Genomic DNA, 56,847 nt, shown 5'->3' with positions numbered 1-56,847 from the left:
GCCTTTCTCAATCAGGGCAATGTTGACGGTGAACTCACCGTTGCGCTTGATGAACTCTTTCGTCCCGTCCAGCGGGTCTACCAGCCAGTAACGCTGCCAGTGCTGGCGCTCTTCCCAGCTTTGCGGCGCTTCTTCAGAGAGCACAGGGATGTCCGGCGTTAAGGCCTGTAAACCCTGCAGGATCACCTTATGCGCCGCGATATCCGCTGCCGTGACCGGAGAGTCATCCGCTTTGCTGACAACCTCCATGGGTTTACTACCGTCATACACCTGCATGATGGCTTCCCCCGCATCCCGTGCGAGCTGACAAATCTTATCTAGCATTTTCCACCTCTTTGTTAACGCAGTGAGGTTAACTCTTTGTTTTAGTTATATCGTAATGTGAACAATTCCGCTATCTGTGAAGCAATTCCGGTTTCAGGTGACATTTTTCTGTCAGGATTCACATTTCTGTAAGCAACACGTTATAGATACATACTCTTTTGTGGCCTGGATCGAAAAAAGGACTCCTCTGATGATTAAGTTTAGCGCAACGCTCCTGGCGACGCTGATTGCAGCGAGCGTGCAGGCGGCGACGGTTGATCTACGTATTCTGGAAACGACCGACCTGCACAGCAACATGATGGACTTCGATTACTACAAAGATACCCCGACGGAAAAATTCGGTCTGGTACGTACGGCAAGTTTGATCAACGACGCGCGCGGTGAAGTGAAAAACAGCGTGCTGGTCGACAACGGCGATCTCATTCAGGGCAGCCCGCTCGGCGATTACATGGCGGCGAAGGGACTGAAAAAAGGCGAGATCCACCCTGTGTATAAAGCGATGAACACGCTGGACTACACCGTCGGCAACCTCGGCAACCACGAATTCAACTACGGCCTGAAATACCTGCGTGATGCGCTGGCAGGGGCCAAATTCCCGTACGTTAACGCCAATATCATCGACGTTAAGACCCAAAAGCCGCTCTTTACCCCTTACCTGATTAAAGAGACAGAGGTGGTCGACCAGGACGGTAACAAGCAGACGCTAAAAATCGGCTACATCGGTTTTGTGCCGCCGCAAATCATGACGTGGGATAAGGCAAACCTCAGCGGCAAAGTCACCGTTAACGACATTACCGAGACCGCGCGTAAATACGTGCCGGAGATGCGCGAGAAAGGGGCGGATTTGGTTGTCGTGGTCGCCCATTCCGGCCTCTCGGCCGATCCGTACCAGGCCATGGCAGAAAACTCCGTGTACTACCTGAGTGAAGTTCCGGGCGTCGACGCGATCCTCTTCGGCCACGCTCACGCGGTCTTCCCGGGCAACGATTTTGCCAGCATCAAAGGAGCGGACATCGAGAAAGGGACGCTCAACGGCGTGCCATCGGTGATGCCAGGCATGTGGGGCGACCATCTCGGCGTGGTGGATCTGGTGCTGAATAACGACGGCGGCAGCTGGAAGGTCACGCAGTCAAAAGCTGAAGCGCGCCCGATTTACGACGCGGCAGCGAAAAAATCACTGGCGGCGGAAGATAAAAAGCTGGTCGACGTGCTGAAGCACGATCACGACGCCACCCGTGAATTTGTCAGCAAACCGATCGGCAAATCCGCCGACAATATGTACAGCTTCCTGGCGCTGGTGCAGGATGACCCGACCGTCCAGGTGGTCAACATGGCGCAGAAAGCCTATGCCGAGCACTTTATTCAGGGCGATCCGGATCTGGCGAAACTGCCGGTTCTGTCCGCCGCGGCACCGTTCAAAGTGGGCGGGCGTAAGAACGACCCAGCAAGCTATGTGGAGGTCGAAAAGGGCCAGTTGACCTTCCGTAACGCCGCCGATCTCTATCTCTACCCGAACACCCTGGTGGTGGTAAAAGCGACCGGTCAGGAGGTAAAAGAGTGGCTGGAGTGCTCCGCCGGGCAGTTTAACCAGATTGACCCGCAAAGCAGCAAGCCGCAGTCGCTGATTAACTGGGACGGTTTCCGCACCTACAACTTCGACGTGATCGACGGCGTGAACTACCAGATTGACGTGACCCAACCGGCGAAATATGACGGCGAGTGTCAGGCAATTAACCCGCAGGCAGAGCGCATCAAAAACCTGACCTTCAACGGCAAAGCCATTGATCCCAAAGCCACCTTCCTGGTGGTGACCAATAACTATCGCGCCTACGGCGGCAAGTTTGCCGGTACGGGGGATAGCCACATCGCCTTTGCCTCGCCGGACGAAAACCGCGCGGTGCTTGCCGCCTGGATCGGCGCGGAGTCGAAAAAGCGTGGAGAAATTCACCCGGCGGTGGATAACAACTGGCGTCTGGCGCCGATCCACAGCGCGACGCCGCTGGACATCCGCGTTGAAACCTCACCGTCGGATAAGGCAGCCGCGTTTATTAAGGATAAGGCGCAGTATCCGATGAAAAAAGTGGCGACGGATGATATTGGGTTCGCCATTTATCAGCTTGACCTGAGCAAGTAAAAGAAAAACTTCCCTCTCCCTGTGGGAGAGGGTTAGGGTGAGGGCATCAGGCCGCACATTCCCGCCTTTTACGCCGCACGCTCGTCCCGATTCGCCATCACCTTCGGCGTATTCACCTCGATCCAGTCCGCCAGCGCGGCGACTTTCTCGCTCACCTCTACGCCAAGCGGCGTCAGGCTATACTCTACGTGCGGCGGCACAACCGGATACGACACGCGATCGACAAACCCGTCCATCTCCAGCGCCTGGAGTGACTGGGACAGCATCTTTTCGCTTACGCCGCCCATTTTACGGCGCAGATCGCTAAAGCGGTGCGTTCCCTCGCGCAGGGCCAGCAGAATCAGTACCCCCCAGCGGCTGGTCACGTGTTTGAGCACCTCCCGGGAAGGACACTGTTCCGCGAAGAGATTGCCATCGCGCATTTGTTCGCTGAGCGTCGGGATCGTTGTTTTCATACTTACCTTTTTGTACGTACTTACTAAAAGTTAGCTATGGTGCTAGTGTGCCACAACACCAGACAAACACGAAGGAGATTCATCATGATCGCGATTACCGGCGCTACCGGCCAGCTTGGCCATCTTGTTATCGAACAGCTGCTAAAAACCGTCCCGGCCGGCCAGATTGTGGCCATCGTACGTAACCCGGCGAAAGCGCAAGCCTTGAGCCAGCAGGGGATTGTGGTGCGTCAGGCTGACTACACCGACGAAGCCGCCTTCACCGCTGCGCTGAATGGCGTGGATAAGCTGCTGCTGATCTCGTCCAGCGAAGTCGGCCAGCGCGCGACACAGCACCAGAACGTGATTAACGCCGCCAAAGCCGCTGGCGTGAAATTTATCGCCTACACCAGCCTGTTGCATGCGGATACCTCTCCGCTGGGCCTGCACGTTGAGCACGTTGCCACGGAAAACGCGCTGGCGGCGTCCGGCATTCCTTATGCCCTGCTGCGCAACGGCTGGTATACCGAAAACTATCTGGCAAGCGCGCCGCCTGCGCTGGAGCATGGCGTCTTTATTGGTGCAGCCGGTGACGGCAAGATTGCCTCTGCCACCCGTGCAGACTATGCCGCGGCGGCGGCCAAAGTGATTGCTGAAGAGGGTCATGTGGGCAAGGTCTACGAACTGGCGGGCGACCACGGCTGGACGCTGAGCGAACTGGCGGCTGAGCTCAGCAAACAGAGCGGGAAGCCGGTCACCTATCAGAACCTCAGTGAGGCGGATTTTGCCGCCGCGCTGAAGGGGGTTGGTCTGCCGGCAGGGCTGGCGGATATGCTGGCGGACTCCGATGTGGGCGCGTCGAAAGGCGGCCTGTTCGACGACAGCCGTACCCTGAGTAAACTGATCGGCCGCCCGACCACGCCGCTGGCAGAGAGCGTCAAAGCCATCCTGTAATTGTTAAGAACTGGTTATTTTTTGTGGCATCCCCTCGGGTCATCTTTGATAATGGAGAGATGACCCATGAGGAGGCTCCCCGTGCAAGGCGTACCGGAACAGTTCATTGATGAGAGAGACCACGCGCGCTTTCGCCATCTGGCACAGGTGCCGGGCATCGAACTCTATCACGCGCATATTTCCCGCTATGCCTTTGAGCCTCACACTCACGAAGCCTTCGGAATCGGCACCATTGAAACCGGTGCCGAGCGTTTTCGCTATCGCGGCACCCAGCATCTCGCCCCTGAAAAATCCGTTGTGACCATGAACCCGGACGAGATCCATACAGGTGAATCCGCCACCGAAGACGGCTGGCGCTACCGGATGGTGTACATCGACCCCGACCTGCTGGAAGAGGTTACCGGCCTCCGGCACTGGTGGTTTAGCGATGTAACCCGTTATGACCCGCTGCGCTCGCAGCAAATCGGCAGACTCATTTATGGTTTGTGGCACACGGACGACCCGCTGGCGCAAAAAGGGCTGCTGCTGGATCTGATTGAGACCTTCCAGCCGTTAGCCCACCACGCGCCGGTTATTCACGAAGGGGCACACCGGTTCGAACGGGTGCGTGAGTATCTGCACGATAACTATATGCACGCCCTGACGCTGGACGAGCTGGCCAGCGTGGTCTCGCTGAGCCCGTACCATTTCCAGCGCCAGTTCAAAGCCCATTTTCATGTGACGCCGCATCAGATGCTGATGGCCATCCGCCTGTGGCGCGCCAAGGCGTTCCTCACGCACGGCATGCCCGCAGCAGAAGTCGCCGCCGCAACCGGGCTGACCGACCAGTCGCATTTAACCCGCGCGTTTACCCGCCGCTACGGTATTACCCCCGTGCGCTATCAGAAGCAGGTCGCCCGGCGCTAATGCGCAATCTCATACAATACGCCCCCCCTTTGCCCCGCCTACACTGATCGCAACGTGAATCAATGTGGATGGAAAAATGATTAGTGGTGTGTTGTATGCCCTGCTGGCCGGGATGATGTGGGGGCTGATTTTTGTCGGTCCGCTGATCGTGCCCGAATACCCGGCACTGCTGCAGTCGACAGGACGTTATCTGGCGCTGGGGCTGATTGCCCTCCCCCTGGCGTGGCTGGGACGCGCGCGCTTGCGTCAGCTTAGCCGTCAGGACTGGGGCACCGCGCTGGCGCTGACCATGATGGGTAATCTTATCTATTACGTGTGCCTCGCCAGCGCCATTCAGCGTACCGGCGCACCGGTGTCGACCATGATTATTGGCACGCTGCCGGTCGTCATCCCCGTCTTTGCGAACCTGCTCTACAGCCAGCGTGATGGCAAACTGGCGTGGTCAAAAATGGCGCCAGCGCTGATCTGCACCGCCGTGGGTCTGGTATGCGTCAATATTGCCGAACTGCGTCATGGGCGGGTGGACTTCAGCCTCTGGCGTTACGGCTCGGGGATCGGCCTGGCGTTTATTTCTGTCGCATGCTGGGCCTGGTATGCCCTGCGCAATGCGCGCTGGCTGCGGGAGAACCCGGATAAACATCCAATGATGTGGGCAACAGCACAGGCGCTGGTGACGCTGCCGGTCTCACTGGTAGGATATGTTGGGGCGTGTATCTGGTTAAGCCATCAACAGCCGGACTTCACCCAGCCCTTCGGTCCGCGACCGTGGGTCTTTGTCGGGCTGATGATTGCCATTGCCGTGCTCTGCTCCTGGGTGGGCGCGCTGTGCTGGAACATTGCCAGCCAGAAGCTGCCGACGGTGATCTTAGGGCCGCTGATTGTCTTCGAAACCCTGGCCGGGCTGCTGTATACCTTCCTGATGCGCCAGAGCGTGCCGCCGCTGTTAACGGCCTGCGGGATCGCGTTGCTGGTAGTGGGGGTGGTGATGGCCGTTAAAGCGAAGCCGGAAAAACCGAGGGTTGTTCCGGCGTCGGAGATGTGATTTTTGCCGGGTGGCGGCTACGCCTTACCCGGCATGATATTAAAACGTTTCCCAGTTCGCTTCAGACGCAGCCGCGACGGGCTGCGCTTTAGGCACGTAGGTTTTTACCGGTGCCGTTTTGACCGCCTGGTTGCGGATGATTTTAAACACCGCCACCGCATCGTTCAGACGAGCAGCCTGGTCTTCCAGCGCGGCAGCCGCGGCCGCAGACTCTTCCACCAGCGAGGCGTTCTGCTGGGTCACGCGGTCCATCTCGGCTACCGCCTGGCCCACCTGGTCGATACCGCGGCTCTGCTCGTCAGAAGCCGAGGCAATTTCTCCCATGATGTCGGTCACGCGGGTGACCGCATTAACGATCTCAGCCATCGTGGCTCCGGCTTCATTAACCAGCTGCGAGCCGGCGTTTACGCGCTCGCCGGAATCATCGATCAGCGCTTTGATCTCTTTCGCCGCCTGGGCGCTGCGCTGAGCCAGGGTACGCACTTCACCGGCCACCACCGCAAAGCCACGCCCCTGCTCACCTGCTCGCGCCGCTTCCACCGCCGCGTTAAGCGCCAGGATATTAGTCTGGAAGGCAATACCGTCGATCACGTTAGTAATTTGCGCGATTTTACTGGAGCTGGTGGCGATCTCTTCCATTGTACGCACAACGCCTTCGACCACGTTTCCGCCCTTCTTCGCCGTTGAAGAGGCATCCAGCGCCAGACGGGAAGCCTGACGCGCGTTATCGGCGTTCTGCTTCACGGTTGCCGTCAGCTGTTCCATGCTGGCTGCCGTCTCTTCCAGGGAAGCAGCCTGCTGTTCGGTACGGGAAGAGAGATCGTTACTGCCGGCAGAAATTTCACCGGCACCAGTGTAAATGGTATCGGCCCCTTCTCGCACCACGCCCACGGTGTTCGCCAGCGAGGTTTGCATCTCCTGCACGTTGCGCGCCAGGATCGCCATTTCATTGTTACCGTCTGCCTGAATCGGCTGGGTCAAATCCCCTGCCGCAATGGCACGGATATGGTTGATGACCTCTTCCAGCGGCAGCAGCAGTACGCGGCGCATGGCTACCCAGCTGGAAATAATCACCACAATCACCAGCAACATCACCGCAGAGAGGATCCACAGGATGCGCTTGTAATCACTTTCATTATCCTGAATGCCTTTATCTGTCAGCGCGGCCTGCGCTTCACGCCATTCACGATAAACCGTCTGCATCGCGTTTTGTTTTTGCTCCGCATTCTGCTTAAACATATCTTCCAGATTGCCCTGGCTCAGCAGAACGTTCATTTGCGTCAGCGTCGCGGAGTATATGCGGTACTGCTCTTCAAGCCTGTTCGCCAGGTTTTCATCCAGCCCCGGGGTATTCGGCAAGGCATAATATTTATCGTAATGGACCTGCGCTTCCGCCAGCAGGTTTTTCGCCGTGTTCACCAGCTCATTTAACTGCCCGCCGTTAATCTGCGAGGCCATGCTGCTTTGCAGGCGCAGCATCCCGCGGTTCAGGGTGACGCGCGCCTGGTTCAGGCTGATCCACGCGTCGGTAAACTCCGCCACATTTTTGCTGGAAAGCTGCGACACGGTGAAGTTGTCTTTATCGTTATTCAGCGCGTTGATAAAGATACCGGCAGAAATCACTTGCATGATGCCGAGCACAAGCAGCACCGAAATGAGAAGGGTAATGACTTTTATACGTTTAAACATGCGTTGCCTTTGTTATATGCAGGTTTGTCTGACGTGGATCTATCGGCAGGGGCGGCGGGTTGTTTACTGTTTCTCCACTTTTAAAAAGTTTCTAAAGGATTTTCCCGAGCCCATTCAGGGAGTTAAAAGAGCTATTTTTTTGTGATCTGCATCGCATTTATACCCTTCCCTCCTAAGGGTTATAGCATCACCATAAAGATGCATTTAACATGCAATTTATATTATTGATGACGAGGTAACTGCTATGGCCTTTCGCGACCAACCCCTTGGCGAGCTGGCGCTCTCCATTCCTCGCGCTTCTGCGCTGTTCCGTAAATACGATATGGATTACTGCTGCGGCGGTAAGCAAACCCTGGCACGTGCGGCTTCGCGCAAGGCGCTGGACGTTGAGGTGATTGAAGCAGAGCTGGCACGTCTGGCCGAGCAGCCTGTCGACAAGGACTGGCGAGCCGCCCCGCTTGCGGAAATCATTGACCATATCATCAAACGTTACCATGACCGCCACCGTGAACAACTGCCGGAACTGATCCTGCAGGCGACCAAAGTGGAACGCGTTCATGCCGACAAACCTTCCGTACCGCGCGGTCTGGCGAAATACCTGACCCAGCTTCACGAAGAGCTCTCCAGCCACATGATGAAAGAAGAGCAGATCCTCTTCCCGATGATTAAGCAAGGAATGGGAAGCCAGGCGATGGGGCCTATCAGCGTGATGGAAAGCGAGCACGATGACGCGGGTGAACTGCTGGAAGTGATCAAACACACCACCCACAACGTCACCCCGCCACCGGAAGCGTGCACAACGTGGAAAGCGATGTATAACGGCATTAACGAGATGATCGATGACCTGATGGAGCATATCAGTCTGGAGAATAACGTTCTGTTCCCGCGGGCATTAGCGGGGGAATAAAAAAGCCCGGTGCGGCCTGATGCCCTCACCCCGGCCCTCTCCCACTGTACGGTCCGGGGACATAGTGAACGCTTGTTCGGGGACATGGTAGACACTTACAACTAAGGCATAAGAACCCGTTTATGGAGTCGCTTATGCCCTGGGATGCGAGAGATACCATGTCATTACGTACCGAGTTTGTTTTGTTCGCCTCGCAGGACGGGGCGAATATCCGTTCCCTCTGCCGTCGCTTCGGCATTTCACCTGCCACCGGCTACAAGTGGCTTCGTCGCTGGACGGAGGAAGGGGCCTCCGGCCTTCAGGACCGCCCGCGCATACCGCACCATTCCCCGAACCGCTCATCTGACGACATCACTGCCCTGCTGCGCATGGCCCATGACCGTCATCAACGCTGGGGAGCCCGCAAGATTAAACGCTGGCTGGAAGACCAGGGGCACACCATGCCCGCCTTCAGCACCGTTCATACCCTGATGGCCCGTCACGGCCTGCTGCCGGGCACTTCACCGGGCATTCCCGCCACGGGACGGTTCGAACATGACGCGCCCAACCGGCTCTGGCAGATGGATTTTAAGGGTCACTTTCCCTTTGGCGGTGGCCGCTGCCATCCGCTCACTTTGCTGGACGACCACTCCCGTTTTTCCCTGTGCCTGGTGCACTGTAACGATGAACGTTGTGAGACCGTGCAGCAGCAGCTGGTCAGCGTGTTTGAACGCTACGGCCTGCCGGACAGGATGACGATGGATAACGGCTCACCGTGGGGAGACACCACCGGCACCTGGACGGCGCTGGAGCTGTGGCTGATGCGCCAGGGTATCCGGGTGGGGCACTCCCGGCCGTATCATCCGCAGACGCAGGGCAAGCTGGAGCGTTTTCACCGCAGCCTGAAGGCGGAAGTGCTGCAGGGGAAGTGGTTCGCGGACAGCGGTGAACTGCAGCGCGCCTTCGACCACTGGCGGACGGTCTATAACCTTGAACGCCCGCATGAGGCGCTGGATATGGCGGTACCGGGCTCGCGGTATCAGCCGTCATCGCGACGGTACAGCGGCAACACAACGCCCCCGGAATACGACGAGGGCGTGATGGTCAGGAAAGTGGATATCAGCGGAAAGCTGAGCGTGAAAGGGGTAAGTCTGAGCGCGGGTAAAGCGTTCAGGGGAGAGCGGGTCGGACTGAAGGAGACGCAGGAGGATGGCTGCTATGAAGTGTGGTGGTACAGCACGAAAGTGGGGGTGATCGACCTGAAGAAAAAGTCGATCACCATGGGTAAAGGATGTTAAAAAGTGTTCACCATGTCCCCGAACACCTGTCTACCATGTCCCCGGACCGTACACCCACGGGGAGAGGGTGCAAAAACTAAAAACGGCAACCGAAGTTGCCGTTTTGCTTTTACCGTACGCCTGCCATCCGTTTCTTACCGATAAACATCCAGCCCAGCCCCAGCGCGATAAACCACAGCGGCGTGACGATCAGTGCCTGACGGGTATCATCTTCCAGCGTCAGCAGAACCAGTACGAACACGAAGAACGCCATGCACACCCAGCACATCAGCTTGCCCAGCGGCATTTTGTAAATTGATTTTTCATGCAGGTGTGGACGCTGCTTGCGGTACACCAGGTATGAACACAGGATGATGGTCCAGACGAACATGAACAGGATCGCAGAGACCGTGGTGATCATGGTAAACGCGCCAATCACGCTTGGGTTCACATAGAGCATTACCACGCCACCCAGCAGGCACATGCACGAGAAGGTCAGCCCTTTCGCCGGTACCGCACGCTTAGAGAGCTTGGCAAACGCGCTCGGCGCCACGCCTTCCTGCGCCAGACCAAACAGCATACGGCTGGTAGAGAACACGCCGCTGTTGGCCGACGAGGCCGCAGAAGTCAGCACCACGAAGTTAATCAGGCTCGCGGCAGCAGGCAGACCCACCAGCACGAACAGCTCAACGAACGGGCTCTTGCTTGGCACCACTGAACTCCACGGCGTCACAGACATAATGATGATCAGCGCGAAGACGTAGAACATGATGATACGCACCGGAATGGAGTTAATTGCGCGCGGCAGTGATTTTTCCGGATCTTTGGTTTCCGCAGCAGTCGTACCGACAAGCTCAATCCCCACAAAGGCGAACACCGCGATCTGGAAGCCCGCAAAGAAGCCACTGATGCCTTTCGGGAACCAGCCCCCATCATTCCACAGATGGGTGAACGATGCCTGAACACCGGTTGGAGACTGGAAGTGCGTCAGCACCATCACCAGACCCACCACGATGAGTCCGACAATCGCCACGATCTTGATCATCGCGAACCAGAACTCCATCTCACCGAACATTTTAACGGTGGCAAGGTTGAGGCTCAGCAGCAGCACAATGACTGCCAGCGAGGCCACCCAGTCCGACAGTCCCGGGAACCAGAACTGCGCGTAAGCCGTGATCGCCACGACATCCGCCATACCCGTCACAACCCAGCAGAACCAGTAGGTCCAGCCCGTGAAATAGCCTGCCCACGGCCCGAGCAGGTCAGAAGCAAAGTCGCTGAAGGATTTGTATTCGAGGTTCGAGAGCAGCAATTCACCCATTGCACGCATCACGAAGAACAGCATAAAACCGATAATCATATACACAAATATGATTGACGGTCCGGCGAGACTGATGGTTTTGCCTGACCCCATAAACAGCCCGGTACCGATGGCACCCCCAATGGCAATAAGCTGAATATGACGGTTTGTGAGATTGCGCCGTAGCGACTGTTCAGACGACGCCTCTTCGTCGGCGACGACTTTGACCTGATCTACCATGTGATATTTTCCTGTTTATGCCTGTCTGTGTTGTTAAGGCTCTTCTGGCCTTTAAATACGTCAAAAGATGACGTTCCCCGTGTAAGGGCTAATCGATATTAGGTAAGAATCGGCGGGATGAACACTATGATTTAGATATTATGTTAACAATATGTTGAAAGTGAGTGTCATATCACTCATACAGCGCGAAACAGCTCACAAAAATACACGCAACAGTTTCGTTTGCAAGATAAAATATTGATTACGTCGTAACTATAGGTTTTAACACTATTTTCCCCTCCCCAACCGGGGAGAGGAAATAAGAAAAGTCGATTACAGAATTTCCAGCAGCTCGACTTCAAATACCAGGGTGCTGAATGGCGGAATGGACGCGCCAGCGCCACGTTCACCGTAAGCCAGGTTATGCGGGATAGTCAGTTCCCATTTGGAACCGACTGGCATCAGGGTCAGCGCTTCGATCCAGCCCGCGATAACGCCGTTCACCGGGAACTCAGCTGGTTCGCCGCGCGCGACGGAGCTGTCGAAGACGGTACCGTCGATCAGTTTACCGGTGTAGTGGACGCGAACGTGGTCGGTACGCGCCGGGATTGCGCCGTCGCCCTGATTGATCACGCGGAACTGCAGACCGGACTCGGTGCTGTTCACGCCTTCACGCTCACGGTTCTCTTCGAGATATTTCACACCTTCGGCTGCCATCTCTTCAAAGCGCGCACGACGCACGGCGTCAGCACGTTCGTGGATTTCACGCAGCGCACGGTGTACGACATCGACCGGAACGGCAGGCTGTTTGCCTTCCAGCGCGTCAGCGATACCCGCCACCAGCGCTTCTGGTAACAGACCTTCCAGGCCGGATTCGCTCAGTTGCTGTCCTACCTGCAAGCCGATACCGTAACTTGCCTGCGCTTCGATAGTGTCAAAAGTCGGGGTGGTCATGGGTTTTCCTTCCATCACATTTAAAGTAGCGGGCAGCATATCAGCCATGCCCTTATGGGTAAAACTTTGTCTGAAGTTAAGGTGACAAACCGCGACGAAACAGAAACAATAGAGAGAACCAGGATTAATCCCGAACTGATGTCACGGATGTCGGGTTTGCTACGTCGTTCAGGCAGTTAGCAAACTATACTTCGGAGCACAGGATAAAAAAGACGCGGAGCAGGAGGAGTGCCATGCCCGGGCGATTTGAACTGAAACCTACCCTGGCGAAAATCTGGCAGGCGCCGGACAATTTTCGCATCATGGATCCGCTTCCGCCTCTGCATCGCAGAGGGATCATCATTGGCGCGTTGATGATGATCATGGGCTTCCTGCTTCCTTCCGGTGGCGATGATGTCGATACCGCGCCCGTCACCCGCAACGCTCAGCTGGACATTCAGTCGCAAACGCGACCGCAGCCTGACGCACAACCCATGCAGACGCAACTCGTCACCCCGTCGAACGATCCGGGTCAGGTCGCGCCGGTTGAGCCTGAGCCCATTCAGGATGAACAGCCGCAGGAGCAGGCCGCCACCCCGTCTGCGCCACCGGCACAACAACCCACCGGTATTGAACAGCAGTGGCGTTCCTATCGCGTAGAGCCGGGCAAAACCCTGGCACAGCTGTTCCGCGACCACAACCTGCCGCCGACCGACGTCTATGCCATGGCGCAAGTGGAAGGCGCGGGTAAGCCGCTCAGTAACCTGCAGAACGGGCAGATGGTGCAGATTCGCCAGAATGCCAGCGGTGTGGTGACAGGATTAACGATCGATACCGGCAATGGTCAGCAGGTGCTGTTTACTCGCCAGCCTGACGGCAGTTTTATCCGGGCGCGTTAAAAACCGGTTTCATTAAAAAGCAAAACGCCGGCGCAAGGCCGGCGTTTCAACGTGAGCAGAGTAAAAAATTACTCAGCTACAACGTTAACAACCAGTTTAGCGAACACTTCGCTGTGAACCTGGAAGTCAACTTCGTGCTCACCAGTGGTACGCAGAACGCCGTTCGGCAGACGAACTTCGCTCTTAGCCACTTTAACGCCTGCTGCAGTAACTGCATCAGCGATATCGCGGGTACCGATGGAACCGAACAGTTTACCTTCGTCGCCAGCTTTGGAAGCGATGGTAACAGTGCCCAGTGCGTTGATTGCTTCAGCGCGAGCATTAGCAGCCGCCAGAACGTCAGCCAGTTTGGCTTCCAGTTCAGCGCGACGTGCTTCGAAAAACTCTACGTTTTTCTTGGTAGCTGGAACAGCTTTACCCTGTGGAACCAGGAAGTTACGAGCGTAGCCCGCTTTAACGTTTACCTGATCACCCAGGCTGCCCAGGTTTGCTACTTTATCAAGCAGAATAACTTGCATTACCTTATCCTCTTAAAGTCGTATTAATGGACCGTGCCCGATTACTGATGACGATCAGTGTACGGCAGCAGGGACAGGTAGCGAGCGCGTTTGATAGCGCGAGCCAGCTGACGCTGATATTTTGCACGAGTACCGGTGATACGGCTTGGGACAATCTTACCGCTTTCGGTGATGTAGTTTTTCAGCGTTGCGATATCTTTATAGTCGATCTCTTGAACGCCTTCCGCGGTGAAACGGCAGAACTTGCGACGACGGAAATAACGTGCCATATGGCTAGTCTCCAGAATCTATCAAATCAATCTGCTCGGCATGCAGAACCATTTTGCTCAGACCGTTCTTTGCCTTGTGGCAAGAAATGAACCCCTGAACGATTACTGCACTACCGACCGTTAAACTGTGAGTAATGGCCTGGTTTTCGTGTCCGCTAACAATAACGGGCATTTGGCACCACGCCTGCCGGTGAAACCCGGCTTCCTCTTGCACAGAACGATGCTCAAGCACGAACTGGCAATGCGGAATTCCTGATGGACTGACCTTTCGAAGGGGAGCCCTGCATACGATGCCGGACAACGCCAGACGGTTGGTCATCAGAAATTACTCTTCAGAATCCCCAGCATCAGAATCATCTGCGGTTTCGTTTGCGAAATCATCGCGACGCTCACGGCGCTCGTCTTTCGCTTTAACCATCGGAGATGCTTCGGTAACTGCGTGTTTAGTACGCATAACCATGCTGCGGATAACGGCATCGTTGAAGCGGAAGTTAGTTTCCAGCTCATCGATCACTTCCTGCGGCGCTTCAACGTTCATCAGAACGTAGTGAGCTTTGTGCAGTTTGTTGATCGGGTAAGCCAGCTGACGGCGGCCCCAGTCTTCCAGACGGTGGATCGTGCCCGCTGCTGCAGTGATTGCACCAGTGTAGCGCTCGATCATACCCGGAACCTGTTCGCTCTGGTCAGGATGGACCATAAAAACGATTTCGTAATGACGCATCGAATTGCTCCTTACGGATTATTCAGCCTCCTGTCTGGGTCAGCCGAGGCCCGGGGAGGCAAGGAACGTGTTAAAGGTCGGCTGAAAAATTGACGCGTCATAATACTTGCGCGCCCCCGGAAACTCAAGCTGATTGCACAAATAATTCGCACAAAGCGTAAAGCTGGTCTAAGTGGGTGATTTAAAATTAATCGCATCAGGAAGCGGTGTTTTTTTGAACAACTGCATCAGAAATGGTCACGCATCCCCGCCGGATGAGTGATTACACTTTAATCAGAGATCACCTGAATTAAAGAAGGAGCATCCCCCCTCTCACAGCACGCAGTCGTGGAGCGCAAATCATGAAAAAAATCGCATTAGCCATTATGGCGGCGCTTTTGCTCAGTGCAAACGCGATGGCAGCCATCAAAATAGACGGCCGGCAGGCCAGGAACATGGATGATGTGCAAAGCTTGGGCGTAATCTACATTAATCATAATTTCGCCACTGAAAGTGAAGCAGATCAGGCGCTTAATGAAGAAACCGATGCGCAGGGCGCAACCTACTATCACGTCGTTCTGACGCGTGAGCCCGGCAGCAACGGCAATATGCACGCCAGTGCAGATATTTACCGATAACGCTTTAACGCTAGCACCAGGAAAGCCAACAACGAGAACATAGCCATAGTTTACGTTGCCCCCTGCCCGGGGGCTTTTTTTTGTGAATGGCTCTGAAATACCACCGGTTACAACTGTTTTCGGTATTCCAGAGCACTTATTCACTTCTGCCCGTAATAGGCATTCGGGCCGTGCTTTCGCATGAAATGCTTGTTCATCAGGTAATCATCAATGCCCTGAAGCTGCGGGTTGATGCCGCGGGCAATCCACGCCATGCGTGCCACCTCCTCCATCACGACAGCATTATGTACCGCGTCGTGAGCATCTTTTCCCCAGGCGAACGGACCGTGCTGATAGACCACAATACCCGGCGTATGCAACGGTTCAGTTTCACCCAGCGTATCGATAATCACCTTCCCGGTATTGAGTTCGTACTCCCCTTCCACTTCAGCCTGCGTTAACGCTCGGGTGCAGGGTATGTCGCCAAAGAAGTAGTCCGCATGGGTCGTACCCAGCGCCGGAATGGCCAGTCCCGCCTGCGCCCAGGCCGTGGCATGGGTCGAGTGGGTATGCACGACACCGCCCAGTGATGGATAGCGTCGGTACAGCGCCAGATGCGTGGCCGTATCTGAAGAGGGACGCCATTTTCCCTCCACAATCTGTCCGTCGAGATCCACCACCACCATATCGTCAACGGTCATGGTGTCATACGCTACGCCACTCGGTTTGATCACCACCCGCCCCTTCTCGCGATCGATAGCGCTGACGTTGCCCCAGGTGAACGTAACCAGCCCGTAACGCGGGAGATCCATATTGGCCTCAAAGACCTGCTGTTTGAGCTTAAGCATATTCAGCCTCCAGTAACCCCGCCTGCGCCATGCGCTCGCGTACCCAGTCCCGGGCTTTTGCCACTTCCGCGGCCGGGTCGTCCGACGTTTCACTCCACATCTCAATCAGATACGGTCCGCAGTAGCCGGTCTGCCTGAGCGTCTGGAAGCACCGTTCAAAATCCACCACCCCGGTGCCGAACGGAACATTTTTGAATACGCCAGGACGGGTATCTTTGACGTGAACCGCCACGATATGCCCGATACCCGCCTGCAGCTCCATTTGTACGTCGTTATCCCACGCCGACAGATTGCCGATATCAGGATAGAGCTGAAACCACGGGTTGTTCAGGTAGTGCGCGTAGCCCAGCGCCTTACTGATGGAGTTCATCAACGGATAATCCATGATCTCCATCGCCAGCGTCACCTGCGCGCGGCTGGCCATCTCGACGCTCTCTTTCAGGCCGTCACGAAAACGACGGCGCGTTTCATCATTGGCTTCCTGGTAGTAAACGTCATACCCGGCGAGCTGAATCACGCGAATGCCAACATCCTGCGCAAAACGAATGGCTTTACGCATGATCGCCAGCCCCTGCGCACGCACAGCATCATCTTCGCTGCCAAGCGGAAAACGACGGTGGGCGCTGAGGCACATGGAAGGCACGCGCACGCCCGTTTCCGCGATAGCGCTCACCAGCGCCAGACGCTGTTCGCGGCTCCAGTCGAGGCGAGAGAGACGCGCGTCCGTCTCATCCACTGACATTTCGACAAAATCGAAATCCAGCTGTTTTGCCAGCTGCAACCGCTCCAGCCAGCACTCCCCCGCAGGGAGTGCCTTTTCATAGATGCCAAGCGGGACCTGTTTTGACAACATACCCGCTCCTTAGCCCCAAAGCTGAGCGATTGAGCGTTTGAACTGACGCGCAGCTTCCACCGGAGAGGCCGCATCACGAATGCTACGCCCCGCAATAAAGACGTGAATCGGGATGCCCTTGAACAGCGGCAGATCTTCCAGCGCCAGACCACCGGTAACGGTCACTTTAAAGCCCATATCCGCCAGGCGTTTAATCGCATTGATATCCGCATCGCTCCACGCCACGCCTGCGGCCTGGGCATCACGGCTGCGGTGATAAACCACCTGCTGAATGCCAGCCTCGCGCCACGCCTGTGCCTGCTCCCAGGTCCAGAAACCGGTCAGCTCGATCTGCACATCGCCGTTGAACTCTTTTGCCACGTCCAGCGCACCTTTCGCGGTGTTGATATCCGCACAGCAGATCACGGTGACCCAGTCGGCGTTAGCTTCAAAGCACATGCGGGAGAGAATTTTTCCGGCGTCAGCAATTTTGGCATCCGCCAGCACGATTTTGTGTGGATAGAGCGCTTTCAGGTCGCGAACGGCGCGAACGCCCTCGCCTACGCACAGAATGGTGCCCACTTCGATGATGTCCACTTCTTCGGCGATCAGACGGGTGGTTTCGTAAGCGTGGGACAACGTCTGGTTATCCAGCGCAACCTGCAACATCGGTAATGACATATTCAATTCCTCTTAAACGGCCGCCGCAGTGGCGTTATCAATTAAATCCAGAACGTCCTGCGCAGCGCGGCAGGCGCGTAAACGGTCAAAATTCGCTTCGTCATCAAACAGATTAACGATCTGCATGATGCCGACCTCCTGATGGGTGTTGGCATCCACGGCCGCCATGGTGATCAGAATGTCGACCGGGTCGTTATCTTCATGGTTAAACACCAGCGGCGTTTTCAGCGTCACCAGCGCGAAGCCGGTTTTCTTCACGCCCTCTTCCGGACGGCCATGCGGCATGGCCAGGCCTGGCGCAATGACAAAGTAAGGGCCGTGCTGCGCCACGCCATCAAGAATGGCCTGGTAATAACGCGGCTCGACCACGTCAGCCTTAACCAGTAAGTCCACGCTCAGCTTGACCGCTTCCTGCCAGGTGCTAGCCTCAGCCTGTAAAAGGATCGAGTTATTCTCCGCCAGCGAATCACGTAGTTTCATTGGGCGTCCTTACTTCACGTCTTGGGGGAAGTGTTCTTTGATCACGTCCAGCAGCTTGGGGCCGAAATCTGCTGGCGACAGCATGTTGCGGACGCCCACCACATATTTATTGCCCGTCACGGTAATTTCACCGGCGATATGGGTAGAGGCGATGATGATATCCGCGCCGTTCAGCTCGCTTTTGTATTCGCCCACTGCACAGCTGTTTACCGTGTGGTCAATGTTGGACTGGGTTAAAAACTGGTCCACTTTCATCTTCATGATCATAGAGCTACCTTGCCCATTGCCACAGACAGCCAGGATACGTACGGTCATAATCGAAACTCCTTAATGAGCAGAAACTTCTGCTGTTTGTTTTTCCGCATCTTCTTCAGCGCGCAGCGCGCGACCCGCGAAGAACATATAAGCCAAAGCAATCAGGATAATGATGGCCATAAAGACCAGTCCGACGGAGGCGAAGCCCTGCATCATCGGTGGGGCCAGAATTGACCAGTCCGCCATGCCCATCCAGGCGCTCATACCGGTGAGCTTGACCGCCCACACGCATCCGAAGATTTCCACCATGCCCATCACCAGGCAGATCTTGAGCGCTGCGCGCCAGCCGCCAAAGTGGTTCGCAAAGACGCCAATGGTGGCGTTGGAGAAGAACATCGGGATAAAGCCAGGAATGATCAGAATGGATGAGCCGCAGCCCACCAGGATGCCCACCGCAATCAGCTGGCCGATGGTGCCCCACATAAAGCCCCAGACTACCGCGTTCGGCGCGAAGCTGTAGATAGCGGCGCAGTCGATGGCCAGCACCGCGCCGGGAATCAGACGCTGGGAGATCCCGTTGAAGGCTTCGGAGAGCTCAGCAACGAACATACGGACGCCCTGAGTAATGATGAAAATCGCCACCGCGAAGGAGAAACCGGTCTGCAGGATATAGACCGTCCAGTGGGTTTTCCCCGCCATCGCCTGCACCACGTCAATACCGAAGGAGAGCAGAATGGCCCCGAAGAAAATGGTCATCACAATGGCGGTTGAGACGATGTTGTCGTGGAAAATATTCAGCCAGCCCGGCAGCTTAAGATCTTCAACGCTGTCCTCTTTTTTACCGAGGTATGGAGCAACTTTGTAAGCAATCCAGGAAGCAAACTGCTGCTGATGGCCGATGGAGAAGCCACAGCCGTCAGTGACGTCTTGCGTCGGCTTGTACATCATGTTGGAGGTGATCCCCCAGTAGAGCGATACCAGCACGGCCGTGCAGATAATCGTGGTCCACATGGGGTAACCGAAGATATAGAGAGACACCGCGATCAGCCCCGCCTGCTGGAACATGATGTGCCCCGTCAGCATGATGGTGCGAATACCGGTAATGCGGCGCAGCAGAACGTAAAGGATATTCAGCGCCAGCGCGAGCAGAACCGCGTAACCCACCCAGCTGTAGGCATCCCCCATACGATCGATGGTGGCCATCATTGAGGCATAGGTATCAGAGATCGCGCCGTTGATACCATACACTTCCGACATTTTCGCCACGACCGGCTTAAAGGTGCTGGTCAGGATGCCAGACCCTGCCTGCAACAGCATGAAGCCGATAATGGTCTTAATCGTGCCTTTGATAATCACGCTCACGCTTTTACGCAGCAGGATATAACCCAGGCACGTCACAATCCCCAGCAGCAGCGGGGCGTTAGTCATTACCTGATTAAAGAAAACGGTAAAGACGTTGTAGAGGATCTCCATAACTCTCTCCAGCAATGAGAACACAAGGGGCAATCCCTGTGAGGTTGGTGTCATCACTCTATTAATCACAAATAATCACCACAAGATTGCATTTGATTATTTGTGACGTATCCCGCAAATTATTTCCATGCAGTTAGTAATGGCTTTTTCATTCGCATCGAAAAATCAAATTAACCCATATAATTCAATCGATTAATTTTTATCACGAACTCGTTTAACAAGGTGAAAGCGGCAAAACCGTGAAGTAGAACAGATAAAGTTCCGCATTTTCACCATTGCAAAGTGCGTAAAAGGATGCCAGCATTAATCACAACAAATCACAATATGATTACTTTTGATTAAAGCAGGAGTGAAAACGATGAGTAAAGTGAACACCATCACCCGTGAATCATGGATTCTGAGCACCTTCCCGGAATGGGGTAGCTGGCTGAATGAAGAGATCGAGCAGGAAAACGTGGCTCCTGGTACCTTTGCAATGTGGTGGTTGGGTTGCACCGGCATCTGGCTGAAATCAGAGGGTGGCGCGAATATCTGTGTCGATTTCTGGTGCGGCACGGGCAAACAGAGCCACGGCAACCCGCTGATGAAAAAAGGGCATCAGATGCAGCGCATGGCGGGTGTCGAAAAACTACAGCCGAACCTGCGTACGACACCGTTTGTGCTTGATCCCTTTGCGATTCGCCAGATCGATGCCGTGCTCTCCACTCACGATCATAACGATCATATCGACGTCAACGTGGCGGCAGCTGTGATGCAAAACTGCCCTGACAACGTGCCGTTTATCGGGCCGCAGACCTGCGTGGATTTATGGGTCGGCTGGGGAGTGCCAAAAGAGCGTTGCATCGTGATGAAGCCAGGCGACGTGGTGAAAATCAAAGACATTGAAATCCATGCGCTGGATGCCTTTGACCGTACCGCATTGATTACCCTGCCAGCCGATCAAAAGGCCGCGGGCGTTTTGCCAGACGGTATGGATGAGCGTGCAGTCAACTATCTGTTTAAAACCCCTGGCGGTTCCCTCTACCACAGCGGTGACTCTCACTACTCTAATTACTATGCGAAGCACGGTAACGAACATCAGATTGATGTGGCGCTGGGCTCCTACGGCGAGAACCCGCGCGGTATTACTGACAAGATGACCAGCGCCGATATGCTGCGCATGGCGGAAGCACTGAACACCAAAGTGGTGATCCCGTTCCACCATGATATCTGGTCGAATTTCCAGGCCGATCCGCAGGAAATCCGCGTATTGTGGGAGATGAAGAAAGATCGCCTGAAGTATGGCTTCAAGCCGTTCATCTGGCAGGTCGGCGGCAAATTCACCTGGCCGCTGGACAAAGATAATCTCGAATATCACTACCCGCGTGGTTTCGATGATTGCTTCACCATTGAGCCTGACCTGCCATTCAAGTCCTTCCTCTGATTGTGCAGCCGCCTCGCCAGACAGGATGCCTGGCGAGGCCATATTTCTTTTAGTATTTTCAGGCTATTTCAAATATTATCTTTTCAAATCAATTCTTATCGGAATAGCTCATGACGGAAGCGCAACGGCATCAAATTCTCCTGGAACTCCTGGCGCAAACAGGGTTCGTCACCGTCGAGAAAGTGATCGAACGTTTAGGGATCTCCCCGGCAACGGCGCGGCGGGATATCAACAAGCTGGACGAAAGCGGCAAACTGAAAAAAGTCCGCAACGGGGCAGAGGCCATCAGCCAGCAGCGCCCTCGCTGGACCCCGATGAATATCCATCAGGCACAAAATCATGATGAAAAAGTGCGAATTGCCAGAGCCGCGTCACAGCTGGTGAATCCCGGCGAGAGTGTGGTCATCAACTGCGGCTCCACGGCGTTTCTGCTGGGTCGCGAAATGTGCGGCAAGCCGGTGCAAATCATCACTAACTACTTACCGCTCGCTAACTATCTGATCGATCAGGAGCACGAGAGCGTGGTGATCATGGGCGGTCAGTACAACAAGAGTCAGTCCATTACGCTCAGCCCGCAGGACAGCGAAAACAGTCTCTATGCCGGACACTGGATGTTTACCAGCGGCAAAGGCCTGACCGCGGATGGCCTGTATAAAACCGATATGTTGACCGCCATGGCGGAACAAAACATGCTCAACGTCGTGGGCAAGCTCGTGGTGCTGGTCGACAGCAGCAAAGTGGGCGAGCGCGCAGGGATGTTATTCAGCCGCGCCGAACAGATCGACATGGTGATCACCGGCAAAGGTGCCAACCCGGAAATCCTCCAGAAGCTGGAGGATCAGGGCGTAAAAATCCTGCGCGTTTAAAGGTGCTGGCGGAAAAACGCTACCGTGGCGTCCAGCGCCGTTGGCGTGATGCGGTGGCGGACGCCCGCTTCCCACAGGCACGTCAGATTACCGTCCAGTCCTTCATGCTTTAACGCCTGCTGTAGACGGAAAGTGCCTTCGGGCGGTACCACATCATCCGCATCACCGTGCCACAGCAGCAGCGGGCGATCGGCCAGACGTGGCAATGCCCGGGCCACCTCCCACTCTGCCAGCTTCGCCGTCACTTCCGCGACATCCTGAGGGGGGAAAAGGGTCTTCGCCAGCGACGTAAAATAGCCCGAGCCCATCAGACAGGCGACGGACGTCACGTCAGGATGATGCGTCATAATCCCCAGCGCAGCCATCCCCCCCATCGACGCCCCGGCCACGGCCAGTCGATTGTCGGCCACCAACCCGGCCGCATAAAGCGCATCACGCAACCCGGCAAACTCGGTCAAACTGCCGTGCAGAATGTGCCAGAACCGCCCAAGCCGCGCCTGTTCATCGCCCGTGAAGCGTGCGCCGTGGTCGGGAGCATCCGGCATCACTACCCGAAACCCCGCCTGCGCCAGCGCCACTGCAAAATAACTGTAAACCAGTTTTGATGACGTAAACCCGTGATAGAAAACGACAACCGGTAGCGGTTTATCACGTTTGCCCACGGGCGTGGCGTGTAAAATCTCATGGTCGCCGAGGTGGCGTATTTCAATTTCAATCATTGTCGACCCTCTGCGAATGTATGATTCATAATGTTGAGAACTGGGTTACGCTTTCACGTCATTTTCATTCGAAATATACGTCCCAGCTAACACTTCGGGAACATTCCCCCGCAAACTCAATTCACAGACAACTACACTATGGCTATCAGGAAACGAGATATGGTTATGCGCAGGTTTGCTGCTTTATTGCTGGTGTTTCTGCTCAGTGGCTGTAGCGCGCTGCAGGGTACGCCGCAACCCGCTCCACCGGTCGCCGATCATCCACAGGAGATTCGTCGTAATCAGACGGAAGGATTACAACGAATGGGCACCGTCTCCGCGCTGGTTCGCGGTTCTCCGGATGACGCAGAAGAGGCAATAAAAGCACAAGCCGTCGCCGCCAAAGCAGATTACTACGTCATCATTATGATCGACGAAACCATCATAACGGGACAGTGGTACTCACAGGCTATTTTGTACCGTAAATAATGGTTTTCCTTTGAACGACATTTACACTGCTTTGCGTCCATAGACATTTTCCTGTCCACAATAAACTCCACGACCGCGTCAATGGAAGGGAGTTTATTCGCGAAGGATTGCCCGGCGGATACCGGAGATATGTGAAATGGAGCTGACGATGAAACGAACTCTTGCTTTGACCTCTCTGTTGCTCTCAGCAGGCCTGGTGAGCACAACCGCGCAGTCGGCAGAATTCGCCAGTGCTGATTGTGTGACTGGTCTGAATGAAATTGGCCAGATCTCCGTGAATAATATCTCGGGGAGCCCGCAGGACGTTGAACGTGTCGTGGCATTAAAGGCCGATGAGCAGGGTGCTTCCTGGTATCGCATCATCCAGATGCAGGAAGATAACCATATTGACCACTGGCGGGTACAGGCCATTCTCTACGTATAATCCCCTCCTGATAAAAGCCACTTATTTTTAGTGGCTTTTCGTTTTTGCAAATTTTTTATCTCTAATAAAACCAATTAACAACAATAAAATAACATTTTGTTACACTAATTTAGTAAACGTAATCTCTGCTCTGCCGTTGAAGAACCATACCTTTTCAATAATGAGCAATTTATGATCACTGTTTTTCGCCGTGCAGGCCTGGGGGCGAAGCTATCGCTACTTACAGGCGTCAGTGTCGCCACGCTATTTCTGCTGTTCACTTTTCTGCTCAGCCAAAAAGCCAGCCAGCAGCTTGAAGCCCTTGCGGTAGAGGATCTGCATAATCAGTCTACCGGTATGGTCGACATGGTGCAGATGTTTAACACCAGCCTGAGTGAAGAAGTGGAGAGCTATACCCGGCTGTTCACCACTTTTTTACCGCAGCCTCTGAGCATTGATGCTTCTCAACCCCAGACGATTAATGGGCTCAGCGTTCCACTGCTGAAAGGGGGAGAAACCGGGCTGCATGAAAACAACGCCCTGTCGGACGATTTCCTGAACCGTACAGGCGCCATTTCCACGCTGTTTGTACGCAGCGGTAATGACTTTGTCCGCGTCGCCACGTCCCTGCGCAAAGAGAATGGCGATCGGGCGATGGGTACCGTTCTGGATGCCTCCAGTCCGGCCTTTGCCGCCGTCAACAAAGGTGAAGTCTACCGCGGCCTGGCCCTGTTATTTGGCAAGCGCTACATCACTCAGTACCAGCCGGTAAAAAATGCCGAAGGGCAGGTCATTGCGATTGTCTTTGTCGGGGTGGACATCTCTCACTCCTGGAACGTCATGCGCGAGAAAATCCTGAACCGCCGCCTGGGCGAGAGCGGTCATTTCTTTGTGCTGGATCGCAGCAACGGCAAAACCCGCGGGCAATATCTGTTCCACACCACGGAAGAGGGGCAATTGCCCAGGTGGGACGTCGCGACACAGCAACAGCTGCTGGGTGACAAACCTGGCACGCTGGAACGCACAAGCGACGATGGACGCACGCTGAAAATGGCGTACACCCCGCTGCCAGGCTGGAACTGGACTATCGTGGGTGAAGTGGATAAATCGGTGCTGCTCGCAAGCGTCAACGCCATGCGCGACCGTTTCCTGCTGGCTGGCGTGGTCTTATCCATTCTCTTTGCAGCCCTGTTCGTGGTGCTTATTCGCCGGATGCTGACCCGGCCGCTGCGCAACGTGATCCATCTTGCCCGGCAATATGCTGCGGGCGATCTCCGCTCCAGCCTGCCCGTGACGCGCCAGGACGAGGTCGGGCAGTTGATCGATGCCATCAACGGCATCGGCGGCGGCCTGCAAAAAATTGTGCTGCAGGTTCGCGAAGCCGCAGGTGAGATCCATTTGGGCACCAACGCGCTGGCCTCCGATACCGGGGAGATTTCAGAGCAGATCAACAAGCAGGCGAGCAGCGTGGAAGAGACCTCCGCCAGCATGGAGCAACTGGCCGCGACCGTACAGCAAAATGCCGCCAATATGGAGCAAACGCAGCAGCTGGTGGGTGAAACCTCGCTCGCGGTCCATCAGGGTGGCGAAACCGTCGCCCACGCCGTGTCGACCATGGATGACATTCGCGAAGCGTCAAAACGCATTGAAGACATCACCCGCGTGATCGAGTCCATCGCTTTTCAGACCAATATTCTGGCGCTGAATGCGGCAGTGGAAGCGGCCCGCGCTGGCGAGCACGGTAAAGGGTTTGCGGTCGTCGCGCAGGAAGTTCGTGCCCTGGCGGGGCGTAGTGCGAATGCAGTGAAGGAGATTGAACAGCTGATTGGCGATACCCTCAGGAAAGTGAGCGAGGGTCACGCGCTGTCTGAACAGACGCGCCTGGCGATGGATGCCATCATCGTTCATATCGATAACATCAGCCAGCTGGTCACCGAGATTAACCATGCCTCACGCGAGCAATCCGCGGGGATCGGTCAGGTGAATCTCGCCATGACCCATATTGGCGAAGCGTCGCATATCAATGCCGATCGCATCTCACGCAGCGAACAAACCGCACTAACGCTGCGCGAGAAGGGCTCACATCTGACCGAACTGGTGAGTCTGTTCCAGCTTAAAAACTAGCCAACCCTGCCCGTGGCGCGCAGCAGCAGGTCACTTTGTACCTGCTCGCTCATCTGCGTACCGCCGCGAGTATCCAGCATCATGCGGCACCACGCCTGCGCCATCGGGGGCGACGCGTGCCGCAGCATTTGGCTACCGGCGCCCAGTAAAAAGAGCTGTTGAGCAATCTCCCTGCCCTGTGCCTCCTGCGGCTTACGCAGTTTTTGCTGAAGCTGTCGCCAGCTGCGGTCGAAGTGTCTGTCCTGCCCTTTTACCTGCGCAAACTCATCGGCAAGCAGGTCGTGAATACCCGGCTGCTTCGCCAGCACCCGCAGCACGTCCAGACACATGATATTGCCTGACCCTTCCCAGATGCTGTTCACGGGCATCTCGCGGTACAGACGGGGAAGTTCACTCTCCTCGCAATATCCGACGCCCCCCAGCACCTCCATCGCTTCCGCCACAAACGGAATGCCCGCTTTACACACGCTAAATTTCGCCGCCGGGGTAAACAGCCGCGCCCAGGCAGCCTCCTGCGGATCGGCTCGTTTATCCCACGCCCGGGCCAGACGGAACAGCAGCGCCGTTTGCCCCTCCAGCATCAGCGCCATTCGGCTTAATACCTCGCGCATTAACGGCTGGTCGATGAGGTTTTTGCCGAACGTCTGCCGCTGATGGGCGTGATACAGGGCCACCGAGAGCGCCCGACGCATCAGTCCGTGGCTCCCCAGCGCGCAGTCAAAGCGCGTCAGCCCGCCCATTTTCAGTATCTGCCGAACCCCTTCGCCCTCTTCCCCCAGTAGCCAGCCGGAGGCGTCGAGAAACTCTGCCTCGCTGCTGGCATTCGAGCGGTTGCCGAGCTTGTCCTTAAGGCGCTCCAGCCGCACGGCATTGCGCTGTCCGTCAGGCAAAAAGCGCGGAACAAAAAAGCAGGATAGCCCGCCTTTTGCCTGCGCCAGCACCAGATGGGCATCGCTTTGCGGGACGGAGAAAAACCATTTATGCCCCACCAGCCGGTAGCTGCCGTCGCTACATTTCTCCGCTTTGGTGGTGTTGCTGAGCACGTCTGAGCCGCCCTGTTTTTCCGTCATCCCCATGCCGATCAGCAGCCCGCGTTTTTGTCCCGCCGGAGCGAGATGGGGATCGTAGCGATCGCTCAGTAATGGCGTCAGCCAGTGCCGGAAAGGTTCAGGTAGCGCCTGCTGCAGCAGCGGTGTGGCGGCAAACGTCATGGTGACGGGGCACAGCGTTCCGGCTTCCACCTGCGCATGCAGCACAAACCGCGCGGCCCTGGCAACAAAGGAGCCTTTACGCGCCTCCTCTTCCCATGCGAGGTTATGTACGCGGTTGGCACACAGTCCCTGCATCAGCAAGTGCCACGCCGGGTGAAAGCGGACGTCATCCAGCCGTTCCCCGGTGGGGTCATAGCGCAATAACTCCGGCGGATTCACGTTCGCCAGCCTGCCCAGCTCCAGCGATTCCGCAGTACCTAACTGCTGACCGATGCTGGCGAGAAGCTCGATATCCCACTCAGCACCTTCGCGGGTCACCGCGTCACGCAGGGCACAATCAGAAAGGAAAAGGTTGCTGTTAGAGAGTGGTGAAGGTTGATTAAAAACGGTATGGGTCTGCCAGTGCATGCTGTTTCCCTCCTTCAGTGGCAATGAAGGTAAGTATGGACAGACCCCGATAACGCTGCATGGGAGTACGGTCACACAGTAGCGATCCCGCTGATATCATTCGTGAAATAGCTCACAGAACATAAGAATAAACTATTTCACCACCTCTTCTTTGTTGAATAATTTATTCTCACCCCTTTCAGTGAGGAAAGTTATGCAACCGGATGCGCACAAGCGAGCATTAATTGCAGGCTCCATTGGTAATTTTATCGAGTGGTATGAGTTTGCGGTCTATGGTTTTCTCGCAACCGTCATTGCGAAGAATTTCTTCCAGCTTGAAGGCGAAGCGGGGCTGACCAGCCTGATCCTCACCTACGCCTCGTTTGCCATCGCTTTCTTCTTCCGTCCGCTGGGGGCAGTGGTGTTTGGTCGCATCGGCGACCGGATTGGCCGAAAGCCGACGCTGATTATTGTGCTGGTGTTGATGACGCTCGCTACCGCCGCCATCGGTATGGTGCCGGTCTATGCCAGCATTGGCATTGCCGCGCCGCTCATTATCACGCTCCTGCGCATCCTGCAGGGGTTGTTCGCGGGCGGCGAGTACGGCGGTGCGGTCTCACTGATGACCGAGTTCGCCCCGCGCGGCAAACGCGGCCTGTACGGCGCGTGGCAGTCCTTCACCGTGGCGCTGGGCTTGTTAGCGGGCGCAGGCATTGTGGCGCTGCTCTCCGCCCTCCTCACGCCGGAAGCCCTGCATGACTGGGGCTGGCGCATTCCATTCTTCCTGGCGTTGCCTATGGGTATCGTGGCGCTGTGGCTACGTGTCAGTATGGAAGAGACGCCAGGCTTTGTGCAGCAACAGGAAAAGCCGGTCGCCGCTCAGGCAGATACCCTCGCCACGCTGAAAGCCATCATGTTGGGAATTGGCCGGGTAATGGTGTGGTCCGCAGCGGGGTACACCTATCTGGTGATTATGCCGACCTATCTGCAGTCAGCCCTGCATACCGGGTTTAACCAGGCGCTGCTGATCGCGGTAATTTCGAATATCGGTTTTGCGCTGACGATTATTCCGTCAGGGATCCTGAGCGACAGAATTGGCCGCCGCACGGTGATGATTATCGCCACTGTTTTGCTGCTGATCCTCGCCCTGCCGCTGCTGAAAATTCTGCAGGCGGAGTCCAGCACCCTGGCGGTGAAGACAGTCGTGGTCCTGATTGCAGGCGGTCTGGTAGGCATGCTGGCAGGGCCGGGGCCGGCAATGCTCTCTGAGATGTTCCCGACGCGCGTGCGCTATACCGGGCTTGGGCTGGCTTACTCCCTGTCGAATGCGATTTTCTCGGGCTGTGCGGGGCTGATTATCACCGGCCTGATTAAAGAAACGGGCAACCTGAATATTCCGGCGTATTACGTGATGGCGACGGCGGTAGTGAGTATTGTCGCGCTGATGACGCTGAGGAAGGATGACCATTTGCGGTCGTTAGAGGAGTGAGGTTGTTTTGCCGGGTGGCGGCTTCGCCTTACCCGGCCTACAAAACCGTAGGCCCGGTAAGCGAAGCGCCACCGGGCGAAAATCAGCTACGCTGACGCACTGCTTCAAACAGACAGATGCCCGTTGCAACAGAAACGTTCAGGGACGACACGCTGCCCGCCATCGGGATGCTGATCAGCTCGTCACAGTGCTCGCGGGTCAGACGACGCATACCTTCGCCTTCCGCCCCCATCACCAGCGCCAGACTGCCGGTCATTTTACTCTGGTACAGGGTATGATCCGCTTCACCGGCGGTACCGACGATCCAGATGTTCTCTTCCTGCAGCATACGCATGGTGCGTGCCAGGTTGGTCACGCGGATAAGCGGAACGTTTTCCGCCGCGCCGCAGGCCACTTTCTTCGCCGTCGCGTTCAGCTGTGCAGAACGGTCTTTCGGCACGATCACCGCGTGCACACCCGCCGCATCCGCGCTGCGCAGACACGCGCCGAGGTTGTGCGGATCGGTTACGCCATCGAGGATCAGGAAGAATGGATTCTCCAGCTCAGCGATCAGATCCGGCAGATCGTTTTCCTGATACTGACGACCCGGCTTCACGCGGGCGATGATCCCCTGATGAACCGCGCCTTCGCTTTTCTCATCCAGGAACTGGCGGTTTGCCAGCTGGATCACCACACCCTGTGCTTCCAGGGCATGGATCAGCGGCATCAGACGTTTGTCCTCACGCCCTTTCAGAATAAAGACTTCCTGAAAACGCTCCGGTGCGCGCTCGAGAAGGGCCTGCACCGCGTGGATGCCGTAAATCATTTCACTCATTGATGGTTCTCATTATGACTGTTCTTTTCCCTCTCCCCTTCGGGGAGAGGGTCAGGGTGAGGGGAATTTTACTCCGCCTGCTTTTTCTTCGCAGCGCGCTTCGCTTTGGTGGCAGCCGCTATTTTCTGCGTCTTCGCGGAAGGCTTTTTCGCTGAGCGAGCTTCTTTCTTCGCCGCCTTCGGCTTCTGCTTTTTCTCGCCGCGGAACGCGCTGTCCGGCTCGAAGTTCACCTTCTTCCCGGCCTGACGGCGCTTGCCGCTCGCTTTACCGTTGCCGCCTTTTTTCGCCCTTTCACGCTCGGTTTTACCGACGTTACGCGGCGCACGTTCGCTGGAGATCAGGCTGAAGTCGATTTTACGGTCGTCCATATTCACGGCCTCGACCTTCACTTCCACACGGTCGCCCAGACGATAGGTCTGACCGCCCGATTCGCCAATCAGACGCTGGCCGACCTGGTCAAAGCGGTAATAGTCGTTATCCAGGCTGGAGACGTGTACCAGACCGTCGATAAACAGCTCATCCAGACGAACGAAGAAGCCAAAGCCGGTCACGCTGGCAATCACACCTTTGAAGATGTTACCCACCTGGTCCAGCATAAAGTCGCACTTCAGCCAGTCCGCTACGTCACGCGTGGCTTCGTCGGCCCGACGCTCGGTCATGGAGCAGTGCTGACCCAGCTGCAGCATCTCTTCCATCGAATAGTGGTAGCCACCGGTTTCAGTGGTGTTTCCTTTATGGCCTTGCTCCTGCGCCAGCAGATACTTGATCGCACGGTGCAGAGAGAGGTCAGGATAACGACGGATCGGCGACGTAAAGTGGGCGTAAGACTGCAGCGCCAGGCCGAAGTGACCACGGTTTTCCGGATCGTAAATCGCCTGCTTCATTGAGCGCAACAGCATCGTCTGCAGCATTTCTGCATCCGGACGGTCGCCAATGGACTCCAGCAGTTCAGCGTAATCACGCGGCTCAGGTTTGTTACCACCCGGCAGCTCCAGACCCAGTTCGGCCAGCACGGAGCGGAACGCGGTGATGGCTTCCGTCGACGGCTTATCGTGAATACGGAACAGCGCCGGCTCTTTGGCTTTTTCGACGAAACGTGCCGCCGAGATGTTCGCCAGGATCATACACTCTTCGATCAGCTTGTGCGCGTCGTTACGCTGGGTCTGTTCAATACGCTCAATACGACGTTCGGCGTTGAATATAAACTTCGCCTCTTCGCTCTCAAAGGAGATCCCGCCGCGCTCCTCGCGCGCCTGATCCAGCGTTTTGTAGAGGTTATGCAACTCTTCGATGTGTTTGACCAGTGGCGCATACTGTTCGCGCAGATCCTGGTCGCCCTGCAGCATATGCCAGACCTTGGTATAGGTCAGGCGCGCATGCGAGCTCATTACCGCTTCGTAGAACTTGTAGCCGGTTAAGCGCCCTTTGTTGGAGATGGTCATCTCACACACCATACAGAGGCGATCAACCTGCGGGTTCAGGGAGCAGAGGCCGTTAGACAGCACTTCCGGCAGCATCGGCACAACCTGAGACGGGAAGTAGACCGAGGTACCACGGCTGCGCGCTTCGTTATCCAGCGGAGTATGCGGACGAACATAGTAGCTTACGTCGGCAATTGCCACCCACAGACGCCAGCCGCCGCCGCGCTTTTTCTCACAGTAGACGGCGTCATCGAAGTCGCGAGCGTCTTCACCATCGATCGTGACCAGCGGCAGGGAGCGGAGATCCACGCGGCCCACTTTGGATTCTTCCGGGACTTCTTCACGCAGGCTCTCGATCTGCTCTTCAACCGCTTTCGGCCAGATATATGGGATTTCATGGGTACGCAGCGCCATATCAACGGCCATGGTAGTCCCCATGTTGTCACCGAGCACTTCGACGATTTTACCCACAGCTTTGGTACGACGGGTTGGGCGCTGGGTGAGTTCAACGACCACCACGAAGCCCATGCGCGCGCCCATCACCTCTTCAGGTGGGATCAGAATGTCGAAGCTCAAACGGCTGTCGTCCGGCACCACGAAGCCCACACCCGCGTCGGTAAAGTAGCGGCCAACAATCTGGCTGGTTTTTGGCACCAGAACGCGTACGACACGCGCTTCGCGGCGACCTTTACGGTCGGCGCCCAGCGGCTGTGCCAGGATCTGATCGCCGTGGATGCACATTTTCATCTGTTCAGATGAGAGGTACAGATCGTCTTTACGCCCCTCAACGCGCAGGAAGCCGAAGCCATCGCGGTGACCAATGACGGTCCCTTTCAGCAGATCGAGGCGTTCCGGCAGCGCGTAGCACTGGCGGCGGGTAAAGACCAGTTGCCCGTCGCGTTCCATGGCGCGCAGGCGACGGCGAAGCGCTTCAGTTTGCTCTTCACCTTCAATGTTTAATTCAACGGCAAGTTCTTCACGGTTGGCGGGTTTTTCGCGTTTTGTTAAGTGTTCAATGATGAACTCGCGGCTGGGGATAGGATTCGCGTATTTTTCGGCTTCGCGTTCCTGGAAAGGATCGTGTGACATGTCGGTTCCTCCGTTGTCAGCTCCGGTGGAAATTTTCTTCATTCCACCAGCAATAATTTATAAAGCGGTTGATTCTCTTCAACCAAATCGGCCAGCGTGTAGTTATCCAGTTCCTTGAGAAAACCTTGCACGGCCTGAGAAAGCGCCTGTTTCAGGCGGCAAGCGGGCGTAATGTGGCAGAACTCGCTGCTGCAGTTCACCAGAGAGAGCGGTTCCAGTTCACGTACCACATCGCCAACACGAATGCTCTGTGCCGGTTTACCGAGACGGATCCCACCATTCTTCCCGCGGACGGCAGCAACGTATCCGGCACGACTAAGTTGATTGATTATTTTGACCATATGATTACGGGATACGCCGTAGACCTCTGTAACTTCAGAGATGCTGGTCATTTTCCCATCGGGTAACGACGCCATGTAAATCAGCGCACGTAAGCCGTAATCGGTGAAACTTGTTAACTGCACATCAACCTCAGGAAAAAGGGAAATCGCGGACAAACCGCAAAGATATTCATTAATGATGATAAACCAGCCAGATAGTTAGGGGCTAATTTATTTGACAGACGGGGCGAAAAAGCGGAGATCCAGGAGCGGTCGCCGGATGGCGCTACGCTTATCCGGCCTACGGGTCTCCCCGCAGGCCAGCAGTCACGAAGATTATGCGTCGAACGGGTCGCGCAGGATCATCGTTTCAGTACGATCCGGGCCGGTAGAGATAATGTCAATCGGCACTTCGGTCAGTTCTTCAATGCGCTTGATGTAATTCAGCGCCGCCTGAGGCAGGCCGCTACGCTCTTTCACACCGAAGGTGGTCTCAGACCAGCCCGGCATGGTTTCGTAGATTGGCTCGATGCCTTCCCAGTCGTCAGCAGCCAGCGGAGTGGTGGTCACTTCGCGGCCATCTGGCATACGGTAGCCTACGCAGATTTTCACTTCTTTCAGGCCGTCCAGGACGTCCAGTTTGGTCAGGCAGAAGCCAGACAGGGAGTTGATCTGCACGGCACGGCGCACCGCAACCGCATCCAGCCAGCCGGTACGACGACGACGACCGGTGGTCGCGCCAAACTCGTTACCCTGCTTGCACAGGAACTCGCCGGTTTCATCAAACAGTTCGGTCGGGAATGGACCCGCACCCACGCGAGTGGAGTACGCTTTGATGATGCCCAGTACGTAATCGACATAACGTGGGCCCAGGCCAGAGCCGGTCGCCACGCCACCTGCGGTGGTGTTAGAGGAGGTAACGTACGGATAGGTACCGTGGTCGATGTCCAGCAGCGTACCCTGCGCACCTTCAAACATGACGAAATCGCCACGCTTGCGCGCCTGGTCCAGCAGATCGGACACATCAACAACCATACCGGTCAGAATGTCTGCAATCGCCATGACGTCATCCAGTACTTTCTGGTAGTCAACAGCGTCAGCTTTGTAGAAGTTCACCAGCTGGAAGTTGTGATATTCCATCACTTCTTTCAGTTTTTCAGCGAAGGTTGCTTTGTCGAAGAGGTCGCCTACGCGCAGACCGCGACGTGCCACTTTATCTTCATACGCCGGGCCGATACCACGACCGGTGGTACCAATCGCTTTCGCACCGCGCGCTTTTTCACGCGCAACGTCCAGCGCCACGTGATAATCCAGGATCAGCGGGCAGGCTTCGGAGAGCAGCAGGCGCTCGCGAACAGGGATACCACGGTCTTCCAGACCTTTCATCTCTTTCATCAGCGCAGCTGGAGACAGCACAACGCCGTTACCGATGATGCTGGTGACGTTTTCGCGAAGAATGCCTGATGGAATAAGATGGAGGACGGTTTTTTCACCGTTGATTACGAGAGTATGGCCTGCGTTGTGACCGCCCTGGTAGCGTACAACATATTTAGCCCGTTCAGTCAGAAGATCAACAATCTTCCCTTTACCTTCGTCACCCCATTGGGTGCCCAGTACGACGACGTTGTTACCCATTTTTTTCAAAATCACCGTTTGCTTAAAAATGGATTCTACCATCGCTTTTTCAGATATACAGCACTTTTTGACCTCAGAATATCCCAAATCCGACCACTTTTTGATCAGCCAATCGTTTTCCTCAACATGTAGTAGATCACGATGCCAGCAACCACAAGACCGCCGCCAAAACGACGCAAAATATTATCGGGAAGTTGGCTCATCGTCGCGATCATGCGACGCCACGCGCGCGGATAAAGCATCGGGCCAAGGCCTTCCAGCACTAACACCAACGCCAGCGCGAGCCAAATGGTTGAATTCATTTTTATTCCTTATAAAAGAAAACCACCGCTCCATGGGAAGCGGTGGTTTGAATACTCAAACGAGCCTGAGTTTATCGCGTTGCGTTAGTCGGCGTCTTCATATAACGGAAGAAATCGCTGTCCGGGCTGAGCACCATCACATCCTGGTTGCTCTGGAAGCTATTCTCGTAAGCACGCAGGCTACGGATAAAGGCGTAGAAGTCTGGATCCTGGCTGAACGCATCGGCGAACAGCTTCGCGGCTTCCGCATCACCTTCACCGCGCAGAATACGGCCCTGACGCTCAGATTCCGCCAGCGTCTTGGTCACTTCATAGTCCGCTGCCGCACGCAGTTTCTCAGCCTCTTCCTGGCCCTGCGAACGGTGACGACGGGCGACCGCTTCACGCTCAGCGCGCATACGGTTGTAAATCGCCTCGGACACTTCCACAGGCAGGTTGATCTGCTTGATACGTACGTCGACCACTTCGATACCCAGCGCGGCCATACTGTTCGGGTTGATCACCGGCACTTTGCCGTTGGTTTCAGCCTGAACACGTTCTGCCGCTTTAGCGATCGCATCGTCCGCCGCTGGCGTTTCCACTTCGTCTTCCGTGCCCGCTGTACCGGAGTTCAGCGCATCACGCACTTCCAGGGTCAGACGACCGCGGGAGTCGGTCACGATATCCTTCACATCCAGACGACCAATCTCAGAACGCAGACGGTCAGAGAACTTACGTTTCAACAGCACTTCCGCCTGAGAAACGTCGCCGCCGCCTGTCGCCAGGAAGTAACGGCTGAAATCACTGATGCGCCATTTGATATAGGAATCAACGATCAGGTCTTTCTTCTCTTTCGTGACGAAACGGTCGGCCTGGTTATCCATGGTCTGAATACGCGCATCAAGCGTTTTCACAGACTGAATGAACGGCACCTTAAAGTGCAGGCCCGGCTCATAGATCACCGGACGTTTATCACTGTCACGCACGACGCTGCTGAACTGGAACTTAATCCCACGTTCACCCTCTTTCACGACGAAGATAGAGGTATAAAGCACGACCAGTACGATGATGATGATCGCAATAACTGACTTACGCATCCTTATTCCCCCTGACGCTGGTAGTCGTTACGCTGCGCGTTAGCACGGCGTTGGTCCATAATGTCACCATCGTTCGAAGAAGACGTGGTTGTTGCGCTTGTGCTACCGGATGACGCCGGTGGCAGACGCAGCAGGTTGTTGGCACCGCTGGTGTCAGCCTTCGCTGCCGGCGCTGAACCGCCCTTAAGCATCTGATCCAGTGGCAGCACCATCAGGTTTCCGCCTTTGTTGTCATTAACCAGCACTTTACGCGTGTGGCTAAGCACTTTTTCCATGGTCTCGATATAGAGACGCTCACGGGTAATTTCCGGAGCCGCCTTATATTCCGGCAGGATTTTCGCGAAGCGCGCCACTTCACCCTGGGCTTCCAGGATGGTCTGGGTCTTGTACGCACGCGCTTCTTCAAGAATACGCTGCGCCTGACCGTTAGCACGCGGCTGAACTTCGTTGGTGTACGCTTCCGCTTCACGGATGTACTGCTGTTCGTTTTCACGGGCGGCGATAGCGTCATCAAACGCGGCCTTCACCTCTTCCGGCGGACGAGCGGCCTGGAAGTTGACGTCCAGCAGAGTGATACCCATGTTGTACGGACGAATGGTCTCTTCCAGCTCACGCTGGGTATCGCTACGAATAACGGTACGACCTTCAGTCAGAATACGGTCCATGGTGTATTTACCGATCACCCCGCGCAGGGCGCTATCGGTCGCCTGGCGCAGACTGTCATCGGCGCTGGTCACGCTAAACAGATAACGTTCAGGATCGGTGACGCGGTACTGGACGTTCATCTCAACGCGCACCACGTTCTCATCAGACGTCAGCATCACACCAGACGCCGCCAGTTCACGGACAGATTCCACGTTGACCGCGGTCACGTCGTCAATGAAGGTCGGCTTCCAGTTCAGACCCGGCTCAACCAGATGGCTGAACTTACCAAAACGCGTAACCACACCGCGTTCCGCTTCTTTAATGGTGTAGAACCCGGTAGCAGCCCAGATGATTACCACGGCAGCGGCAACAATACCCACTACGCGACCACCCATTTGCGGGCGCGGCCCCTGGGTGGAATTCCCACCTGAGCCAGAACCTTTACCTCCGCCAAGACCACCAAGCTTCTTGCTTAGCTTGCGGAAGATATCATCCAGATCTGGCGGCCCCTGCTCGCGACCACCTTTGTTGCCATTTCCCCCAGAGTTGCCGCCTTGATTATTGCTGCTTCCCCACGGGTCGCGGTCCTGTCCGTTATTACCGGGCTGATTCCACGCCATGTATATGCTCCATATTTGTTATGCAAGGGCGAATTATTCAGGCATCCCCTTTCTGATCAGACGATATAGTCCGCCAGCGCAGGTTCTTGTTTACAGAGGCGACGCCAGTCAACGATCGGCATACGCACCTGCATCCCCACGCTGCCGTCATCCTCCATCCACTCTTTTTCTATCGCCTGAAGCTGATAAAACCGGCTGCGCAGCCTGCCTTCCTGTGGCGGCAATCGCAGCGTGTGCTGGGCTACCTCACCGGAAAGACGTTCTGTCAAAGCCTGGAAAAGCAGTGGCACACCAATACCGGACTGGGCAGAAAGCCAGACCCGAATCGGTTTGTTCTCTTCATCTCGGTCGATACGCGGCTCGAAATCCTCCAGCATATCGATCTTGTTCATCACCAACAGGGTTGGGATCTCGTGGGCGTCGATCTCTTCGAGCACCACGTTTACCGCGTCGATGTTCTCCTGCACGCGGACGTCTGCCGCGTCAATCACGTGCACCAGCAGAGTCGCCTGTCGCGTCTCCTGCAGGGTGGCTTTAAACGCCGCCACCAGGTCATGCGGCAGATGACGGATAAACCCAACGGTATCCGCCAGCACCGTCTCGCCGACGTCGGCTACGTCGATACGACGCAATGTGGGGTCCAGGGTCGCAAACAGCTGGTCTGCGGCATACACCTGGGCCTCGGTAATCTGGTTAAACAGGGTGGATTTACCGGCGTTGGTATACCCCACCAGCGACACCGTCGGGATGTCGGCTTTTGAGCGCGCGCGGCGCCCTTGCTCACGCTGTTTCTCAACGCGTTCCAGACGTGAGAGGATCTGGGTAATACGGCCACGCAGTAAACGACGGTCGGTTTCGAGCTGGGTCTCACCCGGACCGCGCAAACCAATCCCGCCTTTCTGTCTTTCAAGGTGGGTCCAGCCACGCACAAGCCGCGTCGCCAGATGGCGCAACTGCGCCAGCTCAACCTGCAGCTTACCTTCGTGGGTACGTGCACGCTGAGCAAAAATATCTAAAATCAACCCTGTGCGATCGATAACACGGCATTCGCAAAGACGTTCCAGGTTACGTTCCTGAGCCGGAGACAACGCATGGTCAAACAGCACGACTGACGCGCCGGTTGCTTTTACGGCATCCGCAATTTCTACTGCTTTACCTTCACCAACAAAATACTTTGGGTGCGGCGCTTTACGGCTACCGGTAATCACCTGCAATGCTTCGACACCGGCGGAAGAGACCAGAGATTCAAACTCCTGGAGGTCTTCCATATCTTTGTCTTGCGTAAAATAGATGTGTACCAGCACCGCCTGCTCACCGGCATCATAACGGTCAAACAAGCGTAAAATCCTCAAAAAAGATCAGCGGGGAACGCAGGATCGCTGGCTCCCCGTGTGGATAACAGCGCGAAACCTTATTCGGTGTCTTCACTGTCCTGCGCTGGCGCTGAAGAGCCCTGCGCGTTACTGCCATGATGGTAGTTACTGCCCGTGCCGCCGCCCGCGTTATTGCTGTGATGAGAGACCGGACGAGACGGAACAACAGTAGAGATAGCGTGCTTGTAGACCATCTGGCTGACCGTGTTTTTCAACAGGATCACGAACTGATCGAAAGACTCAATCTGACCTTGCAGCTTAATACCATTCACCAAATAAATAGAAACTGGAACACGTTCCCGACGCAATGCGTTCAGGAACGGATCTTGTAAAGATTGCCCCTTAGCCATTCTATCTTTTCCTTATATGCTTGTTTTGTACTTAGAACCTTGCGATTCTGAAAAATTGCGCACGATACGACTCAATTGTACACATTCAGTGAGCGATATCACCAACAACCTCAATCACTTCGTTTAACGCCTGTTGTGGTTTTTCACTGTCTAGCCAGTGAACCCCCTCCCAACCGCGCAACCAGGTGATCTGGCGCTTCGCTAACTGTCTCGTGGCGCAAACACCTCGATAAACCATTTCATCGTATGAAATCTCACCTTCAAGATACGACCACATCTGGCGGTATCCCACACAACGAACGGAAGGCATGTCCGTATGCAAATCTCCACGGGCAAATAGCGCCCGCACTTCTGCTTCAAAATCTGAAGCTAACATCTGATGAAAACGCTGCTCAATTCGTTGATGGAGCAGTTCACGGCTCGCCGGGGCGATGGCGAACTGATGCACCTGATACGGCAGAGCGTCTCCTGACGTTTGCGTCAGTTCCGTTAAAGTTTTACCCGAAATGAAAAAAACTTCCAGTGCCCGGGAAAGCCTTTGCGGATCATTTGGATGGATTCGCGCTGCCGCTACCGGGTCAATCTCCGCCAGTTGCTGATGCAAAACGTCCCACCCCTGCTCTGCCGCCTGCTGCTCAATCTTTGCTCGTATTTCCGGGTCCGCTGATGGCAGAGGAGAGAGCCCCTCCAGCAACGCCTTGAAATAGAGCATGGTTCCGCCAACCAACAGCGGTATACGTCCCGCCGCGGTTATCTCGGCCATCTCGGCTAAGGCATCCCGGCGAAAATCCGCTGCGGAGTAGGCCTGAGCCGGATCGAGAATATCCAGCAAACGGTGCGGTGCCGCACGCAGCTCTTCTGCGTCAGGCTTCGCCGTGCCGATATCCATCCCCCGATAGATGAGGGCGGAGTCGACGCTAATCAACTCTACAGGCAAAACTTTACGCAACTCGATGGCGAGCGCCGTTTTGCCGGAGGCCGTTGGGCCCATTAAAAAAATTGCCTTGGGCAGGCTCGCCTTACTGACATCAATCATGTTTCAGGGCGTTCATCGCCGTTTGTAAATCAACAGGTTGCAATAACCCACCCGGCGGCGCTTTCACCAGATGCGGACAGAGGCGTTCAACCTCCGCCAGCACGCTAATGGCCTGTGCCATGCTCCACGGCGCGTGTTCGCTGGCCAGATGGCGGGCGATCCACTGCGCGGTGTTAGCGGCATCAAACGATGTTTGCTGCGCCAGGTAGCCTATCAGTTCAGGAATCAAGTTTTGTAAATTTTGTTGGCGTAAGGGTAAAGGCACTGCACGAATTGTCACATGTTGTGGTTCGAGCACGATTTCAATCCCCATCTGCGCCAGTTGCGGCTCCGCACGCTGCAATACACTTGTTTCTTCGGGGGATATTTTCAGGCGAACCGGGATCAATAACGGCTGCGCACAGGCCGCATTTTCGCCCGGCGTAAGCTGGACCTGTTTGAGCCACCGTTCAGCGACCGGCAATGCCAGAAGCATCAATTTGCCGTCACGTTCAAGCAGTGCCATATCCGGCGCGATGATCGTCAGCACCCGGCCAAAACTCTGGCTATGGCCGTCCAGAGATGGCTGAGGAGCCGGAATGGGTTCTTTACGCTCCACAGCCGGCGTTTCCAGCAGTTTACGGTACAACGCCCCCTGCTGCTTTTGATAGCCAGGCTGGGCATGCGGGTAGTTCGCGCCCGTCGGGCGCGGTGCAGTTCCTGCTGAGGAGAAACGCGGGGCTTCCGGTTCCCGTGCAACGGCAGGCTCCGCAAAATGGTTACGGCCCGCAGCAACACGGTTTTCCGGGATCGGGCGCCGCGCAGGTTCTGCCTGTTCCAGCGGCAATGTCGATTCAACCTGCTGCTGCAGCACGCTGAGCACGCCCTGATAGATAAAATCATGCACCAGTCGCGACTGGTGGAACCGCACTTCATGCTTGGCAGGATGCACGTTCACATCCACCTGATGGGGGTCAATCTCCAGATAAAGCACGAAAGCGGGCTGCTGATCGGCCCCGAGCTTGTCTTCGCAGGCCTGACGAATGGCGTGATTAATGAGACGGTCGCGCATCATGCGGCCGTTCACGTAACAATACTGGATCTCCGCGAACGCTGCGCTGCTGGCGTTCGGGTCAGCCACCCAACCGCGCAGCGCCAGATCGCCATGCTGCCACTCAATAGCCAGCGCCTGTTCCAGAAACGGTGTACCGCAGATTGCCCCCAGACGGCGCTCTTTCTGCCCCCCCTCTGCCACCGCGCGATACTGGCGCATCACCTTGCCATTATGGCTAAGGTTAATGGTGACATCGAAACGGGCCAGCGCGATACGACGAATGATCTCGTCGATATGCCCGAACTCGGTTTTTTCGGTACGCATAAACTTGCGGCGGGCAGGCGTGTTATAGAACAGATCTAATACTTCAAGCGTCGTACCGACAGGATGCGCCGCGGGTTTGACCGTCACGTCCATATCGCGCCCTTCGGCGTATGCCTGCCATGCTTCCTGCTGGTCCGCGGTGCGGGAAGTCAGCGTTAAACGCGAAACCGAGCTGATACTGGCCAGCGCTTCGCCGCGAAACCCGAGGCTGATAATCGCTTCCAGGTCATCCAGAGAGGCTATTTTACTGGTGGCGTGACGGGCCAGCGCCAGCGCCAGCTCGTCTTTTTTAATGCCGCAGCCGTTGTCACGAATGCGAATCAGCTTTGCGCCACCGCGTTCGATATCAATATCAATGCGGGTCGCGCCCGCATCGAGGCTGTTTTCCACCAGCTCCTTCACCACCGACGCAGGGCGCTCCACCACCTCACCGGCGGCGATTTGGTTCGCAAGCTGCGGCGGTAGAACCTGAATCGGCATGAATGCTCCTTAGTTTGTCGCGGTCATCTCACCCGGCAGCGCGGCACTTGCCGTCTGGGCAGCTCCGCCCTGCGGCGCGGACTGCAGCGGATGAGCCTCGAAGTATTTACGCAGACCGTTATAAATCGCTTCGGCAAGCTGTTGCTGATAGCTGTCGCTGCCCAGCAAGCGTTCTTCACTGTTATTGCTGATAAAGCCGGTTTCCACGAGGATCGAAGGAATATCCGGCGAACGCAGAACCCCGAGGCTCGCATGCTCTGGACGGCGCTTGTGCAATGCCCCGATGCCCTGCAGCTGGTTCAGTACGTTAGTGGCGACATCATACCCGACGCGCTGGGAATGACCGAACTGTAAATCCAGTACCGCCTGGCTGAGATACGGGTCAGACTGGCTGTTAGCCAGCACATCCCCGGCACCGCCTAACAGTTCAGACTGTTTCTCATGCTCTTCAAGCCAGTTGGCCATTTCACTGTTTGCCCGGCGGTTCGACAGCACCCATACCGATGCGCCGGTCGCATTACGGTTAGGTGCGGCATCGGCGTGAATGGAGACCAGGAAATTGGCATTCTGCTTGCGCGCCACGTCTGATCGGCCCATCACGGAGATAAAATAGTCGCCGTCACGGGTGAGCACGCCTTTAAACATCGGGTCGTCGTTTAACAGCGCCCTGAGCTTGCGGGCAACCGCGATTGTGACGTTTTTCTCCTGCGTACCGCCCGGGCCAATCGCGCCAGGATCCTGACCGCCGTGCCCCGCATCAATGGCAATAATCACTTTGTCACCGCTGACCACGCGGCGTGCGCTGGCCGCAGGACGCGTAACGGTATTGCTGCTGGTGACGCTGGTTATGCGGTCGCTGTCTGTTTTGAAGGGATTACGCGCCGGTTCTGAAGGACGCGGGGTATACACCGGCGCTTCCACGCGTTTCGCGACAACCGGCGGCGGTGGAGGCGGCGGCACGTCTGCATTGATGGTAAACACCACCGTATAGTTCGCACCGTTTTGCTGCTTCACCGCCTTCGTTTTGCCCTTTTCGGTCAAATCGACCACCAGACGCAATGACTGACTATCTTTTGGCGTGCCCGAGCGAATACTTTTCACCAGATTGTTACCGCTGAACTGCAGCGGTAATCCCTGGATCACGCCGGTCTGTTTGATATCCAGCGCCACGCTGTGGCTGTCTGGCTGTGAAAATGCATATTCAGGATCGCCCATAAAGCTGAATGTGATCCGGGCCTGGCTTTCGCCGTTCGAGACCTGAATATCGGAGAGGTTTGCCGCCCCGGCCTGCGCGCACAGCAGTACCGTGGTAGCCAGCAACCAATTTTTAACGCGATTTATCATCCCGTCATCCCTACGCTTAACCGGCCAGACGCGCCAGTAAGGAACTGCCTGATGAGGAGACCGCACTGATGCGAGCCTCACGCCCTTGTGCCTGGTAATCTAAGTGAATTTCGACATCCGGGTCAGGCAGGACACCCGCACCTTGTTGCGGCCACTCCACCAGGCAGATGGCATCATTGGCAAAATAATCACGGATCCCCATAAATTCCAGCTCCTCAGGATCCGCAAGGCGGTATAAATCGAAGTGGTACACCATGAGATTTTCAAGGGTGTACGGCTCTACCAGCGTGTAGGTTGGGCTTTTCACATTCCCGTTGTGCCCTAACGCCTGCAAGAAACCCCGGCTGAAGGTGGTTTTACCCGCCCCTAAATCACCATACAGATAAATGACAGTTGCCCCCTGACAGGCCTGCGCCACGCGCTTGCCGAGATCTAAAGTGGCTTGTTCATCAGGTAAAGGAATCGCTCGATTAGTCATTTTCTACGTCAATCACATCCGGGTTAACCACACGCCGCAGCGTGCAAAAGAGATCGGTGGCCAGCATACCGCGTGTACCGTAACGCGCAGCCAGTTTATCTGCCGCGGCACCGTGGGCCACGCAGCCCGCGCAGGCTGCATCATAAAGGGGAAGTTTCTGTCCAAGCAATGCGCCAATGATACCGGAAAGCACATCGCCCATGCCGCCGCTCGCCATGCCCGCGTTTCCGGCATCGATAATGCTCTGAGCCTCATCACTGGCGACAACGGTTCCTGCCCCTTTCAAAACGGCAACACCTCCGTAACGTTTTACCAGACGCTGAGCAGAAAGTAAGCGATCGCTTTCAATTTCTGCCACGCTGCAGTTAAGCAGGCGCGCGGCTTCGCCGGGGTGTGGCGTCAGAATGCGATTGTGACGCTTATCCGGATTGATTGCCAGAAGGTTCAGCGCGTCGGCATCCCACAGCATCGGTTTACGAAAATTCTCGACCTTTTGCAGAGCCTGTTTACCCCACGCCTGCTGTCCAAGACCGGGTCCAATGACGACCACATCCGCCCATTCCAGGCTTTCTTCAAGGGTCTGGAGCGTAAGCTCATGGACCATCAGCTCCGGTCGGGCGGTGATTATCGGCGCAATATTCTCAACGCGAGTGAGCACTCGCACTAAACCGGCACCGCTTCGTAATGCCGCTTCACCGGCCATGCGGATAGCGCCCGCCGTACCGTGATCGCCCCCCACTATCACCAGCTTGCCATGATCGCCTTTATGGGACGTCGGGCGTCGGGGCGGAAGCCACGAAGCAAGGTGAGACGCATCAAAACGCGCGATGCGCATTTCCTGTCCTGCCAGCCAACTCTCCAGCCCCAGCGCATGGTGGTGCAACACGCCGACCACGTCCCGTGCTTTGCCGGTCAGCAAACCCGGTTTCAGGGCGATGAACGTCACCGTGTGCGCAGCCTGAATCACCGCCCCCGGCGTCGCTCCTGTTTGTGCGAGCAGACCCGACGGAATATCCAGCGCGACCACCGGCGCGGCGTGCCGATTGGCGTGTGTAATGAGCGCAGCAATGTTCTCGCGAGGCGCGCTACGCAGGCCGGTGCCCAGCAGACCATCAACAATCAGATCAACATCCTCTGGCCAGACGATATCTGGCGCATGAATCACTCCGCCTGCGTTCAGCCATGCCTCCCGCGCCGCGCTGGCCTCTTCCGGCAACGGTTTATCACTTTCGAGTGCCAGCAACGTCACGCGGATCCCCGCAGCCACTGCAAGACGGGCAACGACGTAACCGTCACCGCCGTTATTGCCGTGCCCGCACATTATCAGCCAGTGTGCAGCCTGCGGGTACGCGCTGCGGGCAACATTAAACGCCGCCTCGCCTGCCCGCTGCATCAGTTCATAAAGGGTGATACCGAGACTGTCAGCCGCCTCTTTTTCGGCATGCCGGAGCGCGTCCGCATGCCAGATGGAATGTGGTATACTTGCGGGGTTTTTCTTCACCGTATGGTCCGTCATGTCACAGCCCCTCGATCTCAATCAGTTAGCGCAAAAAATTAAACAGTGGGGTGCTGAGCTCGGCTTCCAGAAGGTAGGTATTACCGATACCGACCTCTCCGCCAGCGAGCCGAAACTGCAGGCCTGGCTGGATAAACAATACCACGGCGAAATGGAATGGATGGCGCGTCATGGCATGATGCGCGCCCGTCCACACGAGCTTTTGCCGGGCACGTTACGGGTCATCAGCGTGCGCATGAACTACCTGCCCGCCAACGCGGCTTTTGCGCGTACGCTCAAAAATCCCTCACTGGGTTACGTCAGCCGGTACGCCCTGGGGCGTGATTACCACAAGCTCTTGCGTAACCGCTTAAAAAAACTCGGGGAGACTATTCAGCAGCACTGTGTTTCGCTGAATTTTAGACCCTTTGTCGATTCTGCGCCCATTCTTGAGCGCCCGATCGCTGAAAAAGCCGGGCTTGGCTGGACAGGTAAGCACTCACTTATCCTTAGCCGCGACGCCGGTTCATTCTTCTTCCTGGGAGAACTGCTGATTGATTTACCGCTGCCGGTAGACGGTCCGGTCGAGGAAGGCTGTGGGCGCTGCGTGGCCTGTATGACCATCTGTCCGACAGGTGCCATCGTCGAGCCCTACACCGTTGATGCACGCCGCTGTATCTCCTACCTCACCATCGAACTGGAAGGGGCGATCCCGGAAGAATTTCGACCGCTTATCGGAAACCGGATCTACGGCTGTGACGACTGCCAGCTCATTTGCCCGTGGAACCGCTATTCGCAGCTCACGAATGAAGAGGATTTCAGCCCGCGTAAGGCGCTCCATGCCCCACAGCTCATTGAACTGTTTGCCTGGACCGAAGCCTGGTTCCTGAAAGTGACGGAAGGGTCGGCCATCCGCCGTATCGGCCATCTGCGCTGGCTGCGAAATGTTGCCGTGGCGCTGGGCAATGCCCCGTGGGATGAAGCGAATATCCGGGCGCTGGAAAGCCGTAGAGGTGAGCACCCACTTCTTGATGAACACATAGACTGGGCGATTACGCAGCAAATTGAGAAGCGTAATGCCTGCGTGGTGGAGGTGCAGCTTCCTCAGAAACAGCGGCTGGTGAGGGTAATCGAAAAAGGGCTCACGCGTGATGCGTGATATATTCACAGCCTGTGAATAAAAATAAAAACTCAAGCGCCATCTGGGCTTGAGAAGAGATCAAGTGATCTCGATAACATTTTGAAATGAAAATTTATCATTAAAATACAATGCATTAAAAAGATACTATTCACCCTGCTAACTTTTAGACCGGTTCCGCTAAAGCGCAGTTTCTGTGGATAACTCTGTTTACAAGAGTATTTCAGATGCAATAGAAAACGTCCTCAACGAGGTTATTCGCTGTGGATATTTTGGAGACGAAGAAGAATTTGGAGCGGGAAACGAGACTCGAACTCGCGACCCCGACCTTGGCAAGGTCGTGCTCTACCAACTGAGCTATTCCCGCTTGGGTGGTCCGTGCTGTGGAAGCACTTTCAAATTTTGGAGCGGGAAACGAGACTCGAACTCGCGACCCCGACCTTGGCAAGGTCGTGCTCTACCAACTGAGCTATTCCCGCTTGGGCAGTCCGTGCTGTGGAAGCACTTTTCAAATTTTGGAGCGGGAAACGAGACTCGAACTCGCGACCCCGACCTTGGCAAGGTCGTGCTCTACCAACTGAGCTATTCCCGCAAATCTGTACTGCTTTTGTTGCTGTCGTAACGCGTAATTCTCTGTCGTTACGGGAGGCGCATTATACGAGAAATCCTTTTAGCTGCAACCCCCCTGAAAGCGATTTTTTTGAAATTCAGTTCAAATGCTTATTTAATCGGCAAGCTGAACAATTTAACGACAAAAAGCCGGCCACGCAAGGCGCCGGTTCTCAAAATCACAGCTTAATAAAGTTTTCGCGATAGTAAGCAAGCTCCGCCACGGACTCGCGGATATCGTCCATCGCCTGGTGCGTCCCCTGCTTTTTAAAGCCATCGAGGATTTCAGGTTTCCAGCGACGCGCCAGCTCTTTCAGGGTGCTGACATCCAGATAACGGTAGTGGAAGTACGACTCCAGCTCCGGCATGTACTTAAACAGGAAACGGCGATCCTGGCCGATACTATTACCGCAGATAGGCGATTTACCTGCCGGTACCCACTGTTTCAGAAACGCCAGCGTCGCCAGCTCCGCCTCGCGGTCACCCAGGGTGCTCGCCTTCACGCGTTCTACCAGACCACTGCCGGTATGGGTACGCACGTTCCACTCATCCATCAACGCAAGCTGATCGTCTGACTGATGCACCGCAATGGTTGGCCCTTCCGCCAGGATATTGAGGTTGGCGTCGGTCACCAGGGTTGCAATCTCAATGATGCGATCGCGCTCGGGATCCAGCCCGGTCATTTCAAGGTCGATCCAAATCAGGTTGTTTTCATCCGCGCTCATGTTATTTTCCACCCTTCTCGCATAACCGGCAGTAGCAGGTTAACTAGTATTAATTAGAGTGTATCATAGAGGTTTTGCCCCTTACGGGCGACCAGGAGCCAGTGCGATTGAGTAAAAATAAACTCTCCAAAGGGCAGCAGCGTCGTGTGAATGCCAATCACCAGCGCCGTCTTAAAACCACTTCGGAGAAGGTCGATTACGACGACAACCTGTTTGGCGACCCGACGGAAGGCGTAGTCATCAGCCGTTTCGGTATGCACGCCGACGTGGAATCCGCCGATGGTGAGATCCACCGCTGCAACATCCGCCGGACCATTCGTTCTCTGGTGACCGGCGATCGCGTGGTCTGGCGGCCGGGTAAAGAGGCCGCGGAAGGCGTGACGGTAAAAGGTATCGTTGAAGCGGTGCATGAGCGCACGTCCGTATTAACCCGTCCCGATTTCTACGACGGGGTGAAACCAATTGCCGCCAACATTAACCAGATCGTTATCGTATCGGCAATTTTGCCTGAACTTTCGCTCAATATAATCGACCGTTACCTCGTCGCCTGCGAAACGCTGCAGGTTGAGCCGATCATCGTGCTGAACAAAATCGATCTGCTGGACGACGAAGGCATGGCGTTCGTCAACGAACAGATGGATATCTATCGCAAGATTGGCTACCGCGTGTTGATGGTCTCCAGCTATACCAAAGATGGCCTGAAACCGCTGGAAGAGGCGCTTACCGATCGCATCAGCATCTTTGCGGGCCAGTCCGGCGTGGGCAAATCAAGCCTGCTGAACAACCTGCTTGGCCTCCAGCAAGAGATCCTCACCAACGATGTGTCAGACGTCTCGGGCCTGGGCCAACATACCACCACCGCGTCGCGCCTGTATCACTTCCCGCACGGTGGTGATGTCATCGACTCCCCGGGCGTACGTGAGTTCGGCTTATGGCACCTTGAGCCGGAACAAATCTTTAACGGATTTGTCGAATTCCATGATTATTTAGGTGCTTGCAAGTACCGCGACTGTAAACACGATAACGACCCGGGCTGCGCTATCCGTGAAGCGGTTGAGAACGGTGAAATCGCCCAGACCCGCTTCGAGAACTACCACCGTATTCTTGAGAGCATGGATCAGGTAAAAACGCGTAAAAACTTTTCTGATTCTGATAACTGACAACTAAGCTAAGCATCGCTAAAATCGTCCCCCTTTTTTCAGGTTCCGGCGGTATAACGCCGGATCAGGAACGACAAAACAATGGCCTGGAGGCTACCTTGTTAAACGCATTTAAACTTTCGCTTCAATACATTCTGCCAAAACTGTGGCTCACTCGCCTGGCGGGCTGGGGCGCAAGCAAACGCGCAGGCTGGCTGACCAAACTGGTCATCGACCTTTTCGTAAAATATTACAAGGTTGATATGAAAGAGGCGCAGAAGCCGGATACCGCCAGCTACCGCACCTTTAACGAGTTTTTCGTGCGCCCGCTGCGTGACGATGTACGCCCGGTAAACACCGACCCTAACGTCCTGGTGATGCCAGCAGACGGCGTGATTAGCCAGCTGGGTGATATCGAAGACGACAAAATTCTGCAGGCGAAGGGCCATAATTACAGCCTGGAAGCGCTGCTGGCGGGTAACTACCTGATGGCGGATCTGTTCCGTAACGGTACGTTTGCCACCACCTATCTGTCACCGCGCGACTACCACCGCGTGCATATGCCGTGTAACGGTATCCTGCGTGAAATGATTTACGTTCCGGGCGACCTGTTCTCAGTAAACCACCTGACCGCGCAAAACGTCCCGAACCTGTTTGCCCGTAACGAGCGCGTCATCTGCCTGTTCGATACTGAATTTGGCCCGATGGCGCAGATTCTGGTGGGCGCGACCATTGTCGGCAGCATCGAAACCGTCTGGGCCGGCACCATTACGCCGCCACGTGAAGGCGTCATCAAGCGCTGGACCTGGCCTGCCGGTGAAGAAGAAGGCTCCGTGGCACTGCTGAAAGGCCAGGAGATGGGCCGCTTTAAGCTGGGCTCAACCGTTATCAACCTGTTTGCGCCGGGTAAAGTGAAACTGGCTGAACAGCTCGAAAGCCTGTCGGTCACTAAACTGGGCCAGCCGCTGGCCATCTCTACTGAAACCTTCGTGACGCCGGATGCAGAGCCTGCACCGCTGCCGGAAGCAGAGATCAAGGCCGAACATGACGCCAGTCCGCTGGTTGACGACAAAAAAGACGAAGGCTAACAACAGAAGGATCGCTGACGTGCGCCCGATTATCGTTCTACTGATGGCCTGGTGCCTCAGCATGGGGGCGTACGCAGCGACAGCCCCCGACGCCAAACAGATAACCCAGGAGCTGGAGCAGGCAAAAGCGGCAAAACCCGCTCAGCCTGAGACCGTTGAGTCACTCCAGTCCGCACTGAACGCGCTTGAAGAGCGGAAAGGCTCTCTTGAGCGCGCTCAGCAGTATCAGCAGGTTATCGACAACTTCCCCAAACTCTCGCAGACGCTGCGCACGCAGCTCGCGAACTTGCGTGATGAACCGCGCGATATACCCGCCGGCATGACCTCCGATGCCCTGAACCAGGAGATCCTGCAGGTCAGCAGCCAGCTTCTGGAGAAGAGCCGCCTTGCCCAGCAGGAACAGGAGCGAGCGCGTGAAATTGCCGACTCCCTCAGCCAGCTTCCGCAACAGCAAACCGACGCCCGCCGCCAGCTTAATGAAGTTGAGCGTCGCATTGGTACCCAAAGCGGCAATACGCCACAAGCTCAGGCCCAAAATCTGGGCCTGCAGGCCGAATCAGCTCGTCTGAAGGCCCTTGTCGATGAGCTGGAGCTGGCGCAACTCTCCGCCAATAACCGTCAGGAGCTGTCGCGGATGCGCTCAGAACTCGCTCAGAAGCAGAGCGAGCAGTTGGATGCGTATCTGCAGGCCCTGCGCAATCAGCTTAACAGCCAGCGCCAGCGTGAAGCGGAGCGCGCGCTGGAGAGCACCGAACTTCTGGCGGAAAACAGCGATAATCTTCCTGCCGGCATCGTTCAACAGTTTAAGGTCAACCGCGAGCTTTCTGCCGCACTGAATCAACAGGCGCAGCGTATGGATCTGGTGGCTTCCCAACAGCGCCAGGCCACCAATCAAACGCTTCAGGTGCGCCAGGCGCTCAACACCCTGCGCGAGCAGTCTCAGTGGCTGGGGTCATCAAATCTGCTGGGCGAGGCGTTACGCGCCCAGGTCGCGCGCCTGCCGGAGATGCCGAAGCCGCAGCAGCTGGATACCGAGATGGCTCAGCTGCGCGTTCAGCGTCTGCATTTTGAAGATCTTCTCAATAAACAGCCGCTAATCCGTCAGGCTGATGGACAGCCGCTCACCAGCGAGCAAAACCGCATTCTGGAAGCCCAGCTGCGGACCCAGCGCGAGCTGCTGAACTCCCTGCTGCAGGGTGGGGATACGCTGATTCTGGAACTGACCAAGCTGAAAGTCTCCAACAGTCAGCTGGAAGATGCGCTGAAAGAGGTGAACGAGGCCACGCACCGTTATCTCTTCTGGACCTCTGACGTACGCCCGATGACCTTCTCGTGGCCCATTGAAGTTGTCCAGGATCTGCGCCGTCTGATCTCGCTGGATACCTTCAGCCAGCTTGGAAAAGCCAGCGTGATGATGCTCACCAGCAAAGAGACCATCTTCCCGCTGCTGGGCGCATTAATTCTGGTGGGCTTCAGCATTTACTCGCGCAGGCACTTTACTCGCTTCCTGGAACGCTCCAGCGCCCGGGTAGGTAAGGTGACCCAGGATCACTTCTGGCTGACGTTGCGCACCGTGTTCTGGTCAATACTCGTCGCCTCACCGCTGCCGGTGCTGTGGATGACGCTCGGATACGGCCTGCGGGAAGCCTGGCCCTACCCGCTCGCGGTCGCGATTGGCGATGGCGTGACCGCCACCGTCCCTCTGCTGTGGGTGGTGATGATTTGCGCCACATTTGCGCGGCCCAATGGTCTGTTCATCGCTCACTTTGGCTGGCCGCGTAACCGCGTGGCGCGCGCCATGCGCTACTACCTGATGAGCATTGGGCTGATTGTGCCGCTGATTATGGCGCTCATCATGTTCGATAATCTCAACGACCGGGAGTTCTCGGGCTCGCTGGGACGCCTCTGCTTTATGCTGATCTGCGGGGCGCTGGCCATTGTCACGCTCAGTCTGAAACGCGCCGGTATACCGCTTTATCTGGATAAAACCGGCAGCGGCGACAATATGTTCAACCGCATGCTGTGGAACCTGCTCCTTTGCGCGCCTCTGATTGCCATGCTGGCAGCGGCAGTGGGTTACCTGGCGACCTCGCAGGCGCTGCTGGCGCGACTGGAAACCTCGGTCGCCATCTGGTTCCTGCTGCTGGTGGTCTATCATGTCATTCGCCGCGGGATGTTAATCCAGCGCCGCCGCCTGGCATTTGACCGCGCCAAGCACCGCCGGGCAGAGATCCTCGCCCAGCGAGCGCGGGGTGAAGACGAGCCTAACCATGTCAACAGCACCGAAGGTACGATGGATGCTGACGAAGTCGAACTGGATCTGGATGCCATCAGTACCCAGTCTCTTCGTCTGGTGCGCTCCATCCTGATGCTGGTTGCCCTCCTGTCGGTGATCTTCCTGTGGTCGGAGATCCACTCCGCGTTCGGCTTCCTGGAGAACATCTCGCTGTGGGACGTGACCTCTACGGTGCAGGGCGTAGAGAGCCTGGAGCCCATTACCTTAGGGGCGGTGCTGATTGCCATTCTGGTGTTGATCATCACGACCCAGCTGGTACGTAACTTCCCGGCGCTGCTGGAGCTGGCGCTATTGCAGCATCTGGATTTAACCCCGGGCACGGGTTACGCCATTACCACCATCACGAAATACCTGATTCTGCTCTTTGGCGGGATGGTTGGTTTCTCGATGATTGGCATTGAGTGGTCTAAATTGCAATGGCTGGTCGCCGCGCTGACGTTTGGACTTGGTTTTGGTATGCAGGAGATTTTCGCAAACTTTGTTTCCGGCCTGATCATTCTGTTTGAAAAACCGATTCGTATTGGCGATACGGTCACGATCCGTGACCTGACCGGTAGCGTAACGAAGATCAACACCCGCGCCACGACGATCAGCGACTGGGATCGGAAAGAGATCATCGTGCCAAACAAGGCGTTTATCACCGAGCAGTTCATCAACTGGTCGCTGTCAGATTCCGTCACGCGTGTGGTGCTGACCGTGCCGGCACCGTCGGATGCCAACAGTGAAGAAGTGACCCAGCTTCTTTACACCGCTGCTGAACGCTGCACCCTGGTGCTCGATAACCCGGCGCCGGAAGTGTTCCTGGTCGATCTTCAGCAGGGGATCCAGATTTTCGAGCTGCGTATTTATGCCGCCGAAATGGGGCACCGTATGCCGCTGCGCCATGAGATCCACCAGCTGATTCTGGCAGGCTTCCGCGAACACGGTATTGATATGCCGTTCCCACCGTTCCAGATGCGCCTGGAAAGCCTGGACGGGCGGAAAACGGGAAGAACCTTAACCTCTGCGGCGCGTAAACGCCCGGCGGGGAGTGTGTAAGATAAGCGGAGTAACCCTCTCCCACGGGAGAGGGTCAAATGCCGTCAGGCGCGATCGACGGTAAACGCAATCACATCGCCAAGCTGCTCCGCGCCCAGCGCCAGCATTACCAAACGATCCACCCCCAGCGCCACGCCGGAGCAATCCGGCAGGCCTGCTTTTAACGCCTCCAGCAGGTGAGTATCGATGGGCTGCTGCGGCAGGCCGCGCGCGGCACGCTTACGGTTATCCTGCTCGAAACGCTGCTGCTGCTCGCGTGCGTCAGTCAGTTCGTGGAAACCATTCGCCAGCTCAATGCCTTTGTAATAGACCTCAAAACGCTCAGCCACGCGGTGATCTTCGGTGCTGATCTGCGCCAGCGAGGCCTGGCTTGCCGGGAAGTGATAGACAAACGTTGGACGATCTTTGCCAATCTGAGGTTCAACGCCAAAGGTGAACAACAGCTGCAGCAGCGTATCGCGATCTTCTTCGGTATCTGCCACGTTGCTCAGATCGAGCTTTGCCGCCACTTCGCGCAGCTGAGTTTTGTCCGCCGATAACGGATCAATTTCCAGATAACGCTGGAAAGCCTGCTGATAGGAGAGCGTTTCCGCCTCTGAGCAGTCCAGCACCTGCTGCAGCAGATCGTCCACCTCGTTCATCAGGCGGTACATATCATAATGCGGGCGGTACCACTCCAGCATGGTGAATTCCGGATTGTGATGGCGCCCCATCTCTTCATTACGGAAGCTGCGGCACAGCTGATACACCGGACCACATCCCGCCGCCAGCAGGCGCTTCATGTGATACTCCGGGCTGGTCATCAGATACAAATTCATGCCCTGAGAGTGGCCAGGACCAACAAAACGGGTTTCAAACGGGACCAGATGAATATCCGTTACCGTTGCCTGACTCATGCACGGCGTTTCCACCTCAAGGACTCCACGGTCGGCAAAGAAACGGCGGATCTCCGTCATAATTGCAGCTCGTTTTAGCAGATTAGGGATGGATGCGCTCGGCTGCCAGGTGGCCGTTTCGCTCATGGGTATTTCTCCGATTTCAGACAAGGGCACGAAGTCTACTCGTTAGCAGGGACAGAGACAAATTTTGCGCAGTAAAAAAGCGGATTTCATTTACGTGAGCAATTGCGTGACGCAATTCATCAATCTCCATGATAAATCACCGAAGAGAACAGCAAAAAAATCGAACACGTCAAATTTCCCTGACATCTACGCGGTTATACTGTTTTACCCATAAAGGAGCAGTGGAAACGCTTTCGCAATCGTCCATTTGGACGGGTGAACTACCTTTAGTTTGTCGCGTTGCGAAATAACAAAAATCTGGAGGAATGTCGTGCAAACTTTTCAGGCCGATCTTGCCGTAATAGGCGCTGGCGGGGCTGGATTACGTGCTGCGATTGCTGCAGCGCAGGCTAATCCCAACGCTAAAATCGCATTGATTTCTAAAGTCTACCCTATGCGCAGCCACACGGTGGCCGCAGAAGGAGGGTCCGCCGCCGTTGCGCAGGATCATGACAGCTTTGAATACCATTTCCACGACACGGTTGCAGGGGGCGACTGGCTTTGCGAACAGGATGTCGTTGACTACTTTGTCCACCACTGTCCAACGGAGATGACCCAGCTTGAGCAGTGGGGATGCCCGTGGAGTCGCCGTCCGGACGGCAGCGTCAACGTTCGCCGCTTCGGCGGTATGAAGATAGAACGCACCTGGTTCGCCGCCGATAAAACCGGCTTCCACATGTTGCACACCCTGTTCCAGACCTCTCTTCAGTTCCCACAAATTCAGCGCTTTGACGAACATTTCGTCCTCGACATTCTGGTCGATGACGGCCATGCGCGCGGCCTGGTAGCGATGAACATGATGGAAGGCACGCTCGTCCAGATCCGCGCCAATGCGGTGGTAATGGCGACGGGCGGTGCGGGACGCGTTTATCGTTATAACACCAACGGCGGCATCGTCACCGGCGACGGCATGGGCATGGCGCTCAGCCACGGCGTACCGCTGCGCGATATGGAGTTTGTGCAGTATCACCCTACCGGCCTGCCCGGCTCCGGCATTCTGATGACGGAAGGCTGCCGCGGTGAAGGCGGTATTCTGGTCAACAAAAACGGCTACCGCTATCTGCAGGATTACGGTATGGGTCCGGAAACACCCCTCGGTGAGCCGAAGAACAAATACATGGAGCTCGGTCCACGTGACAAAGTCTCCCAGGCCTTCTGGCACGAGTGGCGTAAAGGCAACACCATCTCCACGCCGCGCGGCGATGTGGTCCATCTTGACCTGCGCCACCTCGGCGAGAAAAAACTGCTGGAACGTCTGCCGTTCATCTGTGAGCTGGCGAAAGCTTACGTGGGTGTCGACCCGGTGAAAGAGCCGATTCCGGTCCGCCCAACGGCGCACTACACCATGGGCGGAATCGAAACCGACCAGCAGTGTGAAACCCGCATCAAAGGTCTGTTCGCCGTGGGCGAGTGTTCCTCTGTGGGTCTGCACGGCGCCAACCGCCTTGGATCTAACTCGCTGGCGGAGCTGGTCGTCTTTGGCCGCATGGCGGGTGAGCGCGCGATGGAGCGAGCGGCTACCGCAGGCGAAGCCAACGGTGCCGCGCTGGACGCGCAGGTCGCCGACGTTGAAAAACGTCTGAAAGACCTGGTGAACCAGGACGGTAACGAGAACTGGTCTAAAATTCGTGATGAAATGGGTCTGTCGATGGAAGAGGGCTGCGGTATCTACCGTACCCCTGAGCTGATGCAAAAAACCGTCGATAAGCTGGCGGAACTGCAGGAGCGCTTCAAGCGCGTTCGCATCACCGATACCTCCAGCGTCTTCAACACCGACCTGCTCTATACCATCGAGTTGGGTCACGGCCTGAACGTGGCGGAATGTATGGCGCACTCTGCACTGGCGCGTAAAGAGTCACGCGGGGCACACCAGCGTCTCGATGAAGGCTGTACCGAACGTGACGACGTCAATTTCCTGAAACACACGCTCGCCTGGCGCGATGCAGATGGCACCACACGTCTGGACTACAGCGACGTGAAAATCACCACGCTGCCACCGGCAAAACGCGTGTACGGTGCAGAAGCAGAAGCCGCCGAGAAGAAGGAGAAGGCGAATGGCTGAGATGCAAAAACTGAAAGTTGAAGTGGTGCGCTACAACCCGGAGGTGGACACCGCGCCACATAGCGCTTTCTACGAAGTGCCTTATGACGAGCAAACCTCCCTGCTGGATGCGCTCGGCTATATCAAAGATAACCTGGCGCCGGACCTGAGCTACCGCTGGTCCTGCCGCATGGCAATCTGCGGCTCCTGCGGCATGATGGTCAACAAAGTGCCGAAGCTGGCGTGTAAGACCTTCCTGCGTGACTATACCAAAGGCATCAAGGTGGAGGCGCTGGGTAACTTCCCGATTGAGCGCGATCTGGTGGTCGATATGACCCACTTTATCGAAAGTCTGGAAGCCATCAAGCCGTACATTATTGGCAACCCGCGCACGCCGGATCAGGGTCCCAACACCCAGACGCCGGCCCAGATGGCGAAATACCATCAGTTCTCCGGCTGCATCAACTGCGGTCTGTGCTACGCCGCCTGTCCACAGTTTGGCCTGAACCCTGAGTTCATCGGCCCGGCCGCCATTACCCTGGCGCACCGCTATAACGAAGACAGCCGCGACCACGGCAAAAAAGAACGTATGGCGCAGCTTAACAGCCAGAACGGTGTCTGGAGCTGTACATTTGTGGGTTATTGCTCCGAAGTCTGTCCGAAGCATGTCGACCCGGCCGCCGCCATTCAGCAGGGTAAAGTGGAAAGCTCGAAAGACTTTCTTATCGCTACCCTGAAACCACGCTAAGGAGTGCATGATGACGACTAAACGCAAAGCCTATGTGCGGCCAGTGCCGTCCACCTGGTGGAAAAACCTGCCGTTTTATCGCTTCTACATGCTGCGTGAAGGCACGGCAGTACCGGCGGTCTGGTTCAGCCTGGAGCTGATGTATGGGGTATTTGCCCTCAAGCATGGCCCGGAAGCCTGGGCGAATTTTGTTGGCTTCCTGCAAAACCCAATCATTGTCGTGCTGAACCTGATTGTGCTCGCGGCTGCGCTGCTTCATACCAAAACCTGGTTTGAACTGGCGCCAAAAGCGGCGAATATCATCATTAAAGACGAGAAAATGGGGCCAGAACCCGTCATTAAAGGGCTCTGGGCAGTGACCGTTCTCGT

54 protein-coding genes and 3 tRNA genes (2 of these 57 cut by a window edge) are annotated in these 56,847 nt (G+C 56.1%); 21 read left to right on the top strand and 36 right to left on the bottom strand.

Features of this window, described 5'->3' with window-relative positions; translation table 11 throughout:
• On the bottom strand, nt 1–324 hold the start of the coding sequence (cysQ, locus tag SP99_RS02200) for a 3'(2'),5'-bisphosphate nucleotidase CysQ (protein ID WP_025758296.1). Its footprint begins 417 nt before the window's first position; only the first 324 of its 741 coding nucleotides appear in the window; it begins with the start codon at nt 322–324; its stop codon lies beyond the left edge, outside the window.
• Between the two features lie 190 nt (nt 325–514).
• On the opposite strand from cysQ, the gene SP99_RS02195 reads away from it, so the two are divergent.
• Complete coding sequence (locus tag SP99_RS02195; protein ID WP_047957609.1) at nt 515–2,458, top strand: bifunctional 2',3'-cyclic-nucleotide 2'-phosphodiesterase/3'-nucleotidase; 1,944 nt, start codon at nt 515–517, stop codon at nt 2,456–2,458.
• Between the two features lie 68 nt (nt 2,459–2,526).
• Here the strand turns inward: SP99_RS02195 and SP99_RS02190 are convergent, their stop codons facing one another.
• Complete coding sequence (locus SP99_RS02190) at nt 2,527–2,913, bottom strand: winged helix-turn-helix transcriptional regulator (protein WP_025758293.1); 387 nt, start codon at nt 2,911–2,913, stop codon at nt 2,527–2,529.
• A gap of 84 nt (nt 2,914–2,997) precedes the next feature.
• Between SP99_RS02190 and SP99_RS02185 the strand changes: the two genes are divergently transcribed.
• The 3 genes from SP99_RS02185 (at nt 2,998) to SP99_RS02175 (ending at nt 5,794) form a co-directional block, all read left to right on the top strand.
• Entirely contained in the window at nt 2,998–3,846 is an 849-nt protein-coding gene (locus tag SP99_RS02185) for an SDR family oxidoreductase (RefSeq protein ID WP_047957608.1), read from the top strand.
• 81 nt (nt 3,847–3,927) lie between these two features.
• Nucleotides 3,928–4,752: an AraC family transcriptional regulator gene (locus SP99_RS02180; protein WP_047957607.1), complete on the top strand. Its 825-nt coding sequence runs from the start codon at nt 3,928–3,930 to the stop codon at nt 4,750–4,752.
• 76 nt (nt 4,753–4,828) lie between these two features.
• Complete coding sequence (locus SP99_RS02175; protein WP_047957606.1) at nt 4,829–5,794, top strand: DMT family transporter; 966 nt, start codon at nt 4,829–4,831, stop codon at nt 5,792–5,794.
• Nucleotides 5,795–5,833: 39 nt separating this feature from the next.
• On the opposite strand, the gene SP99_RS02170 is transcribed toward SP99_RS02175, so the two are convergent.
• On the bottom strand, nt 5,834–7,483 hold the full coding sequence (locus SP99_RS02170; RefSeq protein ID WP_047957605.1) for a methyl-accepting chemotaxis protein: 1,650 nt from the start codon (nt 7,481–7,483) through the stop codon (nt 5,834–5,836).
• 244 nt (nt 7,484–7,727) lie between these two features.
• Between SP99_RS02170 and ytfE the strand changes: the two genes are divergently transcribed.
• On the top strand, nt 7,728–8,390 hold the full coding sequence (ytfE, locus tag SP99_RS02165) for an iron-sulfur cluster repair protein YtfE (RefSeq protein WP_047957604.1): 663 nt from the start codon (nt 7,728–7,730) through the stop codon (nt 8,388–8,390).
• A gap of 134 nt (nt 8,391–8,524) precedes the next feature.
• Nucleotides 8,525–9,667 (top strand): IS481 family transposase, encoded by a 1,143-nt coding sequence (locus SP99_RS02160; RefSeq protein ID WP_047957603.1) that lies wholly within the window; start codon nt 8,525–8,527, stop codon nt 9,665–9,667.
• 109 nt (nt 9,668–9,776) lie between these two features.
• Here SP99_RS02160 and cycA read toward each other — a convergent pair whose 3' ends face one another.
• A complete protein-coding gene (cycA, locus tag SP99_RS02155) occupies nt 9,777–11,186 on the bottom strand; it encodes a D-serine/D-alanine/glycine transporter (RefSeq protein ID WP_047957602.1) in 1,410 nt (469 codons plus the stop codon).
• A gap of 312 nt (nt 11,187–11,498) precedes the next feature.
• A complete protein-coding gene (gene fklB / locus SP99_RS02150; RefSeq protein WP_008502892.1) occupies nt 11,499–12,119 on the bottom strand; it encodes a BamJ family beta-barrel-assembly machinery protein in 621 nt (206 codons plus the stop codon).
• 233 nt (nt 12,120–12,352) lie between these two features.
• On the opposite strand from fklB, the gene SP99_RS02145 reads away from it, so the two are divergent.
• Nucleotides 12,353–12,997 carry an OapA family protein gene (locus tag SP99_RS02145; protein ID WP_047957601.1) on the top strand — a complete coding sequence of 215 codons (645 nt, stop codon included), beginning with the start codon at nt 12,353–12,355 and terminating at the stop codon, nt 12,995–12,997.
• A gap of 68 nt (nt 12,998–13,065) precedes the next feature.
• Here SP99_RS02145 and rplI read toward each other — a convergent pair whose 3' ends face one another.
• From rplI to rpsF, 4 genes are read right to left on the bottom strand one after another with little or no spacing between them, the layout of a single operon-like run.
• Nucleotides 13,066–13,515 (bottom strand): 50S ribosomal protein L9, encoded by a 450-nt coding sequence (rplI, locus tag SP99_RS02140; RefSeq protein WP_003856039.1) that lies wholly within the window; start codon nt 13,513–13,515, stop codon nt 13,066–13,068.
• A 41-nt stretch (nt 13,516–13,556) separates the two neighbouring features.
• Nucleotides 13,557–13,784 (bottom strand): 30S ribosomal protein S18, encoded by a 228-nt coding sequence (gene rpsR / locus SP99_RS02135; RefSeq protein WP_000135199.1) that lies wholly within the window; start codon nt 13,782–13,784, stop codon nt 13,557–13,559.
• Between the two features lie 4 nt (nt 13,785–13,788).
• Nucleotides 13,789–14,103: a primosomal replication protein N gene (gene priB / locus SP99_RS02130; protein WP_025758284.1), complete on the bottom strand. Its 315-nt coding sequence runs from the start codon at nt 14,101–14,103 to the stop codon at nt 13,789–13,791.
• 6 nt (nt 14,104–14,109) lie between these two features.
• The gene (gene rpsF, locus SP99_RS02125) at nt 14,110–14,505 is read right to left on the bottom strand and encodes a 30S ribosomal protein S6 (protein ID WP_025758283.1); all 396 of its coding nucleotides are present in this window, start codon (nt 14,503–14,505) and stop codon (nt 14,110–14,112) included.
• A gap of 341 nt (nt 14,506–14,846) precedes the next feature.
• Here rpsF and yjfY point away from each other — a divergent pair, with 341 nt between their 5' ends.
• Entirely contained in the window at nt 14,847–15,122 is a 276-nt protein-coding gene (gene yjfY / locus SP99_RS02120; RefSeq protein ID WP_025758282.1) for a DUF1471 family protein YjfY, read from the top strand.
• A gap of 140 nt (nt 15,123–15,262) precedes the next feature.
• Here yjfY and SP99_RS02115 read toward each other — a convergent pair whose 3' ends face one another.
• Genes SP99_RS02115 through ulaA form a run of 6 tightly spaced genes read right to left on the bottom strand, consistent with a single transcriptional unit; the run spans nt 15,263 to nt 19,670 of the window.
• On the bottom strand, nt 15,263–15,949 hold the full coding sequence (locus tag SP99_RS02115) for an L-ribulose-5-phosphate 4-epimerase (protein ID WP_047957600.1): 687 nt from the start codon (nt 15,947–15,949) through the stop codon (nt 15,263–15,265).
• On the bottom strand, nt 15,942–16,802 hold the full coding sequence (locus SP99_RS02110) for an L-ribulose-5-phosphate 3-epimerase (RefSeq protein WP_039265362.1): 861 nt from the start codon (nt 16,800–16,802) through the stop codon (nt 15,942–15,944). The genes SP99_RS02115 and SP99_RS02110 overlap by 8 nt, the downstream gene beginning before the upstream one ends.
• Before the next feature lie 9 nt (nt 16,803–16,811).
• Nucleotides 16,812–17,462 carry a 3-keto-L-gulonate-6-phosphate decarboxylase UlaD gene (gene ulaD / locus SP99_RS02105; protein WP_039265363.1) on the bottom strand — a complete coding sequence of 217 codons (651 nt, stop codon included), beginning with the start codon at nt 17,460–17,462 and terminating at the stop codon, nt 16,812–16,814.
• Between the two features lie 12 nt (nt 17,463–17,474).
• Complete coding sequence (gene ulaC / locus SP99_RS02100; protein ID WP_047957599.1) at nt 17,475–17,942, bottom strand: PTS ascorbate transporter subunit IIA; 468 nt, start codon at nt 17,940–17,942, stop codon at nt 17,475–17,477.
• Between the two features lie 9 nt (nt 17,943–17,951).
• Nucleotides 17,952–18,257: a PTS ascorbate transporter subunit IIB gene (ulaB, locus tag SP99_RS02095; RefSeq protein ID WP_039265364.1), complete on the bottom strand. Its 306-nt coding sequence runs from the start codon at nt 18,255–18,257 to the stop codon at nt 17,952–17,954.
• Nucleotides 18,258–18,269: 12 nt separating this feature from the next.
• Nucleotides 18,270–19,670: a PTS ascorbate transporter subunit IIC gene (gene ulaA, locus SP99_RS02090; protein WP_047957598.1), complete on the bottom strand. Its 1,401-nt coding sequence runs from the start codon at nt 19,668–19,670 to the stop codon at nt 18,270–18,272.
• Nucleotides 19,671–20,028: 358 nt separating this feature from the next.
• Here ulaA and ulaG point away from each other — a divergent pair, with 358 nt between their 5' ends.
• Nucleotides 20,029–21,093 (top strand): L-ascorbate 6-phosphate lactonase, encoded by a 1,065-nt coding sequence (ulaG, locus tag SP99_RS02085; protein ID WP_047957597.1) that lies wholly within the window; start codon nt 20,029–20,031, stop codon nt 21,091–21,093.
• Nucleotides 21,094–21,203: 110 nt separating this feature from the next.
• Entirely contained in the window at nt 21,204–21,959 is a 756-nt protein-coding gene (gene ulaR / locus SP99_RS02080; RefSeq protein ID WP_045284422.1) for an HTH-type transcriptional regulator UlaR, read from the top strand.
• Here the strand turns inward: ulaR and yjfP are convergent.
• Entirely contained in the window at nt 21,956–22,678 is a 723-nt protein-coding gene (gene yjfP, locus SP99_RS02075; RefSeq protein ID WP_047957596.1) for an esterase, read from the bottom strand. The genes ulaR and yjfP overlap by 4 nt on opposite strands.
• Nucleotides 22,679–22,816: 138 nt before the next feature.
• On the opposite strand from yjfP, the gene bsmA reads away from it, so the two are divergent.
• The 3 genes from bsmA (at nt 22,817) to SP99_RS02060 (ending at nt 25,673) form a co-directional block, all read left to right on the top strand.
• Nucleotides 22,817–23,146 (top strand): biofilm peroxide resistance protein BsmA, encoded by a 330-nt coding sequence (gene bsmA, locus SP99_RS02070; protein ID WP_025758271.1) that lies wholly within the window; start codon nt 22,817–22,819, stop codon nt 23,144–23,146.
• Nucleotides 23,147–23,282: 136 nt separating this feature from the next.
• Entirely contained in the window at nt 23,283–23,570 is a 288-nt protein-coding gene (gene yjfN / locus SP99_RS02065; RefSeq protein WP_021240708.1) for a DUF1471 family protease activator YjfN, read from the top strand.
• A gap of 171 nt (nt 23,571–23,741) precedes the next feature.
• A complete protein-coding gene (locus tag SP99_RS02060; RefSeq protein ID WP_047957595.1) occupies nt 23,742–25,673 on the top strand; it encodes a methyl-accepting chemotaxis protein in 1,932 nt (643 codons plus the stop codon).
• Here the strand turns inward: SP99_RS02060 and SP99_RS02055 are convergent.
• Nucleotides 25,670–27,292: an isovaleryl-CoA dehydrogenase gene (locus tag SP99_RS02055; protein WP_047957594.1), complete on the bottom strand. Its 1,623-nt coding sequence runs from the start codon at nt 27,290–27,292 to the stop codon at nt 25,670–25,672. The two genes, SP99_RS02060 and SP99_RS02055, sit on opposite strands and share 4 nt — an antisense overlap.
• A gap of 193 nt (nt 27,293–27,485) precedes the next feature.
• Between SP99_RS02055 and SP99_RS02050 the strand changes: the two genes are divergently transcribed.
• A complete protein-coding gene (locus tag SP99_RS02050) occupies nt 27,486–28,760 on the top strand; it encodes an MFS transporter (protein ID WP_047957593.1) in 1,275 nt (424 codons plus the stop codon).
• A gap of 82 nt (nt 28,761–28,842) precedes the next feature.
• Here the strand turns inward: SP99_RS02050 and rlmB are convergent, their stop codons facing one another.
• The 14 genes from rlmB to nnr all read right to left on the bottom strand — a co-directional run bounded on the left by rlmB (nt 28,843) and on the right by nnr (nt 44,616).
• Nucleotides 28,843–29,574 (bottom strand): 23S rRNA (guanosine(2251)-2'-O)-methyltransferase RlmB, encoded by a 732-nt coding sequence (gene rlmB / locus SP99_RS02045; RefSeq protein ID WP_047957592.1) that lies wholly within the window; start codon nt 29,572–29,574, stop codon nt 28,843–28,845.
• A gap of 68 nt (nt 29,575–29,642) precedes the next feature.
• Nucleotides 29,643–32,084 (bottom strand): ribonuclease R, encoded by a 2,442-nt coding sequence (gene rnr, locus SP99_RS02040; protein WP_045284416.1) that lies wholly within the window; start codon nt 32,082–32,084, stop codon nt 29,643–29,645.
• 38 nt (nt 32,085–32,122) lie between these two features.
• Nucleotides 32,123–32,548, bottom strand: coding sequence for a nitric oxide-sensing transcriptional repressor NsrR (gene nsrR / locus SP99_RS02035; RefSeq protein ID WP_047959753.1), 426 nt, complete (start codon nt 32,546–32,548; stop codon nt 32,123–32,125).
• Nucleotides 32,549–32,740: 192 nt separating this feature from the next.
• Complete coding sequence (locus SP99_RS02030; protein ID WP_045284473.1) at nt 32,741–34,039, bottom strand: adenylosuccinate synthase; 1,299 nt, start codon at nt 34,037–34,039, stop codon at nt 32,741–32,743.
• A 104-nt stretch (nt 34,040–34,143) separates the two neighbouring features.
• Nucleotides 34,144–34,341 (bottom strand): DUF2065 domain-containing protein, encoded by a 198-nt coding sequence (locus SP99_RS02025; RefSeq protein WP_003855996.1) that lies wholly within the window; start codon nt 34,339–34,341, stop codon nt 34,144–34,146.
• A 71-nt stretch (nt 34,342–34,412) separates the two neighbouring features.
• Complete coding sequence (gene hflC / locus SP99_RS02020; protein ID WP_025758262.1) at nt 34,413–35,417, bottom strand: protease modulator HflC; 1,005 nt, start codon at nt 35,415–35,417, stop codon at nt 34,413–34,415.
• A gap of 2 nt (nt 35,418–35,419) precedes the next feature.
• Entirely contained in the window at nt 35,420–36,682 is a 1,263-nt protein-coding gene (gene hflK / locus SP99_RS02015) for an FtsH protease activity modulator HflK (RefSeq protein ID WP_025758261.1), read from the bottom strand.
• A gap of 56 nt (nt 36,683–36,738) precedes the next feature.
• Nucleotides 36,739–38,019 carry a ribosome rescue GTPase HflX gene (hflX, locus tag SP99_RS02010; protein WP_045284415.1) on the bottom strand — a complete coding sequence of 427 codons (1,281 nt, stop codon included), beginning with the start codon at nt 38,017–38,019 and terminating at the stop codon, nt 36,739–36,741.
• 74 nt (nt 38,020–38,093) lie between these two features.
• Nucleotides 38,094–38,405, bottom strand: a complete 312-nt coding sequence (gene hfq / locus SP99_RS02005) for an RNA chaperone Hfq (RefSeq protein ID WP_045284414.1) — start codon at nt 38,403–38,405, stop codon at nt 38,094–38,096.
• An 85-nt stretch (nt 38,406–38,490) separates the two neighbouring features.
• Nucleotides 38,491–39,441, bottom strand: a complete 951-nt coding sequence (miaA, locus tag SP99_RS02000) for a tRNA (adenosine(37)-N6)-dimethylallyltransferase MiaA (protein WP_047957591.1) — start codon at nt 39,439–39,441, stop codon at nt 38,491–38,493.
• The gene (gene mutL, locus SP99_RS01995; RefSeq protein WP_047957590.1) at nt 39,434–41,278 is read right to left on the bottom strand and encodes a DNA mismatch repair endonuclease MutL; all 1,845 of its coding nucleotides are present in this window, start codon (nt 41,276–41,278) and stop codon (nt 39,434–39,436) included. Before mutL ends, miaA begins: the two co-directional genes overlap by 8 nt.
• A gap of 9 nt (nt 41,279–41,287) precedes the next feature.
• Complete coding sequence (amiB, locus tag SP99_RS01990; RefSeq protein WP_047957589.1) at nt 41,288–42,622, bottom strand: N-acetylmuramoyl-L-alanine amidase AmiB; 1,335 nt, start codon at nt 42,620–42,622, stop codon at nt 41,288–41,290.
• A 16-nt stretch (nt 42,623–42,638) separates the two neighbouring features.
• A complete protein-coding gene (gene tsaE, locus SP99_RS01985; protein WP_008502923.1) occupies nt 42,639–43,100 on the bottom strand; it encodes a tRNA (adenosine(37)-N6)-threonylcarbamoyltransferase complex ATPase subunit type 1 TsaE in 462 nt (153 codons plus the stop codon).
• On the bottom strand, nt 43,093–44,616 hold the full coding sequence (gene nnr, locus SP99_RS01980) for a bifunctional ADP-dependent NAD(P)H-hydrate dehydratase/NAD(P)H-hydrate epimerase (RefSeq protein WP_047957588.1): 1,524 nt from the start codon (nt 44,614–44,616) through the stop codon (nt 43,093–43,095). The genes tsaE and nnr overlap by 8 nt, the downstream gene beginning before the upstream one ends.
• On the opposite strand from nnr, the gene queG reads away from it, so the two are divergent.
• Nucleotides 44,615–45,754, top strand: a complete 1,140-nt coding sequence (gene queG / locus SP99_RS01975) for a tRNA epoxyqueuosine(34) reductase QueG (RefSeq protein ID WP_047957587.1) — start codon at nt 44,615–44,617, stop codon at nt 45,752–45,754. The genes nnr and queG overlap by 2 nt on opposite strands.
• Before the next feature lie 270 nt (nt 45,755–46,024).
• Here the strand turns inward: queG and SP99_RS01970 are convergent.
• The 4 genes from SP99_RS01970 to orn all read right to left on the bottom strand — a co-directional run bounded on the left by SP99_RS01970 (nt 46,025) and on the right by orn (nt 47,067).
• Nucleotides 46,025–46,100 (bottom strand) — tRNA-Gly (locus tag SP99_RS01970).
• Nucleotides 46,101–46,136: 36 nt separating this feature from the next.
• Nucleotides 46,137–46,212, bottom strand: a tRNA-Gly gene (locus tag SP99_RS01965).
• 37 nt (nt 46,213–46,249) lie between these two features.
• Nucleotides 46,250–46,325 (bottom strand) — tRNA-Gly (locus SP99_RS01960).
• 196 nt (nt 46,326–46,521) lie between these two features.
• Nucleotides 46,522–47,067: an oligoribonuclease gene (gene orn, locus SP99_RS01955; RefSeq protein ID WP_025758248.1), complete on the bottom strand. Its 546-nt coding sequence runs from the start codon at nt 47,065–47,067 to the stop codon at nt 46,522–46,524.
• Nucleotides 47,068–47,174: 107 nt separating this feature from the next.
• Here orn and rsgA point away from each other — a divergent pair, with 107 nt between their 5' ends.
• From rsgA to mscM, 3 genes are all read left to right on the top strand, one after another.
• Nucleotides 47,175–48,227 carry a small ribosomal subunit biogenesis GTPase RsgA gene (gene rsgA / locus SP99_RS01950; RefSeq protein WP_045286604.1) on the top strand — a complete coding sequence of 351 codons (1,053 nt, stop codon included), beginning with the start codon at nt 47,175–47,177 and terminating at the stop codon, nt 48,225–48,227.
• A gap of 98 nt (nt 48,228–48,325) precedes the next feature.
• Entirely contained in the window at nt 48,326–49,294 is a 969-nt protein-coding gene (asd, locus tag SP99_RS01945) for an archaetidylserine decarboxylase (protein ID WP_045286605.1), read from the top strand.
• Between the two features lie 19 nt (nt 49,295–49,313).
• A complete protein-coding gene (mscM, locus tag SP99_RS01940) occupies nt 49,314–52,628 on the top strand; it encodes a miniconductance mechanosensitive channel MscM (protein WP_047957586.1) in 3,315 nt (1,104 codons plus the stop codon).
• A gap of 44 nt (nt 52,629–52,672) precedes the next feature.
• Here mscM and epmA read toward each other — a convergent pair whose 3' ends face one another.
• A complete protein-coding gene (gene epmA, locus SP99_RS01935) occupies nt 52,673–53,650 on the bottom strand; it encodes an elongation factor P--(R)-beta-lysine ligase (RefSeq protein ID WP_025758243.1) in 978 nt (325 codons plus the stop codon).
• A 310-nt stretch (nt 53,651–53,960) separates the two neighbouring features.
• On the opposite strand from epmA, the gene frdA reads away from it, so the two are divergent.
• The 3 genes in view from frdA to frdC are tightly spaced (at most 10 nt apart) and all read left to right on the top strand, a layout consistent with a single transcriptional unit that may run on beyond the window.
• A complete protein-coding gene (frdA, locus tag SP99_RS01930; RefSeq protein WP_047957585.1) occupies nt 53,961–55,751 on the top strand; it encodes a fumarate reductase (quinol) flavoprotein subunit in 1,791 nt (596 codons plus the stop codon).
• Nucleotides 55,744–56,478, top strand: coding sequence for a fumarate reductase iron-sulfur protein (frdB, locus tag SP99_RS01925; protein WP_028016426.1), 735 nt, complete (start codon nt 55,744–55,746; stop codon nt 56,476–56,478). The genes frdA and frdB overlap by 8 nt, the downstream gene beginning before the upstream one ends.
• Before the next feature lie 10 nt (nt 56,479–56,488).
• On the top strand, nt 56,489–56,847 hold the 5' portion of the coding sequence (gene frdC / locus SP99_RS01920) for a fumarate reductase subunit FrdC (RefSeq protein ID WP_025758238.1). Its footprint extends 37 nt past the window's final position; the window shows 359 of its 396 coding nt (coding positions 1–359); the start codon lies at nt 56,489–56,491; the stop codon falls past the right edge of the window.

Source organism: Enterobacter sp. BIDMC92 (assembly GCF_001030225.1).
GTDB lineage: Bacteria > Pseudomonadota > Gammaproteobacteria > Enterobacterales > Enterobacteriaceae > Enterobacter > Enterobacter sichuanensis.
The sequence above is the reverse complement of the archived record's forward strand: the minus strand, read 5'-3'. Positions and strand labels throughout refer to the sequence as shown.

Excerpts from the sequence above, each read along its gene's own strand:
- SP99_RS02195 (WP_047957609.1), top strand. The coding sequence starts at position 515 with ATGATTAAGTTTAGCGCAACGCTCCTGGCGACGCTGATTGCAGCGAGC.
- SP99_RS02060 (WP_047957595.1), top strand. The coding sequence starts at position 23,742 with ATGATCACTGTTTTTCGCCGTGCAGGCCTGGGGGCGAAGCTATCGCTA.
- SP99_RS02115 (WP_047957600.1), bottom strand. The coding sequence starts at position 15,949 with ATGCTTAAGCTCAAACAGCAGGTCTTTGAGGCCAATATGGATCTCCCG.
- tsaE (WP_008502923.1), bottom strand. The coding sequence starts at position 43,100 with ATGACTAATCGAGCGATTCCTTTACCTGATGAACAAGCCACTTTAGAT.
- SP99_RS02030 (WP_045284473.1), bottom strand. The coding sequence starts at position 34,039 with ATGGGTAACAACGTCGTCGTACTGGGCACCCAATGGGGTGACGAAGGT.
- frdB (WP_028016426.1), top strand. The coding sequence starts at position 55,744 with ATGGCTGAGATGCAAAAACTGAAAGTTGAAGTGGTGCGCTACAACCCG.
- cycA (WP_047957602.1), bottom strand. The coding sequence starts at position 11,186 with ATGGTAGATCAGGTCAAAGTCGTCGCCGACGAAGAGGCGTCGTCTGAA.
- rpsR (WP_000135199.1), bottom strand. The coding sequence starts at position 13,784 with ATGGCACGTTATTTCCGTCGTCGCAAGTTCTGCCGTTTCACCGCGGAA.
- mutL (WP_047957590.1), bottom strand. The coding sequence starts at position 41,278 with ATGCCGATTCAGGTTCTACCGCCGCAGCTTGCGAACCAAATCGCCGCC.
- ulaA (WP_047957598.1), bottom strand. The coding sequence starts at position 19,670 with ATGGAGATCCTCTACAACGTCTTTACCGTTTTCTTTAATCAGGTAATG.
- SP99_RS02160 (WP_047957603.1), top strand. The coding sequence starts at position 8,525 with ATGCCCTGGGATGCGAGAGATACCATGTCATTACGTACCGAGTTTGTT.
- yjfP (WP_047957596.1), bottom strand. The coding sequence starts at position 22,678 with ATGATTGAAATTGAAATACGCCACCTCGGCGACCATGAGATTTTACAC.
- ytfE (WP_047957604.1), top strand. The coding sequence starts at position 7,728 with ATGGCCTTTCGCGACCAACCCCTTGGCGAGCTGGCGCTCTCCATTCCT.
- SP99_RS02110 (WP_039265362.1), bottom strand. The coding sequence starts at position 16,802 with ATGTTGTCAAAACAGGTCCCGCTTGGCATCTATGAAAAGGCACTCCCT.
- queG (WP_047957587.1), top strand. The coding sequence starts at position 44,615 with ATGTCACAGCCCCTCGATCTCAATCAGTTAGCGCAAAAAATTAAACAG.
- nnr (WP_047957588.1), bottom strand. The coding sequence starts at position 44,616 with ATGACGGACCATACGGTGAAGAAAAACCCCGCAAGTATACCACATTCC.
- hfq (WP_045284414.1), bottom strand. The coding sequence starts at position 38,405 with ATGGCTAAGGGGCAATCTTTACAAGATCCGTTCCTGAACGCATTGCGT.
- epmA (WP_025758243.1), bottom strand. The coding sequence starts at position 53,650 with ATGAGCGAAACGGCCACCTGGCAGCCGAGCGCATCCATCCCTAATCTG.
- ulaB (WP_039265364.1), bottom strand. The coding sequence starts at position 18,257 with ATGACCGTACGTATCCTGGCTGTCTGTGGCAATGGGCAAGGTAGCTCT.
- ulaC (WP_047957599.1), bottom strand. The coding sequence starts at position 17,942 with ATGAAACTACGTGATTCGCTGGCGGAGAATAACTCGATCCTTTTACAG.
- SP99_RS02175 (WP_047957606.1), top strand. The coding sequence starts at position 4,829 with ATGATTAGTGGTGTGTTGTATGCCCTGCTGGCCGGGATGATGTGGGGG.
- yjfN (WP_021240708.1), top strand. The coding sequence starts at position 23,283 with ATGGAGCTGACGATGAAACGAACTCTTGCTTTGACCTCTCTGTTGCTC.
- rlmB (WP_047957592.1), bottom strand. The coding sequence starts at position 29,574 with ATGAGTGAAATGATTTACGGCATCCACGCGGTGCAGGCCCTTCTCGAG.
- rplI (WP_003856039.1), bottom strand. The coding sequence starts at position 13,515 with ATGCAAGTTATTCTGCTTGATAAAGTAGCAAACCTGGGCAGCCTGGGT.
- priB (WP_025758284.1), bottom strand. The coding sequence starts at position 14,103 with ATGACCAACCGTCTGGCGTTGTCCGGCATCGTATGCAGGGCTCCCCTT.
- amiB (WP_047957589.1), bottom strand. The coding sequence starts at position 42,622 with ATGATAAATCGCGTTAAAAATTGGTTGCTGGCTACCACGGTACTGCTG.
- SP99_RS02190 (WP_025758293.1), bottom strand. The coding sequence starts at position 2,913 with ATGAAAACAACGATCCCGACGCTCAGCGAACAAATGCGCGATGGCAAT.
- rpsF (WP_025758283.1), bottom strand. The coding sequence starts at position 14,505 with ATGCGTCATTACGAAATCGTTTTTATGGTCCATCCTGACCAGAGCGAA.
- rnr (WP_045284416.1), bottom strand. The coding sequence starts at position 32,084 with ATGTCACACGATCCTTTCCAGGAACGCGAAGCCGAAAAATACGCGAAT.
- SP99_RS02025 (WP_003855996.1), bottom strand. The coding sequence starts at position 34,341 with ATGAATTCAACCATTTGGCTCGCGCTGGCGTTGGTGTTAGTGCTGGAA.
- SP99_RS02145 (WP_047957601.1), top strand. The coding sequence starts at position 12,353 with ATGCCCGGGCGATTTGAACTGAAACCTACCCTGGCGAAAATCTGGCAG.
- hflK (WP_025758261.1), bottom strand. The coding sequence starts at position 36,682 with ATGGCGTGGAATCAGCCCGGTAATAACGGACAGGACCGCGACCCGTGG.
- orn (WP_025758248.1), bottom strand. The coding sequence starts at position 47,067 with ATGAGCGCGGATGAAAACAACCTGATTTGGATCGACCTTGAAATGACC.
- bsmA (WP_025758271.1), top strand. The coding sequence starts at position 22,817 with ATGGCTATCAGGAAACGAGATATGGTTATGCGCAGGTTTGCTGCTTTA.
- SP99_RS02170 (WP_047957605.1), bottom strand. The coding sequence starts at position 7,483 with ATGTTTAAACGTATAAAAGTCATTACCCTTCTCATTTCGGTGCTGCTT.
- ulaR (WP_045284422.1), top strand. The coding sequence starts at position 21,204 with ATGACGGAAGCGCAACGGCATCAAATTCTCCTGGAACTCCTGGCGCAA.
- SP99_RS02185 (WP_047957608.1), top strand. The coding sequence starts at position 2,998 with ATGATCGCGATTACCGGCGCTACCGGCCAGCTTGGCCATCTTGTTATC.
- yjfY (WP_025758282.1), top strand. The coding sequence starts at position 14,847 with ATGAAAAAAATCGCATTAGCCATTATGGCGGCGCTTTTGCTCAGTGCA.
- fklB (WP_008502892.1), bottom strand. The coding sequence starts at position 12,119 with ATGACCACCCCGACTTTTGACACTATCGAAGCGCAGGCAAGTTACGGT.
- hflC (WP_025758262.1), bottom strand. The coding sequence starts at position 35,417 with ATGCGTAAGTCAGTTATTGCGATCATCATCATCGTACTGGTCGTGCTT.
- ulaD (WP_039265363.1), bottom strand. The coding sequence starts at position 17,462 with ATGTCATTACCGATGTTGCAGGTTGCGCTGGATAACCAGACGTTGTCC.
- ulaG (WP_047957597.1), top strand. The coding sequence starts at position 20,029 with ATGAGTAAAGTGAACACCATCACCCGTGAATCATGGATTCTGAGCACC.
- SP99_RS02055 (WP_047957594.1), bottom strand. The coding sequence starts at position 27,292 with ATGCACTGGCAGACCCATACCGTTTTTAATCAACCTTCACCACTCTCT.
- SP99_RS02050 (WP_047957593.1), top strand. The coding sequence starts at position 27,486 with ATGCAACCGGATGCGCACAAGCGAGCATTAATTGCAGGCTCCATTGGT.
- miaA (WP_047957591.1), bottom strand. The coding sequence starts at position 39,441 with ATGATTGATGTCAGTAAGGCGAGCCTGCCCAAGGCAATTTTTTTAATG.